Genomic DNA, 55428 nt, shown 5'->3' with positions numbered 1-55428 from the left:
CGCCGCCGAGGCGGGCTCGACGAAGACGCCGTCGCGGCGGGCCAGCTCCCGGTACGCCGCGAAGATCTGCTCGTCGCTCACCGCGGCGATCAGCCCGCCGGACTCCTCGCGCGCGGCGACGGCGCCGTCCCACGTGGCGGGGTTGCCGACGCGGATCGCGCTCGCCTCGGTCCGCGGGTCGGCGACCGGCGCGCCGTGGACCAGCGGCGCCGCGCCCGCCGCCTGGAAACCCCACATGCGCGGCAGCCGGGTCGCCACGCCTGCCTGCCGGTAGACGCGGTAGCCGCCCCAGGTCGCGGTGATGTTGCCGCCGTTGCCCACGGGCAGGCAGTGCACGTCGGGCGCGTCGCCCAGCGCGTCCACGACCTCGTAGGCGACGGTCCGCTGCCCGGCCAGGCGCAGCTCGTTGCCGACGGAGTTGACCAGCGCGACCGGGTGGTGGCCGGCTAGCTCGCGGGCGACGCGCAGGCAGTCGTCGAAGGTGCCGTCGATCTCCACGATGCGGGCGCCGTAGCGTACGGCCTGGCTCAGCTTGCCCAGCGCGATCCGGCCCTTGGGGACGAGCACGGCCGCGGACAGGCCGGCGCGGGCGGCGTAGGCTGCGGCAGAGGCGCTGGTGTTGCCGGTGGAGGCGCAGATGACGGTCTCGGCGCCCCGCTCGGCCGCCGTGCTGATGGCCACGGTCATGCCGCGGTCCTTGAACGATCCGGTCGGGTTGGCGCCTTCGACCTTCAGCCACACCTCGCAGCCGGTGAGCGAGGACAGGTACGCCGAGCGCAGCAGCGGGGTGTTGCCTTCGTTCAGCGAGACGGCCGGGGTGTCGTCGGTGACGGGCAGCCAGCGCCGGTAACGGCTGTCGATCAAACCATGCCAGGTAGTCATGTCCGCACCGTAACATTCGTTTCGTTAAGGCGCATAAACGAGGGTCTGATGTAACATATGTCATCATGGAGAACGATCCGGTGGCGAGCCGCCTCAGCGCCGTCTACTCCGAGTTGCCGCCCGGCGAACGCGCGATCGTGCGGGTGCTGCTCGACGACTACCCGTTCGCGGCGCTCGGCTCGCTGCGGGCGCTCGCCGAGCGTGCGGGGGTCAGCCCGCCGACGGCCTCGCGGCTGTTCGACCGGCTCGGATACACCGGGTTCGCCGAGTTCCAGGCCGCCGTCAGAGACGGGGCACGGGACCGGTCGCGGCTGCTGGAATTCGTCACCGCGCCGGAGGCCGCCAAGAGCGCCACTCACGAGAGCGCGCCCGGCGCTGAGGCGGCCACACCCGCCGAGACCGGGCCGTCCGAGCTGCGGCGGGCCGCCGACGACCTGCGCTCTGGACTGGACGGCACGCTTGCGACTCTCTCCGAGCCCCTGCTCACGGCCGCGGCGGCGCTGGTGGCCGAGGCCCGCACGGTGTGGGCGCTGGTCGGGCCGCTCAGCGAGTTGGCCGCCGAATACTTGATCCGCCAGCTCGCCAGTCTGCGCTCCGGCGCCCACCGGGTGCCCGAGCCGCCGCAGGCCCGCGCCCGTACCCTGCTGGACCTGGGGCCCACTGACGTGGTCGCGGCCTACGACTTCCGCCGTTACTCCCCCGCCACCGCCCGGTTCGTGCAGGCCGCCCGTGCCCGGGGCGCGCGGCTGCTGCTCGTCACCGACGCCTGGGGCTCGCCGCTGGCCTCACAGGCGGAGGTGCTGGTCAGCCTGCCGCGCGAGGCGGCCGGGCCGATCGCGCCGCTGGCACACGAGATCGCCGTCACCGAGCTGCTGCTCGTCGCCACGGCCGCGCGCCTGTCCCCTGCCCAGCGTCTGGCCGACCTCGACGCGCTCACGCAGAGCCTGGGATGAGCCGCTTGTAGAAGAAGCTGCAGTCCCGCAGCGTTCCGTCAGGGGATCCGGCGTACTCGGGGACGATCCCGTAACGTGTCCAGCCGCCGGTGAGGTAGACGTGCTCGGCGGTGCTGCCGGTCTCGGTGTCCAGGAGCAGCAGATCGGCCCCCGCCTCCAGGGCGGCCTGCTCGGCGGTGGCCAGCAGGGCACGCGACAGACCCCGGCCGCGGGCCTCGCGGTGCACCATGAGCTTGACGATCTCGCCGCGGTGGCGGGCATTGGGTTTGGCGGCCAGGGCCAGGCTGACGGTGGCGTTGATGCCGCCGCCGTCGCGGCAGACCCACACCATGAGGCGCCCGTCGGCCACGGCCGGGGCCTGCGCCCGCCACCAGGCGGCGGCCGCCTCATGGTCGAACGGCGCCAGGAAGCCCACGGAGGCGCCGTCATCCACGGCGTCGACCAGGAGATCGGCCAGCTCCTTCAGGCCGGCGTCGAACTCCTCGGCGGACAGGCGGTCGATGGTGTGCATAGGAGATCCCTCGGCTTTCACGGCAAGCGGCGTGTGACGGTTCACGGCAGGACGATGAGCAGCGCGTAACGCGCCGGGTCCGGTCCCGGGCAGCGGAAGCGGGAGGCGCCCCAGAGCCTGAAGCGCAGGCAGTCGCCGGGTACGAGCGTGTGCGTGGCGCCGTTCGCGGTGATCTTCACCGTGCCCTCCAGCGCCCAGATATGCTGCTCGAGCCCCGGAACCGGGGGTGCGTCGTAGGCGATGTCCGCGCCCGGCCGCAGGACGCCTTCGACGACCTCGCCCCGCAGGCCGGGGTGCGGCGGCGACACCGACCTGCGGACGAAGCCCGACTCCTCGTCCCGCCACACCGGCTGGGCCTCGCCCCGCAGCAGCTGCGGCGGCTCGGACTCGACCTCGGCCAGCAGCCGCGACATCGTCCGCTCATACACCGCGCAGAGCTTGTTGAGCAGCGCCGCGGTCGGGCTGATCTCGCCGCGCTCCAGGCGCGACAGGGTCGAGCGGCTGATCGCGGCGCGGCGGGCCAGCTCATCCAGCGACCAACCGCGCTCCACGCGTAGCTCCGCCAGCCGTTCGGCCAGCCGGGTATCCAGCTCCTCCGTCTGTCTCATATCCGGGAATATATCCCAAATACGGGACAGCGCGTGATTCCCGGAACCTACGCGCCGTTGAGCAGCGGCACGAGCTGCTCCTCCTCGTAGTCCAGGTGCGCCTCGAGCTCCGCGGTGAGCCGGCTGACCTCGCGGGACAGCTCCTCGGGAGCGACGTCGTCGGCCGCGAGGAGCTCCTGGAGTTGTTCGAGGAGTCGCTGGACGACCAGGTGCTCGGCCCGCAGCCGCTCGAACACCGCGGCCAGCTCCGGGTGACGCCCCTCCATCGCGGGGAACATGAAACCGTCCTCGCGCGAATGGTGCCCGTGCAGACCCTGGCACATGGTCAGGCAGTTGACCCGCAACTGCGCCGTCAGAGGGGGCCCCGAGGAGCCGATCTCCTTGCGGATCACGGCCAGTTCCTTGCGGAAGGCGTCGTGGATCTTCTTGAGGGCGTCGCCCATGCGCCCGGCGGGCGGCCCGTGGTCGATCGGGACGAGCGCGACCACCGGCAGGATCCGGCCGGAACCGGTCTGGTACGTGCCCCAACCCGGGTCCTGCTCGACCGCGCGGGCGAACAGGCGATCCCGTTCCTCGCCTTCCAGGACGACCGCTTTGGCCTGGTAGGTGAAGCTGCCGTCCTCCACGGTGACCTGCGGGTTGGCGCGCAGGTTGTGGTACCAGGCCGGGTGCGCGGGCGCGCCGCCGGCCGAGGCGATGATAAGGATGCGCTCGCCATCGGGCAGGTAGCCGAGCGGGGTCGTACGGCGTGCGCCGGTCTTCGCGCCGACGGTCGTCAGCAGGAGCAGCCTGGCTCCCTCGAAGGGGCCGCCGACCCGGCCCTGGTTGGCGCGGAACTCGTCGATGATCTGCTGGTTGAAGTCAATGGGCATGCGTGTTTACTCCAGGGCGGGGATGTGTCGATGACAACGAAAACCCGCGCGGAATGCCGAAGGGAACGGCGGGTCGACTACACCGCCGAAGGCATGGGACGACGCGCGGGGGCTGCGTGCTCAGGCACGACCGATGAAGGTAGTCACGGTGTCATCCCCTTTGATTCGGCGCCTCCATGCCACCGCCGTCCACCCGGTCGGCGTCACGCGACGCGACCGCTATTACACGATCTACCGCGAAAACTGTCAAGCTCGTCGTACCCCGTACCGGACTCGAACCGGCGATTTCCCGGTTGAAAGCCGGGCGTCCTGACCGCTGGACCAACGGGGCGCGCATGCGTACGTCCGGCGGGATTCGAACCCGCACCGTCCGGTACCTGAGACCGGTGCCTCTGCCGTTGGGCTACGGACGCTTATATTTCTGGCGTGGACCGACGGGATCTCGAAACCCGAATTCCTGCTTGCAAGGCAGGTGTGATGCCTTTTCACCATCAGCCCGAAGATAAAGAGAAAGGCCGCCCGGACGTGTCCCCGGCGGCCTTCGGATCCTCCTCCGCGAGGATTATCCCGAGGCCGGCCCGATAAGCGCGAAGCCGAACACCGCGGCTCGGCGGCACAGACGCCGTTCCCGCTCCAGTGCACCGGCTGCGTAGCACATGACCTGGCCCTTCTTGACATTCCTGCGTTCGACGTGAACCACGGTAGCCCCGGTATTCCGCGAATGCCACTTATTTATTGTCGACCCGGTGCCTTGCGGTCACGACACCGTGCCGTGACCCGGCTTTTGCCGCCCTGCCCCGGGAGTCGTCGCAGTCACCGGGTTATATTTGAATATTGGGAGGAAACCATCCTCATCGGGGGTTCGCGATGGTTGGTGACCTGTCGCGGCGGCTTGTCGCGGAAGCCATCGGAACGATGTTGCTCGTCCTCTTCGGCGCCGGCTCGGTCGTGGCGGCCCTGGTCTTCGGCGACGGTCAGCTGAACTATGCCGGGCTCGGCTTCATCGCGCTGTCGTTCGCCGTGGTCGTCGCGATCGTCATCTACGCGTTCGGCAACACGTCGGGAGCCCATATCAATCCCGCGGTGACCATCGCTCTGGCCGCGGGGCGCCGGTTCCCGTGGGCCGAGGTGCCGTTCTACATCGTTGCCCAGCTCGTCGGCGCGTTCGCCGGGGCGCTGCTCATCGTGGGCGGATTCGGCCGGCGCGCGATCGATCCGGGCGGTGTCGGGCTGACCCAGCTCGGCGTGGGCGTGAACTATGCGCAGGGAATCTTGCTCGAAGCACTCGGCACGTTCCTGCTGCTGCTCACGATCATGGCGATGGCGGTCGACCGCCGGGCGCCGCCCGGCTGGGCCGGGCTGATGATCGGACTGGCGGTGGCGGGCGAGATCTTCGTGCTGGGCCCGTCGACGAACGGCTCGGTCAACCCGGCTCGAACCTTTGGCCCGTACCTGGCCAACAGCTTGTTCGGCGGCGACACGCCCTGGGCGCAGATTGGTGTCTACCTCGCCGGGCCGATCATCGGCGCGGTGCTGGCGGTCGTCGTGTACGACGTGGTCGCCCGCCCGGCCCGCGACCTGCCCGAGACGGCCGCGCAAGGAGCAGCCGGGGAGATCACGGGTGCCAGGGAGCCGCGGGCCGAGGCCGTCCGGCAGGAGCTCGCCGGTCAGGTTCCCGGGGCCCGTGCGCCGCAGGACGACCAGATCAGGGACCGCGTGGGACACGCCCGCAGACGCTGGCGTCTCGGCGGGAGGAGGTGATCCATGAGTCCGTGACCGACCGTACGTCCGCCACTTCCGAGCAAGGGAGAGATCGCCATGCCTGGCAACAGGGGAGTCACATATGAAGGCCCAGGCAAGGTCGAGGTACGCGAGACCGACTATCCCGAATTCGAGCTCAAAGACGGCCCGGGCGTGAACCCGGCCAACGTCGGCCGCAAGCTGCCGCACGCCGCGATACTCAAGACGGTCGCGACGAACATCTGCGGCAGTGACCAGCACATGGTCCGCGGCCGCACCACGGCGCCCCCGGGGCTGGTCCTCGGTCATGAGATCACCGGTGAGGTCGTCGAGACCGGTCCCGATGTGGAGTTCGTCAAGACCGGCGACCTCGTGTCCGTGCCGTTCAACATCGCCTGCGGCCGCTGCCGCAACTGCAAGGAGGGCAAGACCGGAGTCTGCGAGAACGTCAACCCGGACCGTCCCGGCTCGGCGTACGGCTACGTCGACATGGGCGGCTGGGTCGGCGGGCAGGCCGAGTACGTCCTTGTTCCCTACGCCGACTGGAACCTGCTGAAGTTTCCCGACAAGGACCGGGCGATGGAGAAGATCCTCGACCTGGCCATGCTCGCGGACATCTTCCCGACCGGGTTCCACGGCTGTGTGAGCGCGGGGGTGCAGCCGGGCTCGAGCGTCTACATCGCCGGCGCCGGCCCGGTCGGGCTGGCCGCGGCCGCCTCGGCGTTCCTGCTCGGAGCCGCCGTGGTCATCGTCGCGGACCTGAACAAGGAGCGCCTCGACCAGGCGCACAGCTTCGGGTGCGAGACCATCAACGTCGCCCTGGGCGAGCCGAAGGACCAGATCCTGCACATTCTCGGCGAACCGGAGGTGGACTGCGCCGTCGACGCGGTCGGTTTCGAGGCACGCGGCCACGGCCACGAGTCGGAGGTGGAGCGTCCCGCCACCGTGCTCAACTCGCTCATGGACGTCACCAGGGCGGGTGGCGCGCTCGGCATCCCGGGCCTGTACGTGACGGGCGATCCCGGTGCGGCGGACGAGGCCGCCAAGCAGGGGTCGCTGTCCATCCGGATCGGCCTCGGCTGGGCGAAGTCACACAGTTTCGTCACCGGCCAGTGCCCCGTCATGCGGTACAACCGCCAGCTCATGATGGCGATCCTGCACGACCGGGTGCAGATCGCGAAGGCGGTCAACGCCACCCCGCTCCCGCTCGACCAGGCGCCGCGGGGATACCACGAATTCGATGAGGGGGCTGCCCGCAAGTACGTGCTCGATCCGCACGGCATGCTCAGCAGAACGTCCTGACCACACGGCCGCCGGCGACCCGCGCGCCCTGCGGGTCGCCGGACGTCGAGCGACACATGACGCAACGTCTCGTCTCGTCAGCGTGGTAGGATGCCGGGCATGCCCAAGCAGCCCGACCCCGCCCGCCGCAACGAGCGATCCCGGCAGGCCATCCTCACCGCCGCCCGCGAGCTGGTCTCCGAGCTGGGATACGCCAAGCTGTCGATCGAGGCCATCGCCGCACGGGCCGGTGTGGGCAAGCAGACCATCTACCGATGGTGGCCCTCCAAAGGAGCGGTGATCTTCGACTCGTTCCTGGCGCTGAGCGAGGTGGGCCCTGAGGAGAGCGTGGCGCTGCCGGACACGGGCGAGCTCGAGGCCGATCTCAAGGTCGTGATGCGCGCGACGGTGGCCGAATTCGCCGATCCGGCGTTCGAAGCGCCCATCCGGGCGCTCAACACCGAGATCATCAACGATCCCGCCCTCGCCGCCCAATACCGCGAGAAGCTGGCCGGCCCGGTCGACGAGGCCAAGAAGGCCCGGCTGCGCAGCGCGCAGCGGGTCGGGCAGATTCGCGCGGACGCCGACCTCGACCTGGCGCTGGAGCTGCTGTACGCCCCCCTCTACCAGCGCTGGCTGCTCCGCTCCGGCCCGCTGACCCCCGAATACGCCGATGCGCTCGTCGACCTCTTCCTCCAGGCCATGAGACCCCCGGTTTGACCGTGACGCGACGTCAACGTCTTTACTGATGACATGCGGATCGGAGAGCTCGCCGCGCTGCTCGGAGTGTCCACCCGGACGGTGCGCTACTACCACCATCAGGGCGTCCTGCCCGAGCCGCCCCGCCTGGCCAACGGCTACCGCGAGTACGGCATGCGCGACGCCATCGCCCTGGCCCGCGTCCGCCGCCTCGTCGCGCTCGGGCTGAGCCTGGACGAGGCGCGCGACGTCATCGCCGAGGACCGGTCCAGGGAGCTGCCCGAGATCCTCGCCGAGATCGACGCCGACCTGGCCAGGCAGGAGCAGGAGATCCGGGACCGGCGGCGGCGCCTGGCCCAGGTGCTCCAGCTGGCCGAGGCCGGGACGCTGGGCCCGCAGGACACCGCCTCGCCCGATCTGCTGGCGTTCCTGAAGGCGGTCGACCTGCCCTCCTCGCAGGCGGCGGCCTGGGATCGCGAGCTGCTGGTGCTGATGGACACCGTGGCGGCGGCGCCCGAGCGGAAACGCGCCTTCACGATGCTCGACGCGCTCGCCGCCGATCCCGAGCTGACGGCGCGCGGCCACGAGTTCTACCGCAGGCTCGACGAGCTGGCCGGCGCCGAGCCCGACGACCCGCGGATCGCGCCGCTGGCGGCCGAGCTCGCCGAGTACAGCCTGCGGCACCTGATGAGCAACGGTGCGCCGATCGGGCCCGAGTGGGACGCCGAGACGATGGAGCCGTTCCTCGACGGGCTCGCCCCCGCCCAGGCGGAGGTGATACGGCAGGTGGTCCGGCATATCGCCGGCCACTGAAAGCACCCTCCTGCGCCCGACATACCGCGGACATACCGCGCACCTCTAAGTTGGCGTGCATGTCACCCTCGTGGCGGCGGCTCGCCGTCCTGATTCTGTTCGCCGCGTTCCTGGTGCCGGCCCCTCCGGCCGCCGCGGCCGCGTTGTCCGACGCAGGCTTCTTCGGCAGGTGGAGCGCCGGAGCCTGGACGGTGGGGCCGCGACTGAACTACGCGCACGCGGGCCTGAAGCCCGTGGAGAGCGCGGTGATGGCGGGCGACTACGCGCTGGCCAAGCAGCGGCTGCTGGATTACTACCGCGCGCGCCCGGCCATCGAGGCGGGCGGCTTCTCGCACACCACCTGGCCGGGCGCACTCGAGCTGACCGCCAGCCACATCTGGACGCTGGGATCGGGCGAGGCCTACATCAAGACGCTGACCTTCGGCCCGGGGGAAAAGACGGTCACGGCAGACGTCACGAGCAGCATCACCAGCGGCAAGCCCGGATTCTTCCTGATGAGCCGCTACAAGGACGCGGTCATCGCCCTCATCAACAGCAGGAGCAAGGGGTCGGGCAAGCCCACTCTCCGCCTGACCCTGGCCGACGGGTCGGTGAAGACCCTTCACCCCACGCACGACACCTACATCTGGGCGGCCCACCCGGACAGCGTGTACGGCACCAAGTACTACATGCAGGTCAGCGACCAGGGCACGGGGCCGTTCACCGGCGAGACGCGCAAGGCGTACCTGCGGTTCGATCTCGGCGGCGTCACCGGCGTGAAGAAAGCGGAGCTGACGCTGACCGGCACGGCCGACACCGCGAAGGACATCATGCTGTACGGCAACGCCGCGACCTTCGACGAGGCCACCCGCACCTGGTCCCACACTATACAGAACACGTTCTCGTGGGAGGGCGACCCCGGCGGCTTCGACTGGAAGCTCCCCGGCGGTGCCGACATCGCCGACGAGGAGTATCTCTACCAGCTGCCCCGCTTCTACTTCGCCGGCCCGCTGGCCCTGGAGTACCAGAAGACGGGCAACGAGCAGTACGCCCGCACGCTCATCGGCCTGATGACCGACTTCATCAAGGACGCCGACGCCTACGACGCCGATCAGGGCGCCGGTTCCTACCCGGGCGACCTGCACGCCGCGCGGCGCCTGCACAACTGGATCGCGGCCTACGAGATCCTGCGCAAGAGCCCGTCGCTGACCGCTGACGCCAACGCCGCGATCCTCAAGACGATGAACCGGGCGGGCCTGTACCTGCAGGAGAACGTCAACGGCTCGCCGAACAAGATGCAGTCGCAGAAGATCACGCTGCTGCACAACTCTGTCTACTTCCCGGAGTTCCGCGCGGCGTCGGCGTGGCGGACCGACGCCGCTGACTTCCTCTCGGCCCAGCTCAACGACTCGACCTACGCCGACGGCGGCTACAAGGAATCCACGGACGCCTACCTGCGGGGCTACCTCAGCCAGTACGTGGACGTCGTCGCCTACATGCAGCGCAACGGCATCGCGTTCACCGCCACCGCCAAGCTGCGACAGTTGGCCCGCTTCCTCATGGACCAGAGCTATCCCAATGGGTACGGCCCGGCCTACGGCGACAGCGACGCCCTCGACCTGCGCAGCACTCTCAGGAAGCTGGGCGAGCTGCTCAACGACTCCGAACTCCTCTACGTCGGCACCTCCGGCACGTCGGGCGAGAAGCCGGCGCACACCTCCGCCCTCTACCCGGACACCCGGGTCGCGGTCTCCCGCTCCGGCTGGACCGCCGACGACTCCCACCTCCGGATCAACGCCGACCGCGGCAACCACAGCCACCCGGACGAGCTGGCGATCACCGCTTATGCATACGGCCGGCCACTCCTGCCCGACATGGGCACCTTCACCTACAGCACGGACGCCCACGCGCAATGGCTGCGGAAAACCACGGAGGCGCACAACACGATCGAGGTCGACGACAAGCCGCAGACCTCGACCGCGGCGGGCGCGATCTCGCCTCTGATCACCAACCCCGCCTTCGATCTGATCGGCGCGTACACCGACAGCTCCGCCGGTGTTCGCCACGAACGGTCCGTCCTGTCGCTGCACTCGGGCCTGTGGGTGGTCTCCGACCGGCTCAAGCCGGTGAACACCGCCGCCACGCACCGCTACGAGCAGAACTGGCACTTCGCCTCGGACGCCAAGCCCTCGATCCGCTCCGGGACGGAGGCCACGACCACCGCCTTCGCGACGGGCGCGAACCTCACGATCGTCCCCGCCGACCCGGCCGAGGTCGCCTCCACCCTGCGCGACGGCTACTACGCGCCGCGGTTCTACTCGGTGGAGAACGCGAAGTACGCCTCCTACGTCAAGACGAACGCCACCGGCCAGAAAACCTTCGACACCCTCCTGGTGCCGTCGAAGGGTGCGGCCGACACGTCCGTGACGGTGGAACGTCTCCCCGTGGGCACCATCCCGTCGTACCAGGCGACAGCTCTCAGCTTGAACGGCGGCGCAGGGGTCTACTACAAGTCCTGGACCACGAAGGCGCCGCGCGCGTTCGGGTCCTACACCTTCGACGGCAAGCTGCTCTACGCCGACGCCGGGTCGATCGTGATGGTGGACGGCTCGTCGGTCGAACGTGCCGGCGCGACCCTGGTCAAGGCGCGGGCCGCGGTCAAGGACCTGGCCGTGACCTTCGGCGGGGACGGCACCGTACGCATCGACGGCAGCGGGCTGACCGCGAGCACCGACCCGGCCGAGGCCGTCGCGATCGCGGCGCCGAATGCCGCCAAAGTGATCCTCAACGGCACGGTCGTTCCCTTCGAACGCGCGGGCGCGCTCATCTACGCGGCCGCCTGAAGGAGAACTCCGGCCCGGATCGTCGATCTGCCCGACCTGCGGTAGGCGTCCGCCGCCGCGCCGGCCTCGGCCAATCCCCGCGCCCCTGCTCCGCGACTCTCATGAGGCGCGGGCAGGGGCACGGAAGGTGGCACACACAGCGCGGCCACGGCCAGGGCCCAAGGGTGGGCGACGCGCTATGCGCCGTGGATCAGACCACCGCCCCGGTGCCCGTACGGTCGCGTGGCGCGGTGCGCCCGGCCGGGGGAGCGGGTGGGCGGCGGTCGAACCGGGCCAGTAGCACGGCCGCAGGCCCCGCCACGAACGCCGACGACAGCGTCCCCATGAAGATCCCGGCCACCAGCGCCATGGCGAAGTCCCGCAGCGAGTCCCCGCCGAAGACCATCAACGCCACCAGGATGAACAACGCGCCCAGCCCGGTGTTGACCGTCCGCGGCAACGTCTGCACGATCGCCCCGTCGACCGCCGCCACCAACCCCCGCTGGGAGGTCCACAATTCCCGCACCCGGTCGAACACCACGACCTTGTCGTTGACCGAATACCCGACGATCGTCAGCATCGCCGCCACGAAGATCCCGTCGATCGGCTTGCCCAGCCACGCGAACAACCCGACCACGACGGTCACGTCCACCAGCAGCGCCAGCACCGCCGCCGCCCCGAACGTCCACCGGAACCGGACCGCCAGATACACCAGCTGCATGGCCACGGCCACCCCGAGCGCGACGAGGGCGTTACGCCGCAGCTCCTCGCCCAGGCTGGGCCCGATGAACTCCTCGCGCGTCTTGCTCACCTCGCCGCCGTGAGGCTCCAGTGCCTGCTCGATCCGGGCCGCCTCCTCCAGCCCGAGCCGCGCCGCCCGTACCGTGACACCGTCGTCCGTGGACTGGACCACCGCCGCGGGGAACCCGGCCCGTGCGACCGCCTGCCCGGCGACGTCGGCGGGGACCGGCTTGGACGTGGCGAACTCCACGAGCCGCCCGCCGGTGAACTCCACGCCGACGTTCAGCCCGCGAACCAGCAACCCGGCCACGGCCACCACCGCCAGCCCGCCGGCGATCGCCAGCCACACCCTCCTGGCTGCCATGAGCCGCGGCTTCCTGCGCGCCAGCCAGGTCCTGACCACACCCTGCGAGGCCAGCCCGGACGCGCGCGGCCCGATCCTGCCGATGACACCCTGGACGAGCACACGGGTGATCAGCATGGCGGAGATCAGCGAGGCGAGCACGCCGATCGCCAGCGTCACGCCGAAGCCCTTGACCGGCCCCGAGGCCAGCCAGAACAGCAGCCCGGCAGCGATCAGGGTGGTGACGTTGGAGTCGGCGATCGCACTCCACGCGTTCTTGAATCCCAGGTCCAAGGCTCGCCTCAGCCCGCGCCGGGAGTCGTGCTCCTCCCTGGCCCGCTCGAAAACCAGCACGTTGGCGTCGATGGCCATGCCGATCGCCAGCACGAACCCGGCCAGCCCGGGCAGCGTGAACGTCGCCCCCATCGCCACCAGCGCCGCGTAGGAGATCAGCCCGTAGCAGGCCAGCGCCACCGCCGCGAGCAGCCCGGACAGCCGGTAGACCGCCACGATGAACACCGCGGTCAGTACGAGCCCGGCCACCGCCGCCTTGGCGCTCGCGTCGATGGCCGCCGCGCCGAGCGTTGCTCCGACCGTACGCTGCTCTACCAGGGCCAGCGGGACGGGCAGCGCCCCGCCCTTGATGAGCACGGCCAGATCGCGGGCCTCCTCGTGGGTGAACGACCCGGTGATGTCCGCGCGGGCGCCCGGGATGCCGGTACGGCACGGGATCGACGGGTCCAGCGGCGGCGAGGAGATGATCTCCGCGTCGAGCACGATGGCGATCCTGCGCTTGGGATCGCCCTGCGGCTCGCACGCCGCCGCCCCGGTCAGCCGCTGCCAGGCGTCGGCGTCGCGGAAGTCGATGGTCACCCACCAGCCGGGACCACGCTGGGGATCGCTCTGCTCGACCGCATCGGCCACGCCGTCGCCGGTGATGGCCGCGGGACCGAGCGTGAGCAGATCGCCGTTCTCGTCGCGTACCCCTGAAGGATCGCCGGCGCCGAGGACAGGATGGAAGGCCAGCTGCGCGGTCCGGCCGATCACCTCGGCCGCCTGGCGCGGGTCGAGTACGCCGGGCGGCTCGACGATGATCCGTTTCTCGCCGGAGCGGACCAGGGTGGGATCGACCACGCCGAGTGCGTCCGCCCGCTGGCGGAGCACGTCGAGGGCGCGGTCGGTGGCCGCCGCGTCGGCCTTGACGGTCGGCGAGTTCTTCGCCTCGAACACGAGCTGGGTGCCGCCGCGCAGGTCCAGGCCCAGGCGCGGCGCGGTGGTGAGGGCAAGTGCTAATGAGATCGCGATGACGGCGAGCGCCGCCACCGCACGCCAAACAGGCGCACGGTACATGAAGCCTCCACAGGCTCAGATGTGCAGAAAGGGAATCTCAGAACCCTGTGGAGGGAGGCCCGCGCGCCGGCGCCGCAGCGGGCCGGCGGCCGGCCGGAGCGTCCGTGCCGGGACGCGCGACGACGGCGGCCCACGCGGCCGTCGGGTACGGAAGGCCGGACGGGAGCACGGCGGGGCCGGCCGGACCCGCCAGACCGAGCAGGCCGTGCCGGACCTGCATCGCGGTGTGGCGGTAGGGCTCCTGACCCAGCCCTTGCTGCTCCTGCGCCTGCCAGGCCGCCACCACGTGCGGGGTCGCGCCGTGGTGCGAGGCGGGCTGGGCGTGAGAGGTCGCGGGCAGGAACCAGGACAGCAGGAGGAGCAACGCGGCAGAGAGCCTGGTCCGCACCGTCCCCTCCCCCGGATCGCCCTGCCCTTACCGTAGCGCGCCGGAGCGGCCGGGAAGAGTGGAGCCGGTCTTCTCGCGGGACGATTAGGACGCCCTTTGCGGGGAGTCCGCCCGGAGGGGCCACGAGCCGGGGTGCGTGGAGGCACGGGCCAGGCGTCGCGGATGAGGGTGACCACCTCCCCGGGCGTGAACTCCATGGCGTTGTCGCTGATCTCGAAGCAGCATCGGTCGGGATCCGGTGCGGACCGAACGCGGTCGCACCCCGGCGGCCCTCCCCGCCATCCCACTCACGCCGAGGGCCAGGCGGGCCATCCCGGCCTCGCGCAGGGCGCCATCGGATACCCCGCCGCCCCGAGGACCCCACACCCGGACCGGTTTCCGGGCGGCCGAGGCCCGTTTCATGGACGGCCCGCCACGACGGTGCTGATGATCGCCGGCGGCATCCTCGCCGTCCAGTGGCTGTGGTCCACACTCTGGCTGCGGCGATACCGCCAGAGCCCGCTCGAATGGCTCTGGCGCTGGGCCACCTGGGGGCGCCGCCCGCCCCCCTGCACCTCTCTTAACAAGCGCGGCAGGACCGACTACGCCGTCGTCCGGAAGGAGTGGGCCGCCCGGCCCGGACCGCCGACCACCAAGCCGGCGGCGTGAACCCCGTGCTCCGTCAGGTCGACTCGAGCCGGGGCGCGTCGATGGTGAGCCACAGGCGCAGCAGGTGGCGGCGGCGCTCCGGCTCCGGGTGGTCCTCGTAGGCCGTGCGGCTGTGCAGGACGACATGGTTGTTGAGGAACTGCATGTCGCCGGCCCGTAGATCCATGGTGAGGGCGAAACGTGGGTCGTTGGTCAGCCGGTCGAGGAGGTCCATCGCCTCCTCCTGCGCGTGGGTGAACGCTGGCACGTGGGCGCCGCGCTGGGCCGAGCGCAGGTAGTCGGGTCCGTACGAGACGGACAACCGGCCGCCCGTGTGGGGAACGCAGATCGGCTTGGTGAAGAAGCTGTCGGGGCCGTCGCCGGTGCGCCGGTCGTGCCACCACGGCTGGTAGAGCAGCTCCGCCAGGTCCGGACGGGTCCGCACCAGCTCGTTGTGCACCGCCACGGAGCTGACGATGGCGCTGAGGCCCCCGGCTTTGGCCGGCCGCACGCACAGGAGCGCCACGATGTCGGTGGGGTCGCTGTGGTAGCCGAGCCGCCCGCTGTGCTCGTAGCTCCTGGTCCGCGCCTGCGCCGGGTCGGCGCCCGTGTCCCGTACGTGCATGAGGGGTGCTTGGTCCGGGCCTTGCGGGACGATGCCGCCGACGTGGCACGCGAGGCCGAGTGCGGCGATCTCGCACTGCCGCTCGCTCATTCCTTCGGTCGGCACCCCCTGGATCAGCACGAACCCGCGGCCGTCCACGAGCTCCTCGCGCGCGCCCCGCAGGACGGGGCCGAGCGTCGGCAGCGGGAAGCTCTCGCGGGTGATCTCGCCCGGCGCCGCGCGTACGGCGGCCATCACTTCCTGCCGATGTCCCTCGTCGAGTGAGACCCGCCAGGCGTCGCTGTCACGGATCTCCGCGCCCAGCCACTCCCCCGGTCCCAGCACCTGCGCGATGGTCATCGTCCACGCACCACCTCTCCGTCAGCGATCTGTGGGATCACCATCCCGCCCGCCGGCGCCTGTCGCACCCCCTCATCGCCCACGGCGGAACGTCTTCACCCACAGCGCAAGCGCGGTCAGGCCAAGGAGTCGATCCAGCGTTCGAGGCGGTGGCCCTCCATCTCCATGAGGGCCGGGTCGCGGAAGGTGTTGGTCAGCAGGGAGATGCCCTGGTAGGCCGCCATCAGGGCGACCGCCAGCTCGCGTGCGTCCTCGCGCCCCATGGCGGCGAACTGCCGCTCCATCCAGCCGAGCAGCTCTCCCATGACCTTGGCGATCGCGCGGTCGAGGCCGTCGTCGCGTTTGTCGAGCTCGGTGGCGAGGGTGCCGGTGGGGCAGCCGTACTTGGCCGCGAGGTCGCGCTGCTCGACCCAGCCGTGCACCAGGGCCTTGAGTCGCTCCTGCGGGGTGGGGAGTTTTTCCAAGGTGGCGATCATCGATGCGAGGTGGTGGCCGTGCGCGGCGATGGCGGCCTCGATGAGCTGGTCCTTGGTCTTGAAGTAGTAGTAGACGTTCCCCACCGGGACGTCGGCCGCGCGGGCGATGTCGGCGAGCGTCGTCTTCTCGACTCCCTGCTCGTGCAGCACCCGCACGGCGGCGCCGGCCAGGCGGTCGCGCTTCCCCGACCGTGTTGAGTTAGTCACCTGACTCACTATAGACAAGCACCCCGGTCGCTCGCTATGGTCTCGGGACTAAGTCAGTCAACTAACTTACTCCGCGGAGGCAGAGAGATGATCGTTGTCACGGGTGCGACGGGCAAGGTCGGTGGAGAGCTGGTCCGGCTGCTCGCCGCCGCGGGCGAGCAGGTGACCGCGGTCTCCCGGCGGCCCGCGCCGCTTCCCGAGGGTGTCCGGCACAGTGCGGGCGACCTGGGCGAGCCGACCGGCTTGAAGGCCGCCTTCGACGGCGCGGACGCGTTGTTCCTGCTCGTCGCCGGGCAGGAACCGCGGGCCGTCCTGGAGGCCGCCGCGGTCGGCGGGGTCCGGCGGGTGGTCCTGCTCTCGTCGCAGGGCGCCGGGACCCGGCCGGAGGCGTACGGCCACCCCGTGGCCTTCGAGGAGGCTGTTCGCGGGTCGGGGCTGGAGTGGACGATCCTGCGGTCGGGCGGTTTCGACTCCAACGCTCTGGCGTGGGCCGAGCCGATCCGCGCCCACCGTACGGCGGCCGCGCCGTTCGGCGACGTCGCGCTGCCGACCGTCGACCCGGCCGACCTCGCGGAGGTCGCGGCCGTGGTGCTACGGGAGAGCGGGCACGCGGGACGTACCTACACACTCACCGGGCCGCAAGCGGTGAGCCCGCGCGAGCGTGCCGCGGCGATCGGGGCGGCGCTGGGCGAGGAGGTGCGGTTCGTGGAGCAGAGCCGGGAGGAGGCGCGCGAGCAGATGCTGCGGGTCATGCCGGAACAGGTCGTCGAGGGCACCCTTGCCATCCTGGGCACGCCGACCGTTGAAGAGCAGCAGGTCAGCCCGGACGTGGAGCGGATCCTGGGCCGTGCGCCGCGTGCCTTCGCCGACTGGGCCGCCCGCAACGTCGCCGCCTTCCGATGACCGCCCCGCCTCGAGTCCTCACCATGAGCAGCCCGACGGAGCCCTCACCATGAGCGGCCTGGCCGGCTCGGTGGAGTCGTTTCTGGCCGAGCCCCGGGTGGCCACGCTGACGACCCTGCGGCCCGACGGGTCCCTGCACGTCGTGGCCGTGCGCTTCACCTGGGACCGCGACGCGGGAACGGCCCGCGTGCTGACCGTCGCCGCCTCGCGCAAGGCCCGCAACCTGGCGAGGGGCGGCCGCGCCGCGCTCTGCCAGGTCGACGGGTTCCGCTGGATCACCCTCGAAGGCACCGCCACGGTGTCCGACGATCCACGCCGGGTGGCCGAGGCCGCCCGCCACTACCGCCGACGTTACGGTTCGCCGCCGCCGGCGCCGCCCGGCCGGGTCGTGATCGAGATCGCGGTGGACCGCACCATGACACTCAACACCTGAACGGATCCGACATGCCTCTCCAGAACGTGCTCGACTCCACCATGCACTACCGGGAGCTCGGCGCCGGCGCGCCGATCGTCTTCCTGCACGGCAACCCCACCTCCTCCTACCTGTGGCGCAACGTCATGCCCGCCGTCGGGCACGGCCACCGCCTGGCCCCCGACCTGATCGGCATGGGCGAGTCGGGCAAGCCCGCCATCGACTACACCTTCGCCGACCACGTCCGCTACCTGGACGCCTGGTTCGACGCCCTCGACCTCGACGACGTGGTGCTCGTCGGCCACGACTGGGGCGGCGCGCTGGCCTTCGACTGGGCCGCCCGCCACCCGGGCCGAGTGCGCGGGATCGCCTTCACCGAGGCCATCGTCAAGCCGATGAGCTGGGAGGAGCTGCCGGAAGGCGGCCGCGAGCTGTTCCGGGCGATCAAGACCGAGGGCGTGGGCGAATCCATGATCCTCGACGACGACGCCTTCCTCCGGCGGGGCCTGCCCACCACTGTCACCACCGTGCTGACCGAGGAGGACATGGCCGCGTACACGAACCCGTACCCGACGAGGGAGAGCCGCCTGCCGCAGCTGCGCTGGGCCCGCTCGCTGCCGCTGGGCGGGGAGCCGGCCGACGTCGTGGCCTGGATCGAGGCGTTCGACCGGTGGCTGGTGACCAGTGCCGAGGTGCCGAAGCTGCTGATCGGCTTCCGTCCCGGCCTCGGGACGATGTGGACGGACGAGACCCTCGCCTGGTGCGCGGCCAACGTGGCAGCACTCGAGATCGTTCAGCACGAGGAGATCGCCGGGCACCACACGCCGGAGGACTGGCCCCTGGTCATCGCGGCGGACGTCGAGACCTGGCTGGCCAAGCTGCCGTCAGCCGGCTAGCTGGAACTGCCAGATCACCATCGACGGCGTCCCGGCGACGGCCGCCCGCGCCGCCTCGGGCACCATGTCGCTCAGGACCCACGGCCACAGGTGCCACGGCCCCAGGGTCTCGGTGGCGGGCGGCACGGCCTCGTCCCCGGCGTGGAGCGGTGGCTCCTCGCAGCGGCGTACCTGCAGGCCCGCCGCCAGCGCGGCGCGGATGTAGTCGCCGATCAGATGGCGGTATGTCGCGACCCGCGCCGGTCGTCCGTCGGCCAGACGTACGGAAGGACTGATGCCGCGTGCCACACCTTCGGGATGCACGTCCGAGATGACCACGTGCCCGCCGGGCCGCAGCACCCGGGCGAACTCGGCCAGCACCGGGTCCAGCTCGGCCACGTGCGTCAATGCCAGCGAGCAGACCACCAGGTCCACCGCGTCGTCGGGCACCGGCAGGAGACGCAGGTCGCCGAGGTGAAACTCGCCCTGCGGCACGCGTTCGCTGGCCCGGGCCAGCATGTCGGGCGAGCTGTCCACGCCCAGGACCTGGTGTCCGCGACCGGCCAGGTAGGCCGAGAGGCGCCCCGTGCCGCAGGCGGCGTCCAGGGCGACGCCCGCCGGCAGCGCGTCGACGATCTCGTGGACGATCGGCTCATCGATGTCGAACGCCGAATTCGGGCCGTCATATGTTGTCGACCAGATCTGGTAGCCCTCGACGGTGTCCGCTCGGACGACGTCCACGGCGGCGTTCGCCAGCGTGTCGTCGTCGAGGAGCTTGCGGATCTCGGTGAGGCGCGCATCGACGAACCCGCGGTCGTGCTCGCCCGTGAAGGACCGCAGCAACGCGAGCCCTTCCATGCCGAGCACGTAGGCCAGGGGATGCTCGTAGATCACCCGTATCAGGCTAGTGAGGCCCGCCATGCCGCGGCCAGCGAATTATCGCTCCCGTACGGTGAAGCGGACCGGCATGTGCTTGATGCCGTTGATGAAGTCCGAGCGCATCCGCTGGACGGGACCGGCGTGCTCGGCCGACGGGAAGCGGCGCAGCAGCTCTCGGATCATGCAGCGGATCTGCATCCTGGCCAGCCCGGCGCCCAGGCAGAAGTGCGGCCCGCCGCCGCCGAACGTCACGTGGTCGTTCGGGCTGCGCCGGATGTCCAGAACGTGGGGGTCGGTGAAGACGTCCTCGTCGTGGTTGGCCGAGGCGTAGAAGGTGACCACCTTCTCCCCCGCGGCGATCGGCTGTCCGTGCAGCTCGGTGTCCACGGTCGCGGTGCGCCGGAAGTTGTGGATCGAGGAGCCCCAGCGCAGGAACTCCTCGGTGGCCGTGCGCCACAGCTCCTCGTCGTCGATGCCCGCGGCCAGCTCACGGTAGCTGCCGGGATGGCTGATCAGGGCGTTCATGGCGTGGGCGATGAGGTTGCGGGTGGTCTCGTTCCCGGCCACGAACAGGATCACGAAGAACATGCCGATCTCGTCCCTGGTCAGCCGGTCTCCGTCCACCTCGGCCTGCACCAGCGCGGTCAGGATGTCGTCGCGCGGGTGCGCGCGCCGCTCCTCGACCAGCTCGTCGCAGTACGCGAACGCCTCCGCCGAGGCGATCTCGCCGTCCTCCGGCGTGGTGCGGAAATCCGGGTCCTGGAAGCCGACCATGCGGTTGGACCAGTCGAAGATCCGGGCGTGGTCCCGCTCGGGCACGCCGACCAGGTCGCAGATCATCTGCAGCGGCAGGTACTGGGCCACGTCGCCGACGAACTCCACCTCCCCGCCCTTGTCCAGCACGCCGTCGGCGATCTTCTCGGCGCGCCGCTGGATCTTCCCCTTCAGCTGGGCGATCATTCTCGGCGTGAAGCCGGCGCTGACCAGTTTCCGGTAGCGGGTCTGCTTGGGCGGGTCCATGTTGAGCAGCGTCAGGCTCGCCAGGGCGATGAACTCGGGCGTCTGGGTACGGATGAACGCGGTGCCGAGCTCCGTGGACCACGTGTGCGCGTCCCGGCTGATCGCCTTCACGTCCTGATATCTCGTGACGGCCCAGAATCCGGTGTCGCCCGGCACCTCGTGCCAGTGGACCGGCGCGTTCCGCCGCAGGTAGGCGAACTGCTCATGCGGCACCTCGCGTTCCCAGGTGTCTTCCAGCAGGTCGATCTGCATCTGACCCTCCTTCTCCGGGCTTCTACGACAGTCCGAGCAGGTCGCGTAGGTTCTCCACCACGGCGCGGGCCTCGACCGCCGGCGGGTCGAGCCGGTGTTGCACGGCGCAGCCGATGAGCATCGCCAGCACGCCGGCGGCCGTCTGCTCGGGTGGGCGGCGCAGCGGCACCCCGGCCGCCGCGGCCCAGTCGGACAGCCCGTCGGCGAGCCGGGCGCGGACGTCGGCGTACCGCCTGGCCAGGGGCTCGCCGATGGCGGGGTCGCGGGCGCCGTGCAACCACAGCTCCATCTCCAGCAGGAGCCACGGCGCGCTGCGATCGCGGGTCAGCACGCCGAACATGGCGGCCAGGCGCTCGTCGAGCGCGCTGACCTCCTCGAACCCGGACAGCAGCTCGGCCGCGGCCTGCTCCTTCCACACCTCCAGCAGGGCCAGCAGCAGGCCTTCCTTGCCGCCGAAGTGGTCGTACAGCGCGCCCGTGGTGCGATCGGCGGCGCCGGCCACCGCCTCGGCGGAAACGGCGTGAAATCCCTTGCGGGCGAACAGGTCGGCGGCCGCGTCGATCAGCCGGATCCGCGTCTCGGCCCGCCGCTGGTCTTGCGTACGTCCCACCTGGGCCTCCAGGTGCTCATCGGCCCGTCAACATATATCCGCTTCCCTATATATCTCTTGAACGAGCGCTTGGTCAACAGGTGCCGCGCGTGCTCTTCGGCACCACCTGGGACGTACACGTGCTGGTGGAAACGCCTATTGTCGTGACCTGAGTGTTGAAGGAGACGACGAACGATGCCACGCACCTGGCTGACCGAACGGTTCCAGCTCGACGTGCCACTGGTCGGCGCCCCGATGGCGGGGGTGAGCGACGGGCGGCTGGCCGCGGCCGTCTCCGCCGCGGGCGCGCTCGGCATGTTCGGCGTGCCGGCCACGGCCTCGCCCCCATGGATCACCGAGCAGGCCGCCGTCGCCGCCGGGAGCGGCCGGCCGTACGGGATCGGGCTGATGGCCTGGGCGCTGCCGGACAATCCCGGCCAGCTGGACGCGGTGCTCGCCGCCCGTCCCAGCCTGGTCTCCGTCAGCTACGGCGACTTCGCCCCCTACGTCGAGCCGTTGCGGCGGGAAGGGATCACCGTCGCGGTCCAGGCGGGCACCACGGACGAGGCACGCGCGGCCGAGCAGGCCGGCGTGGACGTGATCGTGGCCCGCGGCGGCGAGGGCGGCGGTCACGGCCGCGACGAGGTGGCCACACTGCCGCTGCTGCAGAGCGTGCTGGACGCGGTCGGCGTCCCGGTGCTCGCCGCGGGCGGCATCGCCACGGCCCGCGGGCTGGCCGCCGTGCTCGCGGCAGGCGCGGAGGGAGGCTGGGCCGGCACGGCGTTCCTGGGCTGCGCCGAGACGACCCTGTCGGAGCCGGCCCGGCAGCGGGTGCTGGACAGCGGCGAGACGGGGACCGCGTACGGCCGGGTCTTCGACGTCGCCCAGCGGCTCGCCTGGCCACCGGAGTTCGGCGGGCGCGCCCTGCGTAACGCCTTCTTCGACCGCTGGCACGGCCGGGAGTCGGAGCTGGCCGCCGACGGCGCGGCACAGGCCGAGCTGGAGGCCGCCCGCCGCGCCGGCGACTTCGACACCGCCTACGTCTACGTCGGCCAGGCCGTGGGCCTGGTACGCCGGCCGCGCACGGCCGCCGACGTGGTCGGCGGCTTCGCCGCCGCCGACGAGCTGCTGGGCCGCTTCAGCGGCCCCTGACGGCCCGGTCAAGAATCGCCGCAGGTCAGCGGTGTTTATCCTGGCCGGAACGGCTTGGTCGGAGCAGGATGGATGTCGCCATGGCCACACCTGAGAGCACGTCGGTCATCGTGATCGACACCGAGGGCACGGTGATCGGCTGGACGCCGGCCGCGGAGGCGCTTCTCGGCTACCGCGCGGCCGACATCCTCAACCGTCCCGGCGCGCTGCTGCTCACGGCGGAGCGCGCGGCGGCCTGGGACGCGGCGTACGACGGACAGGAGGACTGGTCCGGCTTCGGTGTGGCCCGCCACCGCGACGGCACCAGGATCCTCGTGTACGTCGAGGGCTCCCGGCTGATCACGCCGGAGGAGAAGGCCGCCTGGCTCGTCGCGGTGACGCCGGCGACCGCGGGAGCCTCGGGACGAGCGTCCTCCTGGCTGGAGCCGCTGCTCACGCGTACTCCGGTGGCCGTGGCGATCTGGGACCGCGACCTGCGCTGCGTGTGGCTGAACGCCGCGGCGGAGCGCCTGCGGCCGGTGTTCCCCCATTACCAGCTCGGCCGCTCGCTGGCGGAGCCGCTGCCGGGCTTCCACACCGAGGCCGCGCGGGACGCGATGCGCAAGGTGCTCTCCAGCGGCGTTCCGCAGCTCGACCGCGAAGCCCGCTGGAGCTCGCCGGACCAGCTCGAGGATCGCACGTTGTCGACCTCCCTCTTCCGGCTGGAAGGCGTGGACGGCCGGCCGCTCGGCGTGTGCACGGTGGCCATCGACATCAGCCACAGCCGCTCGCGCGATCGGCTGGCCCTGCTCCGCGAGGCCAGCGTCCGCATCGGCAGCACGCTCGACGTCGGCAAGACCGCGCAGGAGCTGGCGGACCTGGCGGTGCCGGCTCTCGCCGACTACGTCACCGTCGACCTCGCCGCATCGGTCCTGCCGGACGCCGAACCCCTGCAGCGGCTGGCCGCCACGGAGGTAAGCATCCCCGTGTTCCGCCGTGCGGGCGTGGCCTCCATCCACGAGGGGATGCCCGAATCGCTCTGGTCGCGCGGGCAGGCCGTGTTCGTGCCCCCGTCGTCGCCCTTCACGGAGGTCCTGTCCTCGGGCCGCGCCCACTTCGAGCCCGTGCTGGACACCGCGCCCGGCACCTGGCTCGACCAGGACCCGGACCGGGCGAGGATCATTCGCCGCACCGGCATGCACACGCTGATCATCGTCCCGTTGAAGGCCCGCGGCGACATCCTGGGCATCGCCGTGTTCGTCCGCAACGACAATCTGGAGCCGTTCACCAGGGACGACCTGCTCCTCGCGGAGGAGCTCGGCGCCCGTGCCGCGCTGAGCCTCGACAACGCCCGCCAGTACACCCGCGAGCGCACCGCCGCCCTCGCCCTGCAGCGCAACCTGCTTCCGGGCTACCTGAACGGCGGTGGCGCCGTCGAGGTGGCCTCGCGCTACCTGCCCTCCGACGTGCACGAGGGTGTCGGCGGCGACTGGTTCGACGCGATCCCGCTGCGGGACGGCCGGGTCGCGCTGGTCGTCGGGGACGTGACAGGGCACGGCATCAACGCCGCGGCGACCATGGGACGCCTGCGCACCGCTGTACGCACCCTCGCGTACATGGGCCTGCCTCCCGACGAGCTGCTCGCCCACCTCGACGACCTGGTCGTGCGCCTGGAGGAGGAGGACGCCGGGCCCGGCAGGCTGCCGCTGGACACCACGGGAGCCACCTGCCTGTACGCGGTCTACGACCCGGCCACCGGGCGCTGCGCCATGGCCGGAGCCGGGCACCCGCCGCCCGCCATCGTCGCCCCGTCCGGCGAGGTCGCCTTCCCCCGCCTGCCCAGCGGCACCCCGATCGGCCTGGGGCTCGGCTCCTACCGGTCCCTCGAGGTCGAACTCGCCGAAGGCAGCATGATCGCCCTGTACACGGACGGCCTGATCGAAACCCGCGAGGCCGACATCGACGCCGGCATCGATCGCCTCGGCGCCGCCCTGGCCCGCGCCGCCGCCCTGCCGCTGGAGAAGGTCTGCGCCAGGGTCATCCGGTCCATGGTGGGCGACACCGGCTCCGACGACGACGTCGCGCTCCTCGTGGCCCGTACCCGCGTCCTGTGATCCGCCGGCGGGACGGCGCGTCACCCCGAGGTCAAGTTCTGGATTCCGGAAACAAAGACCTGCCAGGAGGACATCCCCCGCCTTCCTTCCGAGCCAGGAAGGATTACTATGTGTCGCATATTGACTACTTTCTGTCACGCGATACTGGGGGCTCGTGTGAAGGTGGCCTGCGTCGGCGGCGGACCCGCCAACCTGTACTTCTCGGTCCTGATGAAGCTTGTGGACCCATCCCACGACGTCACCGTCTATGAGCGCAACCCGGTCGGCTCGACGTACGGATGGGGCGTGACCTACTGGGAGGAGCTGCTCGAAGATCTGCACGGCGCGGATCCCGAGTCCGCGCGCGCCATCAGAGACGGCTCGGTCCGCTGGGACAGCTGGAGCGTGCACATCCAGGACCGGGTGACCGTGACACTGGATCACGGGGACGTGAGCTTCGGCATCGGCCGGCACGACCTGCTCGGCATCCTCGCCGAGCGGGCCCGCTCCCTCGGCGTGCGCATCGAGTACGAGCGCGAGATCGCCGGCGAGGAGGAGGTGGCCGATGCCGACCTCGTCGTCGCCGGCGACGGCATCAACAGCGGGCTGCGCGAGCGCTACGCCGACCACTTCGGCCCCGAAGTGGCGGTCGGCCAGAACTTCTACACCTGGCTCGGCACCACCAAGATCTTCGACACCTTCACCTTCGCCTTCGTCGAGACCGCGCACGGCTGGATCTGGTGTTACGGCTACGGATTCGGCCAGGACCACAGCACCTGCGTCGTCGAGTGCTTCCCCGAGGTCTGGCGGGGGCTCGGGCTCGACCAGGCGAACGAGGCCGACAGCCTGGCCATGCTGGAGAAGCTCTTCGCCGACATCCTCGACGGGCACGCACTGATCGGCCGGGCCCAGCCGGACGGCAGCGCGCACTGGCTGAACTTCCGCACCCTGACCAACCGGAGGTGGTACCGCGGCAACCTCGTCCTGCTCGGAGACGCCGCGCACACCACGCACTACTCCATCGGCGCGGGCACCGCCCTCGCACTCGGGGACGCCGCCTTCCTGGTCGACGCGCTGCACAAGGACCCGCAACTCGACCACGCCCTCGCCCGCTTCGAGCGGCAGCGCAGATCCGCGATCCGCCCCACCCAGAGAGCGGCCCGCTACAGCGCCCGGTGGTACGAGAGCCTTCCGCGCTACATCGGCCTTCCACCGGAGCAGGTGTTCGACCTGCTCGGCCGGCGGCACTCTCCGCTGCTCGCCCATCTGCCGCCGCGGCTCTACTACGCGATGGACCGGGCGGGCGTGCAGCTCATGTCGCTGGGCTCGAAGATCGTGCCGCGGCGTGGCGGCCGGCGCGATAGCCGAAGATGACCGCAGGCGCGATGGTGGAGCCGGGCCCGGGGTACGTGCGTCCCATCACCGATGCGGTGGTGTTGCCGGCGGCGTAGAGCCCGGCGATGGGCTGCCCGCCGGTGTCGAGCACGCGGGCGTCGGCGTCGGTGAGCAGGCCGCCCTTCGTGCCGAGGTCGCCGGGCACCAGCTGGACGGCGGTGAACGGGCCCTTCTCGAGCGGCCCGAGATTGGGATTCGGTTTGACCCTGGGGTCACCGTAGTAGTTGTCGTACACGGTGCGGCCGCGGCCGAAGTCCTCGTCGACCCCACGGCGCGCGAAGCCGTTGAACCGGTCCACGGTGCCCCGCAGCCGGGCCGATTCCATGCCGAGCACGCCGGCCAGCTCCTCGATCGTGGCGGCGGAGCGGACGATGCCGGCCTCACGCAGTTTCTTGCCGCCCTGCATCAACGCCGTGAACAGATAGCGGCGCCGATGGCGGGCATCGACGATCAGCCAGCTCGGGATCGCCGAAACGGTCTTGTTCCGCTCCAGCATCGCGTGGCCGAAGTCGATGTAGCTGGCCGACTCGTTGGTGTAGCGCTCCCCGAGTCCGTCCACGATGATGCCGAACGGCATCGACCGCTCGGCGAGCATGAACTGGGCCGTCCCGTCCGGCATCGGCACGGCCGAGCCCCACCACGCGTCGTCCATGAGGGCCAGCTGAGCGCCGATGGACTCGGCGATCCTGATCGCGTCTCCGAGGTCGCCGTCGGCGGCGGAGCTGTATCCGGGCACGCCGTGATACTTCTGCCGCCAGTCGCCGTGGTGCGCGAACCCACCGGCCGCCAGCGTGACGCCGCCGCGGGCCCGGATCCGCAGCGGCCTGCCGTCCGGCCCGGCGACCATCGCACCGGTGACCTCGCCGTCGTCCACGATCAGCTCGGTCAGCGGCGCGTTGAGCAGAACCTCGGTGCCCTGCCGCACGACGATCGACATGAGGCTCGCCACGAGCCCCGACCCCAGGCCCGACAGCCGCTTGCCTCTCGCCAGGCCCCACAGCGTCCGGAACACGAACCGCGCACCTCGTACGAATCCATCCGGAGAGGACCAGGCCCGGGCGAGCAGCCACACGTCATCGGTTTTCAACGGTATGGGCGGCAGCGCCTCGCCGGCGCGCGAGGTGTCGCGCCACTCACCCAGCGTGCGCAGGTCGAAGGGCTCGGCCTCGATACCCCGGCCGACCATCCCGCCCGGCCGGTCGGGGTAGTAGTCCGGATAGTCCTTGTCCGCGGCCCACCGCACCCCCAGCCGCTCCAGGAACCGGAACACCTCCGGAACGGTCTCGACGAAGGCACGCCGCCGCTCAGAGGAGCTGGCCGGGCCGGCGTCCCCGATGGCCGCCGCCATGTAGGTCAGCGCCTTGTCGACCGAGTCCTCCCGCCCGAACGTGGCCATCAGCGGGTTCGTCGGCATCCACAGCCCGCCTCCGCTCAGCGCCGTGGTCCCGCCCCACTTCGACGTGCTCTCCACCACCAGCACCCGCTGCCCGGCGTCGGCCGCGACGGCCGCGGTGGCCAGGCCGGCCGCGCCGGTGCCGACCACCAGCACGTCGACCTCGCGGTCCCATGGCGCGCCCATCAGACCGCGGCCCAGCCGTTGTCGACGGCGAGGATGACGCCGTTGATGTTGCTGGCGGCGTCGGAGGCCAGGAACACGATGGCGGCGGCCTGTTCGTCGGCCTCGGCGACGCGGCCGACGTTCTGCATGTACGCGCCGAGCGTTTTCGGGCCGTGCGCCGCCGGGTCGACGTCGAGGACGATGCCGGTCTGGGTGCCCCCGGGAGCGATCGCGTTGGCGCGGATGCCGGAGTCGCGGTACATGACCGCGATCGACCGGGTGAGCCCGGCCACGCCGTGCTTGGAGACGGTGTACGCGGTGCCGGCCGCGCTGCCGCGCAGGGCCGCCTCGGACGCGGTGTTGACGATCGCGCCCTTGCCCTTGGCGAGCATGTGCGGCAGGGCGGCGCGGGTGAGCAGGAACGGCGCGGTCAGGTTGACCCGGATGACGCGCTCCCACTCGGCGTCGGAGACGTCGGCGGCGGCCGACATCCGGTCCATGATGCCGGCGTTGTTGACCAGCACGTCCAGGCCGCCGAAGGTGTCCACCGCGGTGGTGACGACCTCCTCGACCACCGCAGGGTCGCCCAGGTCGCCCGCCACCGCCACCGCGGTGCCGCCGGCCGCCTGGATCTCCGCCACGACCGCCTTGGCGGCCTCGCCGTTGAGATCGGCCACCACCACCTTGGCGCCCTCGTGGGCGAAGCGGACGGCGGCGGCCCGCCCGATTCCCGATCCGGCACCGGTGACGATGACACTGCTGTCCTGCAGCCCACTGCTGCTCATGCTCTGCTCCTCCGCAGTCGTGCGCCATGACGGTCTCACCAGCGCTACGGGCGCCGGCCGCCAAGGCCTGGTCAGGACCGTACGACTTTTTGGCGCTTTGCGCCAGATAGTCAGAGAAAGACAATAAGTGGTAGCGTTGTGAAACGTGTCCCGCGAATCACCGGCGCTGGTCCAGGCTCGCCCGACCGGGCGGACCGGACGTCCGCCCCTGACCGAACGGCGCAAGGCCGCGACCCGGCTGGAGATCGCCCGCGAGGCCGTCCGCCTGTTCACCGCCAACGGCGTCGCCGGCACCTCCGCCGAGGACATCGCGGCGGCGGCCGGCATCTCTTCCCGCACGTTGTGGCGCTACTTCCCGAGCAAGGAAAGCTGTGTCCTGCCCCTGCTGACCGGGGGGATCGAGGTCGCCACCCAGTGCCTGCGGTCATGGCGCCCCGACCAGGGTGTGGCGGAGCTGCTCGACGCCATGCTCCGCAGCGCCGGCGAGCTCGCCCCCGACCGAGTGGCGCTGCTGGACCTGGTACGCCTGACCGGCAGCGAGCCGGGACTACGCGCGGTGTGGCTGGAGGCGCACCGGGAGGCCGAGCCGGTGTTCGCGGCCGCGCTGGCCGAGCGCGCCGGGCTGGCCAGTCCTGACCTGGACATCACCGTGCAGGCGGCCATGATCAACGTCGCCCTGCGGACGGGCGTGGAGCACTACGCCTCGCGCACCGACCCCGCGGCTGTGGAGGAGCCGGGCCTGCTGGAGGCGACGGTCGGCCAGGCGCTGCGGACCGCCGCCCGCGGTTTCTCGCCCTGAGGTCATCGAAGCCGGGTCGCCCGCCAGCTTCGAGGCCTACGGGCCCGGCTTGACGTTCTTCATCGTGAAGTGCGAGGCGATGCCCCTGACCCGTGGGATGGTCATCACGCGCCGGCTGAGGAAGGTCTCGTAGGCGGCCAGATCGGCGACCGCCACCCGCACGAAGTAATCGGGACTGCCGAACAGCCGGCGTAGCTCGATGACCTCCTCGGCCTGGACCAGGGCCTGCTCGAAGCGCTCGACGGTCTCCGCGTCCTGGGCATCGAGAGTGAGGTCGACCAGGACCTCGAAGGACCGGCCCACGGCGGCGGGGTCGACGACGGCCCGGTAGCCGCGGATGACACCCTCGGCCTCCAGCCGCTGGACGCGCCGCAGGCACGGCCCGGTGGTGAGCCCGACCCGATGGGCGAGCTCGACGTTCGTCAGCCGTCCGTCCCGCTCCAACTCGGCGATGATTGCTCTGTCTATCGCATCCACACAGAGAATATTGCAGCGGGAGCTGCTGTGTGAGCAATATTCGCAACCACATGGCGCGGCTTCTACGAGACCATGGTGAGGTGCGACACGACGTTCCTCCCCAGGTCACCGCGGCGGCTCCGGCGACCCGGCGGCAACAGATCGCGGCGGGAGTGCGCGATTCCTTCTCCGCGGGGCTGGGGATCTTCCCGCTGGGGATCGCCCTCGGCCTGCTGATCCTCCAGGCCGGCCTTCCCTGGTGGCTCGCCCCCGCCCTGTCCCTTGCCGCGTTCGCCGGCTCTCTGGAGCTGCTGCTGGTGGGCATGATGGCGACCGTCACGCCGCTCGCCGCCGTTGCGCTGACCGTCCTGGTGGTCAACTTCCGGCACGTCTTCTACGCCTTCTCCTTCCCTCTCCACGTGGTCAAGAGCCCGCTGGCCAAGGTGTACGCCGTCTACGCCATGATCGACGAGGCGTACGCCGTCAACGCTTCCCTGCCCGAAGCGCAACGCTCGGCGCCCCGGCTGCTGGCCATGCAGGTCGCCTGCGAGACGTACTGGGTCGGCGGCGGCCTGGTCGGCGTCGCCATCGGCACGGCCCTGCCCGCGCCGATCAAGGGCCTGGAGTTCGCCCTGTGCGCCCTGTTCACCGTGCTCACCCTGGACGCCTTCCGCTCCCGCGGCGAGATCCCCTCGGCGCTGATCGCCGGAGCCAGCGTGACCGTCGCCCTCATCGTCACCCCGGGCGTCGCCATGTTCACCGCACTGCTGCTGTTCGTCGCCCTGCTGCTGGCCCGCCACGCCCTCACCGCCCGCCGGCCCGCTCGCCGGACTGCCCCTCGACCTACCCCTCGGCCCGCCTCGGAGACCGCCGATGCCTAGCACCGCCTATCTCATCGCCGTCCTCGCGATCGTTTTCACCATCACCTTCGCCCTGCGCGCCGTGCCGTTCGCGGTGCTGCGCACGCTGCGCACCTCGGCGATCGTGCGGCAGCTGTCGGTGTGGATGCCGGTCGGCATTCTCGCGATCCTGGCCGTGACCGCCCTGCACGGCACCATCACCGCCGAGCCGCACGCGACGCCGTACGCGCTGCTCGCGGTCGCCGTCACCGCGGGCGTCCACCTCGCCTTCGGCCGCCGCACGATCCTGAGCGTGGGCATCGGCACCGCCGTCTACGTCGTCCTCGTCAACGCCTTCTAACCCGTTGGGGCTGCATGCCGTACCGCCTGCAGGCCCGGCAGCGGAAATGCGCCGAGCCTGGCCCCCGTGCCAGGGTCCAGCCGGATCACTTGATCGCCCGCCCCGGCCAGCAGTTCGTCCGCGGTCCAGAGCACGCCGCGAGCGGGACCGGGCAGGGGCCAGTCGGCCAGCGGTGCGAGCGTCTGTCCGTCGGCCACCAGCACCCGCGAACCCACCGCCAGGTAGAGGCGCTGACCACCAGCCGCCGCGTACGCCTCCCCCGCGGGCCGCTCACCGAGCCGGCCGCTGCGCCGGATCGCCTGGTCGTCGGTGGAGGCCACCACGACGCTGCCGGTGGAGGCGTCGAAGGCGTACAGCCGCTTGCCCGCCGCGTCCAGCGCGATCGTGTGCGCCTCGGGCGGGCCCAGCCCGAACGGCGCGGGCAGGTCCAAGCAATAGGCCCACCTTTGGTCCAGGTTGAGCACGTGCACGAACGCGTGCACGCCGGGGCTCTGGTCCCGCCCCGCCACCAGGTCGCGGGTGTGCAGGTGGTCGTCCTGGTGGGTGTAGAGGGTGTAGAGCACGCCCGCGGTGGAGTCCAGCACGGCCTGGCGGCCCCGCCCGCGCATCTCCTCCTCGGCGCCGCGCGGGATCTGCGTCTTGTCACGCGTCTGCAGCGGCCCCATCTCGCCGGTCTCCAGGTCGTACATCCGCACCCGGTAGCGGTCGGGGCGCTCGGGCGGCAGGTGGTCCAGCAGGTACATGGCCCGGCCGTCGCCGGAGAACGCCTCGGGCTCGATGTTGCCGTCCAGCTCGAGCGCCCGCGTCTCGTTCTCGCCGACCAGCGTGATCCTGGTACGGCGACGCGGCCCGGGCGGCGGCCCCACCGCGATCAACCGGGTGGAGACGGCCTTGATCTGCCGGCCGGTGACCGGTTCGTCGGCCAGCAGGGCGCCGGTGCCGACCCGGTAGCTGCGTAGGCGGCCGGCCGTCAGCTGGTGGACCGTGGTCCAGGTGCCGTCGGCCACGGCGGCGGGATAGGCGGCCTTGACCCTGCCCGTGGCCAGGTCGACCAGGGCCAGCCCGGCGGCGGTGCTGGCGAACAGCCGGCCCGGTTTGGGGGCGGGAGCCGCGGGCGCGGCCTTGGTGGCGGGCCGCTCGGCCGCGCAGGCCGACACGGCGGCGGCAGCGCCGAGCGCTAATGCCTGACGTCTCGTGATGGAGGACACGCTCTCCCTACACCGCCCGCGCCCGCCAGGTTCCCCTCGACGCCGGTTTGCGTTCGCGCGCGCTCGAAGCCCTAGCGTCGCCACCGACGATCTGATCACCAGGGCACTCGAAACGCTTGGTGCTGATGGGTGCCATCGCCATTGCGGGAGGCGCTTTTCGCGCTGCTGGTGAATCCGGAGCGCGACGGCGCGAAGGTGGAGGTGGCCCCCGCTTCCTCAAGCGCGGGTTAGGCAGGCCTACGTGAGCGGGTCCGGCCGGTGGGCGGGCTGGAAGAGTTCGATCAGGTTGCCGGCGGGGTCGGCGAGCAGGATCTGGCGCCCGCCGGGCCCGGCGACCACGTCGCCGCGGAAGGACAGGCCGGCGTCGCGGAGCCGGGTGATCTCCTTATCCAGGTCGTCGACGACGAGGTGGATACGGTTGCGGCCGGCGGTGTTGGCCTCGTCGGGGGTAGCACGGGCGCCGGAACTGGCGGGCCCCGACAGCAGCAGGCGCAGCGGGCCACGGACCACGTCGGCGAAAGCGGGTACAGCGCTGGTGTTCAGCGTGAAGCCGAGGTGGGTGGTGTAGAAGTCGATGGCGGCCTGCACGTCGTCAACGAGGTAGCGGACGCTGGCGTAGTGATCGGATGTGGTCACGGCGGACCCTCCTTACGGTTGGTGGCGGCGAGCACGGGCAGCAGGTGCCGGATGCGGGTGGCGATATCTGCTGCGGTGCGCTGGAAGGCGGGATATCCGGCCTGGTCGGTGTCGCCGGCCATGGCAGGCTCGGGGATGCTCCAGTGGGCCTGCCGGGGATGGTGGGGAAACTCCGGGCAGTCTTCGCGGGCCTTGTCGCACAACGTGATCACGTGGTCGAACGTCTGGCCGGCGAGCGTGTCCAGGTGCCGGGGGCGCTGGCCGGAGATGTCGATGTCGAAGGCCTCGCGCAGCACCCGCACGGTGTTGGGGTGCAGCCGGGCCCGGGGCCGGCTGCCGGCACTGGTCACGCTCACGCGGCCGGCCGTGTGGTGACGCAGCAGCGCTTCGGCGATCGGTGAGCGGGCGCTGTTGCCCGTGCATACGAACAGCACGGCGATACGACGGGCCTGCTGCTGGTCGGCCGAAGGAAACGACGGCGCGGCCTTCGTGCGCAACGCGGCGCCGCTGTCGATCAGCGCGTCCGTGCAGCGCTCCAGATCCAGGTGATAGTAGCTGTCGCGGCCGTCGAAGCTGCTGCGGGTGGCGGTGACCAGTCCGCCGTCGCGCAGCAGCCTCAGGTGGTAGGAGACCAGGTTTTGCGGCTGGTCGACCCGTGTCGCCAGCTCGCGGACCCGGTAGTCGCTGTCGGCGAGTGCGGTCAGCAGCCGCCAGCGTAGCGGGTGGGCGGCCAGCCGGACGAACGCCGGCGGGGTGAGGCCCTGGCCGGAGAGTGCCATACGCACGACCATACATCAAACCCATTTGATGTATCAAACTGGCTTGATGGACTCGGTTCCCTTGTTCCAGCGCCACGGCACGGCCCGGCCGGCCAGGTGGACACCGCCGATCCAGCGGTCGACGCCGTTGAGTGTGATGTGGTCTTGCCGTCCGTGCAGCACGTGGCGGCCCGCGTCGGTGAGGCTCAGGCGGGTGTTGCGGTCGACCGGGGCGGTGGCCGGGTGGGGCTCGAGCAACGGCGTCGGCCAGCGTGCGACCCGTATCATCTCAGCTACGATTGACCGATCGCACCCCCGAAATCCTGCGGGAATCCCCTGACCGTACGGCGAGGTGGGCGGCGATGATGGTGGGAGGCTCGGGTGGATCGGCGGCAACTCGAGTGCTTTCTCGCGGTGGCATCGCACGGCAGCTTCACGAGTGCCGCGTCCGCCCTGCGCATTGCGCAGCCATCGTTGTCGTACACGATCCGGACACTGGAGCGTGAGCTCGGCACACCGCTCTTCCACCGGCTTGGCCGCGGAGTCAGGCTCACCCCTGAGGGGCAGGCGCTCATGGGCTCCGCGCAGCAGGTCCTGCGTGCGTTCGCCTCCGCACTGTCGTCGGTTCAGCAGGTCACCCGGCTGGAGGCGGGACGGCTCGACATCGTCGCCTTGACCACGTTGGCCGTTGACCCGCTGGCCGGACTCGTCGGCATGTTCCGTCGCGCCCATCCGGGAGTCGACATCCGAATCGAGGACCCCGAGCATGCGGCGGCGGTCACGGAAATGGTTCGGGTCGGCGAATGCGAGCTCGGTCTCGCGGATTTCTCCGTGCCATCGGCGGGATTGCGGGCTTTGGAGCTCCGGGAGCAGGAGATGCTCGCGGTTCTCCCGCCCGATGCCGAAATAGCAACAGGCCGGGCGGTGAAGATGACCGAGGTCGCCGCAATGGATCTGATCACCACTCAGCCGGGCACGACGACGCGGACACTGCTCGAACAGTCACTGGCGGGGGCGGGCATCCCCCTGCGCATCGCCGTGGAGACGCCGCACCGCGCGGCGATCGTCCCCTTGGTCCTCGCCGGTGCGGGTGTGGCGCTGCTTCCACGTCCGATGGCGGAGGACGCAGCACGTCAAGGCGCCCGCATCGGGGCGATCGATCCGCCCGTCGTACGCCGTGTCCGGTTGCTGTGGCGTCCCGAGCCGCTGTCGCACGCGGGACAGGCGTTCGTCGAGATGGTGCGGAGAGAGACCACGTCCGGCCGCATCGACCAGTCCCCCGTTCGGCCATAGAGAGCCTCTATAGCAGCGGTTAAAAGCCGGTCTGGCTTGCCCGCCCGTTTTTATTGACTCCCGCGGTCGTGGCGCAGAACGATTTAGCAATCAGCGGTCACGAAATTGCGTGTGGACCGGCGTCGTTTGTTTCTTCGGCGTTTCATCGGCATTTCCATTATGCCTGCCCGCGGTGCGCGAGAGCAGACGACCCGAGTTTCGGAAAGGGCATGGCGTGGGCGGACAGCACGGCGGACATGGCGGCCACGGCTGCTGCGGGATCGACCACCACACCGGGGAGTACACCGCGGAACAGCGGATGGATCTGGAGCGTGTGCTCGCGTTCAACCGGCGGATGGCGACGGCGATCGAGGACTGCCTCGACGTGTCCGGCGTGGAGGCGCTGCTCGATCCGGACCCCTTGCGCTACATGTGGGTCGACGAGGGCGGCGGCCGGCTTACCGAGTTCCTCGAGCGCGCCGAGGTGGCGCTCTCCTCGGCGCCACGTCTCGACGGGCATCGCCGATCGGCCGGGGCAAGCGTGTGGGCGTCCGGGACCGCCACCCGTCCCAGCGTCGCGACCACACCGGACGGTCGTGTTCTCCACGCCTGGATCGAGTGGGAGAAGGACGTCGGCGATCGCGTGATGGCGCTGCTCCTCGACGGGCTCCACGAGGGCACGCCGGCCGAAGGGGACCCCATCGTGCTCTCCGGCGAGCCCGCCGACTGCTTTCGCCCCACCGCGCTGTTCGACGCCGACGGCCGCCCCTGGGTCTTCTACGCTCGCGGGCACGAGGGCGAGGTATCGGTCTTCTGCCGCCGCCGTGAACAGGGTGGCTGGACCCGTGAAGAACGGGTCAGCACGACCGGTCACCCGTCGTTCAACCAGGAGGCGATCGCGTACGTCGACGGTGGCGTCGAGGTCTGCTGGCAGGGTCCGCTGGGCAAGCGGTTCGGCATCTATGCTCGCCGGTGGCGCGACGGCGCGTGGTCGGAGACACGCCTAGTAAGCGAGGGAAGCGACGGGGCCGACGGGAATGTCTGGGATCCCGCGGTGGCCGCCGCGCCGGGGGGCGGCAGCATCTACGCCTGGTGCGAGTACCGCCAAGGCGCCTACCGCATCGTGGTCCGCCGCTCCGACCCCGCCGGCGCACTCGCGGACCCGCGTCCGGTGACCAGCGGGAGCGACTACGCGTTGCATCCCAGCCTCGCCGTGACTGCGGACTGCGCCGTCTGGTGCGGCTTCGACGTCATCACCGTCGCCGGTCACGGCGGCTCCGGTCCTACCCGGTTGCGGCCGGCCGACCGGCTCGCGGACGCGCCGCGCGTCCTGGGAATGCGGGAGAGCGGGGAGTTCATCCCCCCGGAGTTGCTGCCGGAGATCTCCGCCTCGATTCGCGTCGTACGCCTCGACAACGACGGCTTGTACGAACCGGAAGGCCGGCTCGCGCCCGGTCTCGACGTCGTGCCGGGTGGGCTGCCCCGCCTGGTCGCCGACCCCGGGGGCGGCTTGACCGTGGCGTACCGGATCCACCGGAGACTTCCCCTGATGACCTACTACTGGGAGGTCGCCGCCCAGACGCTCGGCCCGGACGGCTGGTCACCGCCGGCCACACTCGCCGCCAGCGACGGGACGCTCGAGGAACCGGCGCTCGCCCCGCTGCCGAGCGGCGCCCTCGTGGCGTGGCAGACCGACAACCGGTTGGAGCGCGCGCTGGCCTGGACCGAGGGTTTCGGCGGCCGGGAGTGCCCGTTCCTGCTGGAGCACCACGGCGAGGTCATCTGGCATGGGATGCACGGGACCGGCGCCATCAGAGCGGCGACGCTGACCGCGGCGGGACGGGCGATCGCGACGCGCAGGCTCGAGATCGTCCACAGCGACGAGCGACGAGAGGCACGCGGATGGGCCGATGCCGACCGGACTCGTTACCGGACGACCGTGGACGGCAAGGATTATGCGCTGTACTGGGGCGACCTGCACCGCCACTCCCTCATCAGCCGCTGCACCTCCGGCGACGAGCCGTCCCTCGAGGACTTCTACCGCTACTCGTGGGACGTGTGCGAGTACGACTTCTGGGCGGTCACCGACCACTCCGAGAACAGCACGGAGTATCAGTGGTGGTCGATCCAGAAGATGGCCGACCTTTTCCGGGTCGACGGGCGCTTTGTGCCGTTGTACGGCTTCGAGTGGACCGGGCTCATGGGCCACCAGAACGTCATTTACGGGGACGTGCGACGCGGCGCACCGATCTTCTCGGCCTACGCGCAGGGATCGGAAACGCCCACGGGGTTGTGGGACGGCCTTCGCCGGCATCCGGAGTTTCCGGCGATCACTATTCCGCACCACCCCGGCTCGGCCATGGTGCCGTTCGACTGGGACTACCACGACCCGCAGTTCCAGCGCGTCGTCGAGGTCTTCCAGGCCTGCCGCGGCAACTACGAGGACGATGGCTGTTTCCGGCAGTACGCCGACGGCACGCTTCCAGGCACGTTCGTCCTGGACGGCCTGCGCCGCGGGCAGCGATTCGGACTCATCGCGTCCTCCGACCACGGGCACGGTGCCAGCTACGTCGGCGCCTACGCCGAACGGCTCGACCGTGCGGCGGTGTTCGACGCGCTCTACCACCGGCGCGTGTTCGCTGCCACCCAGCGCGGCATCGTCGTCGATGCGCGCATCGGCGACGTCTTCATGGGCGGCGAGGCCGAACGGAGCGATCCGGTGGAACTGGACATGTACGCCCGCGGGTACGGTGACCTGGCCCGCATCGAGGTCGTCCGCAACGGCGAGGTCGTCCACACCGTGCTTCCCGACCTCGGCCTGCCGCCGCGCTGGATCGCCGTCCCGGTGCGGGTCGAGTGGGGTTTGAGCCCGGTGACCACGGACTGGAGCGGGTCCGTCAGCATCCTCGGCGGCGAAGTGCTGCAGACACCGTACTGGAGTCCAGAGATCATCGAGGTGGACCGCCAGCGCGTCTGCTGGGCGAACACGACCAAGAGCTTCGGTGAGCCGTACGGCGCACAGCGCGGCGGCGTCGAGTTCACCCTGGTCGGACCGCCCGGCGCCACGGTGGTCGTGAAGACGCCGCAGGGCGAGGTCACCACGACCCTGGGCGCGCTCGATGGCCATGTCGTCGATGTGCCGCTCAAGGGGCCGGGGCGGCTGCGGCTGCAGCCGGGCGTCGGCGGGCTGACCGGCCTCGGCGACCGTGAGCAGCGCGTGCGCTGGACCGACATGCCGCGCTCGGGCACACACCAGCACGTGCCGGGCTCGGGCACACACCAGCACGTACCAGACGCGCCGGCCTGGTACTACGTGCGCGTCTACCAGACCGACGGCGAGATGGCATGGTCCTCGCCGATCTGGATCGGCGCTCCTGTGGAAGAGAGGTCTCAGTGATGCCGAGGAAATCATTCGGCCCGATCGCGCTCGCGGTGCTTGCCGCGTTGCTCGCTGGGTGCAGCGGTGCGGACACCGACGGGTTCGCCAATACCTCCAGCTCCGGCGGCAAGCAGGTCGCGCGATTCGTGCAACAGCCGTGGAGCGACCTCGTCGTGGAGACGAAGATCGCGACCCAGGTGCTGGATCGGCTCGGCTATCAGACCAGCGCCCAGGAGGTGTCGGTGCCGCTGGCAGGGCAGGCTCTGTCGACCGGGCAGGCGGACGCCTATCTCGGCAACTGGTGGCCGAGTCAGCAGGCGGTGTTCGGCAAGCTGCTGGACGACAAGAAGGTAGAGGTCGCCGGGACTCTGCTCACCGGCACGGAGTACGCGCCGGCGGTGCCCGGGTACGTCACCGAGAAACTCGGGGTGCGTTCGCTCGCCGATCTGGACAAGCACGCGGACGCGTTCGGCCGGCAGATTCTGGGGATCGAACCGGGCACACCCGGCAACAAGATCATCAGTGATGCGATCGCGAAGGACGCCTACGGACTCGGCGACTGGAAGCTGGTGCAGAGCAGCACCGAGGCGATGCTCGCCGAGGTGACGCGCCGCGCGGCGAAGCAGCAACCGGCCGTGTTCCTCGGGTGGAGTCCGCACTGGATGGTGCCGGAGTTCAAGCTCAACTTCCTCGACGACCCGAAGCGCGTATGGCCGGGCGCCGGTGAGATCCGGGTGCTCACGCGCCACGGCCTCGCCACCGACGATAAGAACCTGTACCGGTTCCTCTCCCAGATCCGAGTCGAAGCCGATACCGCGTCGCAGTGGATCTCGAGTGTGGACAAGGAGAAGAAGCCGGCCGAAACCGTGGCTTCGGACTGGATCCGCGCCAACCCCGACGTGCTGCGGACGTGGCTCAACGGGGTCACCAGCGTCGACGGCAAGCCCGCGGCCGACGTGGTCATCGGAAAGGGGTGACCAGATGATCGAGGCCAGTCACCTCAGCAAGGTGTACGGGCTGCCGCGAAACCGCGCGCTGCCGCTGCTGACGGGTGATCGGCGACACGAGGCCGTACGGCACGCCGGCGGCTTCCTCGGCGCCGACGACGTGAGCTTCACCGTCCAGCGGGGAGAGCTGTTCGTCATCATGGGCCTGTCCGGCTCGGGAAAGTCGACCGTGCTCCGTATGATCAACCGGCTGGTCGAGCCCACGGACGGACGGTTGGCCATTGACGGCCAGGACGTGCCGGCCATGGCCGCCGACGACCTGCGGGAGCTGCGCAATCGCCGGATCAGCATGGTGTTCCAGCATTTCGCGCTGTTCCCGCACCGGACGATCCGCGAGAACACCGCATACGGCCTGAAGGTGCGCGGCGTCCCCGTCAGGGAACGGCTCGAGCGGGCCGACTGGGCGCTGCGGCGCGTGGGCCTCGGGGACCGCGGCGATGCCCACCCGGAGGCGTTGTCCGGCGGGATGAAACAGCGCGTCGGCCTCGCCCGCGCACTCGCGACCGACGCCGACCTCCTCCTCATGGACGAACCGTTCAGTGCCCTCGACCCGCTGATCAAGCGGGAAATGCAGGAACTGCTGCTGACGCTCCAGGCCGAAGACCAGCGGACGATCGTCTTCGTCACGCACGACCTCAACGAGGCGATGCGAATCGGGCACCGCATCATGGTGATGAAGGACGGCCGCGTCGTGCAGTGCGACACCGGGCCGGATCTGCTGTCCTCGCCGGCCGACGACTACGTCAGCGACTTCGTCGCGGACGTCGACCGATCACGTGTGCTCACCGCCGCCTCGGTGCTGCGCCCGCCGTGGTCCACCACACGACTGTCGGACAGTCCCGGCGAGGTGTTGCGGTGTCTGGAAGCGGCCGAGATGAACGGCGTCTTCGTCCTCGACGAGGTGGGCCGCATCCTCGGCGTCGCCCGGGACGACCTGCTGGCGAACGCCCTGCGGAACGGCGAGGAAGATCTGCGGAACTGCCTGGTGCAGGACTACGACACCGTGCCGGTGGATCGGCCGCTGGTCGAGTTCTGTCATCTGGCCGGGCGTCACACGGTCCCGATCGCCACGGTCGACGAAGACGGCCGGCTGCTCGGGGTGGTGCCGCGCGCCGCCATCCTCTCGTCCCTGGCGAGCCCGAAGAAGGTGACGGCTCATGCCTGACCTGCCGGTGGACACGTGGGTCGAGAGCGCCGTCCGTTTCCTCCAGGAGCACTTCTCCGGCGTGTTCGACGTCGCCTCGACACTGATTCTGCAGCTGGTCGACGCGACGTACTTCCTGCTGATCCGCCCCCATCCGCTCGTGCTGCTGGCCTTCTTCACCGCGCTCGCGTGGCTGGCGACGCGCCGGTGGCAACCCCCGCTCATCGCCTGCCTCGCCTTCTTGCTCATCCAGTCGATGGCGATGTGGACCGCGACGATGCAGACCCTCGCGGTCGTCATCGTCGCCGCCGTGGCGGCCGTCGCCGTCGGCATCCCGCTCGGCATCGCCGCGGCGCGCAGCACACGGGTGAGCGCCGGTGTCCGCCCTCTGCTCGATTTCATGCAGACGCTTCCCGTCTTCGTCTACCTGCTCCCGGCCGTCTTCTTCTTCGGCATAGGTGTCATGCCCGGCGTCGTCGCGACCACCGTATTCGCGATCCCGCCCGCCGTACGGCTCACCGAGCTCGGCATCCGCCAGGTGGATGCTGAGATCATCGAGGCCGCGCACGCCTTCGGATCGCGGTCCCGGCAGATCCTGCGTGAGGTCCAGCTGCCGCTCGCGATGCCCACGATCATGGCCGGGGTCAACCAGGTCATCATGATGGCGCTGTCCATGGTCGTGATCGCCGGCATGGTCGGAGGCGGCGGCCTGGGCGCGGTGGTCGTGGAGGCGGTCACCCAGCTCGACATCGGACGCGGCTTCGAGGGCGGCCTGTCCGTCGTGATCCTCGCGATCTACCTCGACCGGGTGTCGGCCGCGTTCAGCGACCGCCGCGGCAGGGCTCGACGCCGGCGAACGCGTCCGCTCCCTGACTCCGTTCCGACGCCCGAAGAGGGCCTCCTCATCCCTGTGGCCCCAGCCCCGAAATAACGGCGAGCAGCCCGTTCCTGCGGCTGCTGGGCGAGCCCAAGGCACTGTCGTTGAGGATCGCATTGAACGTGACATCCTGATCGCGGCACCGTAGCCAGAGAGGGTGAGTCGATGGTGGCGAAAAGCTCCGAACACGGCGAATACCCGGTGCGCGTGGAAAGGTCGAGCCGCCGACGTATGTGGCGTACCGCTGGACCAGCGCGTTCCCTGGGCAAGAGCTGCGCGAGGACAACAGCACTCTCGTGGAGTTCACCCTCACCCAGGAAGGCGAGCAGACGCGGCTGCGCGTCGTAGAGAGCGGGTTCGCGGCGCTGGCCGGTTCCGAAGAGCTGCGCAGCCAGAACCTGAAGGACCACACGTACGGCTGGCCCCAGTGCCTGGACGCGCTCAAGACGCGCGCGGAAGAGTCATCCGTGTGACAGACGAACCTCGCGGCGACGCCGAGGCGGTCGACAGCGTGCTCGTGGCGCTGGCCGACCCGACGCGACGTCAGCTGCTCGATCTCCTCGCCGCACACGGCGAGGCCACCGCGACGACGCTCGCCGAGCGACTTCCCGTCTCTCGGCAGGCGGTGGTCAAGCACCTCGTCGTCCTGGACGCCGCCGGGTTGGTTTCCAGTAGCCGGGTGGGACGCGAGGTACGGTACGCGGTGCGGCCCGCGGCACTGAACGCGACGGCGCGGTGGATGGCCGCGCTCGCGTCCGACTGGGATCGGCGACTGGCGAACATCAAGCGCGTCGCCGAGGCGGCAGAGCAGGATTCACGCTAGACAAATCGGTCACCGTTTCTCGATTTTCCCTGGTCGGGCGGAGTTCCAGGACCAGTGCACCTCGATCGCGGCTCTCGCACGCGGTGGGACCGCCCACGACCAAGTGGGCGGGTCAGCCGTCGATTGCCTGGTAGAGGGTGGTCCAGAAGTCGTGGTTGGCCCGCGCCGAATCCGGGGTGGACATCCCGGTCTGCGTGAGCAGGATGCCGACGAGCTGGTTGTCCGGGTCGGCGTAGGTGGTGGAGCCGCTGACCTGGTCCAGCGGCTTCGCGTCAGCCCCGCGTCGATCTCGCAGACCGTCGCCTTCCTCGAACAGCAGGGACTACTCAAGCGGGAACGAGCTCCTGGCGGGCGCCGTGAACGCTATGTCATCGACGACGAGCTCTGGGTCCGGTCCACCCTTGCGTCTCTGCAAATGAACGACACCCTGGTCGCCGAATCGCAGCGCGCGGCGGAGATCCTCGGGGCCGCGACCCTGGCCGGCGCCCGCTTCGCCACCTCTGGTGAGTTCCTGCTCCTCGTGAACGCGACCCTCCGGAAGGTCATGGAGCAGTGGCAGCAGAGCCAGGCCGAGCGGAACGCCGGGCGCCAGTCATGATCTCTCGCGGCCTTCGGCGGGGACCGTTAATCCTGCGAGGGCAGACCACGTACCGGAGAAGGGGGGCAGCACCACCATGCCGATGTGGCTTGGGAATGGGCGGCGCCCTCAGCGGCAGCAGTGTCCGGCGGCATCGGGGTCGTCTTCACGTGGCTGGCAGGCGCTCAAGCGGCCCACTGATCTAGTACCATGCCCGCTCAGCGGACCTTGGCATGTCAAAGGAGAGGGCGGGATACCCTGCCTTCGGTGCCTCGAATCGCGTGACCGGAGGAGCCGATGCTGGGATGACGGCAGGGCGACCGATACCCACACAGGACGACGTGCTCGGATACTTCAACACGCTGTCGAACTGGGGACGGTGGGGCGACGACGACGAGCTCGGCGCTCTGAACCACATCACCGACGACGTCCGGCTGGCGGCGGCACGGGCCGTGCGCCACGGCAGGAGCGTGTCGTGCGCATGGGAGGTTGCCGTACCGAAAGACATGGAGCGGTCGACGACGACGTGCCCGTGCGCCGCCGACATGCCGGGTGCCGAGAACATGCCGCTGCCCGGATTCCGCAACGACCGGCACTGGGGCTATTCGAACGAGCGGCTCGGCATCACGTTCCACGGCAACACCATCACCCACCTCGACTCGCCGTGCCACATCTTCTGGGACGGCACGATGTACAACGGGCGGTCGCACTCGTTGGTCGACGCCGCAACGGGATCGGCGTGGGCGGCCGTCACGGCGGCGGCGAACGGGATCATCACGCGTGGTGTCCTGCTGGACATTGCGAGGGTCCGCGATGTGCCGCGGTTGGAACCGGGGCAGGGTGTGTTCCCCGACGATCTCGAGGAGGCCGAACGTCGCCAGGGTGTGCGGGTGCGATCCGGCGATGCAGTGCTCCTGCGGACCGGCTATGGCCGCGTCCGGCACGAGGCCGGTGAGGCCGGCGGTTTCACGCAGGCCGGCTGGCACGCGTCCTGCCTGCCATGGCTGCATGAACGGGAGGTCGCGCTGATCGGCGCTGACACCCCCCAGGACGTTCAGCCGTCGGGGTACGAAGACGTGTTGATGCCGGTTCACGCCGTGAGCCTCGTCGCGATGGGTCTGTGGATGCTCGACAACTGCGACCTGGAGGTGTGCGCGACGACGGCTGCCGAGCTCGGCCAGTGGGACTTCCAGTTCGCAGTCGCGCCGGTCCGCTTCGCCGGTACGTCCGGCAGCCCAGTCAACCCGATCGCCACATTCTGACCGCGGTTCACGAGGGCGTGCGACGCCATGAAGAACCCGGCCCGCACCTGGAACGCGATCGTGGTCGGTGAGGACACGCCGTGCTGATCATCCAGCACCTGACCATCAGCCACCTGACCGCCAAGACCCATGTAAGCCGCGCGATGACGTCTCCCCCAGATGGAGGGCGTTGGTGGTGGTGCGCAGGGCGGTGATGAAGGCGGTCGTGGCGGGCGGGTCGGGTGGTTCGCCGAACGTGGCGAGGTAGATGCGGCGCCGGAACTCGGTCAGTTCGCTGGCGACAACCCCGTCCGCGTGGTGCGAGCGCAGCGCGAGGCCGGGCATGGTGGTGACCCCGAGCCCGGCGGCGACGAACGCCTGCTCGACGACGATGTCGTCGCTGGTGTAGGTGATGCGCGGCGTGAACCCGACGGCTTCGCAGAACTGGAGCAGCTCACCCCGGCAGTTCTCGCAGCCCGCGATCCACGCCGAGTCCCGGTGGTCGGCGAGCGTCTGTCCAGGGTGCCGGCTGAGCAGGTACATCGGGTCATCGAGGAGATAGGAGTAACGGATGCCGTCGTCCGGCACGTCGTCGTCGTAGCGGTGCACGATGGCCAGGTCGGCGGAGCCGTCGCGCAGCCGCCGCTGGGCCACCGTGGGATGGGCGTCGGCCAGGTGCAGCTCGATGTTCGGGTACGACTGGGACAGCGCCATGGCCGCGGGCGGGACCAGGACGCTCAAGGCCGAGCTGAAGGCCGCGAGGCGGACCCGGCCGGTCTGCAGCCCGAGGTGGGCGGCCAGTTCGGCGCCGGCCGCGTCGACCCGGCCGACGATCTCCGCCGCGCGGCGGGCGAGCAGCTCGCCTTCGGGCGTGAGCCGGATGCCACGCCCGACGCGCTGGATCAGCTTGGCTCCGGTCGCCGCCTCCAGCCGGGCCAGATGGTGGCTGATCGAGGGCTGGGAGTAGTGCAACGTCTTGGCCGCCTCGGTGACCGAGCCGTGGGCGGCGACCGCCGCCAGGACGCGAAGCCGGACGATGTCGAGCATTCATTAATCCTATCGATGAATTCTCGCTAAAGGTGGCATTAGACGCATAAGCCCTCTTGGGTGCAGGCTCGACGGTGAGCCGAGATGGGCTGGATGACCGGGTCAACCACAACGGCCGAGCCAGTGGCGGCCCCCGGATGCTGTGAAGGCCCGACGGCGGACGAGAGTAAGGGAATCCACAGCAATGCGTACGTACCAGGAACTGTTTCGAACGCCCGAGTTCACCCCACTGTTCGCAGCCTCGTGCGCGCAGGTCGCCTCGACCACGCTGAACGGGCTGGCGCTCGCCACGCTGGTGTATGCCCGCACGGACTCCCCGCTGCTGGCCGCGTTGAGCATGTTCGGGCCGTCGTTCGCCGAATTGGTCGGCGCCACCACGCTGCTGTCAGTGGCCGACCGGGTGCGACCGCGTGCGGCGCTGACGCTGACCGCGCTGGCCGGCGGCCTGGCCGGCTTGGCGCTGGCCATGCCGGGCATGCCGCTGTGGGCGATGTTCACGGTGATCTTGGCTCTGGGCCTGGTCAGCTCGATCGGCGGCGGTGTCCGGTACGGCCTGCTCAACGAGATCGTGCCGCCGAACGGGTACGTGCTCGGCCGCTCGGCGCTCAACATCTCGGTCGGCGCGATGCAGATCGCCGGCTTCGCGCTCGGCGGCATCCTGCTGGCGGTGGTGTCGCCGCGTGCGACGCTGGCCATCAGCGCGGCGCTGGCCTTCGTCGCGGCTCTGGTGCTGCGGTGGGGACTAAGCGCCCGGCCGGCGCGGGCGTCCGGCCGCCCGTCCGTCGCGGCCACCTGGCAGGTCAACCGGCACCTGCTGTCCACGCCGGCCCGCCGGGCCGTCTACCTGGCGACGTGGGTGCCCAACGGCCTGGTGGTGGGCTGCGAGGCCCTGTTCGTGCCCTACGCGCCGCGGTCCGCCGCCGCGCTGTTCGTCGCGGCGGCGCTGGGCATGCTGTTCGGCGATCTGGCCGCCGGGCGGTTCATGTCGCCACAGGGGCGGCGGCGGTACGTCACCCCGCTGCGATTCTTGCTCGCGCTGCCGTACCTGCTGTTCGCGCTGCCGCTCAGCACGCCGGTCGCGGCAGGCGTCGTCGCGGTGGCGTCGATCGGCTTCGCATCCACGCTGCTGCTGCAGGAACGGCTGATCGCGCTGATCGGCGAAGACGTTCGCGGTCAGGCGCTGGGCCTGCACGTCACCGGTATGAAGGCGATGCAGGCGGCCGGCGCCACGCTGGCCGGGCTGGTCGCGCAGTACCTGCCCGCGGGTGCGGCGATGGCCGTGATGGCGGTGGCGTCGCTCGCTGTCACCGCGCTGCTCAACCCGGCCCTGCGCCTGTCGAACGGGACCCCGCCGCCCAGACCACAACCGACGACTCCGCAAGCAGTGGCCGAACGCCCCTGAACCGACGCTGAGAAACAACAATGAGAGGAATTACCGTGGAATCGTACGAGGTCACCGAGGTTCTGAACCGGCCGCTCAGCCGGGAGCTGTTGGCCCGCGACATGACCCGCCTGGCCTACGTCGCCAAGGACGGCACACCCCGCAACATCCCGATCATCTTTGCCTGGAACGGCTCGGAGATCGTCATGTGCACCCCGAAGAACGCTCCGAAGCTCCAGGCCTTGAGCGAGAACCCGATGGTCGCCCTGACGATCGACACCGAGGTGCACCCGCCCAAGATCTTGCTCATCCGGGGCCGGGCCGAGCTGGACTTCGTCGATGGCATCCCGGACGAGTACCTCCAGACGACCAGCACCTACGAGATGACGCCCGAGCAACGGGTCGAGTGGGAGGCGGAGGTGCGTTCCCTCTACCACGACGGCATGGTCCGGATCGTCGTGACCCCGACCTGGGCGAAATTGATCGACTTCGAGACGACCCTGCCGAGCGCGGTCGAGGAACTGATCCGGCAGCGGGAGGAGCGTCAGTCTGCCTGAGCGCCGAGGTCGCCCGCGTTGGGCGGATCGCCCACGCCCGGACCCCCACCGCGGCGCGAGGGCGGCGGCGTTCGTGCGAGCCACAGGTCATCGCGCTGCTCCCCGAACACCTGCCGCTGCGCGCGGGGTTTCGATGGGGATCCGGTCGATCGCTTTGCGGTTGGCGGTGGTGGTCAGCCAGGCGGCGAGGATGGCCGCTTGCTCACTGCTGGGGTTCTGATGGTGCCTTGCGGGGCATCAGGGCGACGACCGGGAGGCTGAGGGCGGTGACGGCCAGAACGACGATAAGACTGACTTTCATCGCGTGGCCCGGTCCGGAGGTTGCGGCTTGGAAGAAGATCGAGGTGACCGCGGCCGAGCCGATCGCTGAAGCGAGTTGCTGGATCGAGCTGAACGAGCCGCTGGCGCTGCCTGCTTCGTCAGGTTTCGCGTCGCCGAGAGCGACGACGGGGATCGTGGCGAAGCTGAGGCCAATGCCGACGCCGATGACGAAGAACGCCGGGGCCAGCGCCCAGAGACTGACGTTCGTCCCGGAGTAAGTGACAAGGACCAGTACCCAACCGCAACCGACGAGGTCGACGGCCAGGCCGATGAAGACGAGCCGGCGACCGAGCTTGGCGACCAGGCCACCCATGGCGGCGAACCCGGCGGCGACGAGCCCCAGGGTGAGCGGCACCAGACCGAGCGAGGTGTCCCTCGGGCTGACGTGCAGCCCCTCCTGCAGGAACAGGGACAGCACGAAGAGCAGGCCGGTGCCGGCGGCGACGGCGACCAGGCACACGAGCAATCCGGAAGTGAACCCCCGGTTCTTCATGAGCGAGGGCTTGATGAGCGGGTGGGTCGCGGTGCGCTGACGGTAGGCGAAGGCAGCGAAGAACAGGACGCCGACGACGATCGAGACGACAGGGACGGCGCTCCAGCCATTGGTCGAGCCCTCGATCAGGCCATACAGCAGCCCGAGCATGGCTACCGCAAGCAGGCCGGAGGCCCAGCCGTCGACGACAGTGGACCGGTCGGCGTCGTCGTCACGCGGCAGGATCTTGACGGCCATGATCAGCCCGATAACGCCAAGGATGATGTTGATGAGGAAGATCGGGCGCCAGGACAGACCGAACACGTCGACGCTGATGAGGAAACCGGCCAGGACCGGGCCGCCGACACTGGAGATACTGAGAACCGGGCCGAACAGCCCGAACGCCTTAGCGAGCATGTCGCGGTCGAACGCTTTCGTCATGATCGCCATGCCTTGCGGGATGAGTAGAGCCCCGAACGCTCCCTGAGCAACCCGGGCGGCGATGAGCAGGGCCGGGTCAGGTGAGAACCCGGCGATTGCCGAGGCCAGGGTGAACCCGCCCATGCCGATCAGGAAAAGCCTGCGTTGGCCGAACTTGTCACCCAGCCGTCCGCCGACTACGAGCAGGACACCCATGGCGAGCATGTACGCCGGTCCCAACCACTTGATCAGACTCTCACCGCCGTTGAGCTCGCTGGCGATGGTGGGGGCGGCGATGTTCGTGACTGTTGCATCGATCACGTCGAGGGCGTCGGCAACCAGCACCAGCCCCAGGATCGCCCACTTCCGGCGGCTGGAGCGGCGTGTGGAGACTGTGCCCGGCTCCGTCAAGGTGGTCATGAGGAACGTCCTTCTCGGCTCCGTCGGGGCGCCCCTCCTGGGCGGCCTCTCACCCCCACTACGAACACCCCCGACCCGATCCGACACCGCCCACAGAAATTTCGTCGAGATCTTCCGGCGCGTGTGTCCACGTCAGGCCCGGTATGACGATCGCCGCTGCCAGTACATGACCACCTGCGAGCAGGAGCCTGGCCGATGTTGTCGTGTGGCTCGGAGCAAGCGGGAGCGTGAACCAGACCGTGCTCAGCGCGAGTGCGACCCGGACGAAGGTCTGTTGCGGCGGTCTGTTGCGGCCGGGCGGCTCGACGCACGACACCTACCGCAAGGACGAATCCGAGTGCGGTGCACAGGACGACGCCGAACCGGAATAGGCCTGCCGGGACGGCGTCTGCATTGGCGTTGGCGTGCGACTTTCCGGGATCTCCGGCATGGAGCGGTCCGTAGGTCGCCGCAACCCGGCGCCCCCGAATCCTGCGCCGTTGCTCGGCGAGAAGGGTTGGCGTCTGAACATGTCAATACTGCCGCGTTCCGCGTCGCCTTTCATCGCCGTATCACGTGCGCTCTTCAAACGCGGGCGCTACTGCAGTTGGGCGCGGCGGCGGGTGAGGTAGGCGGTCTCGCCGGTGTTGCCGGCCAGCTCGATGGCCCGCTCGTAGGCCGCGCGTGACTGCTGACTTCGGCCCAGCCGGCGTAGCAGGTCGGCGCGGGTGGCGTGGTAGGGGTGATAGCCGGCCAACGCCTCGGCGAGGCGGTCAACGATGGCCAGTGCCACCTCCGGCCCGTCGAGCTCGGCCACGGCGATGGCCCGGTTGAGGGCGATGATCGGCGAGGGGTCGAGGCGGACGAGCTGATCGTAGAGGGCGAGGACCTGCGACCAGTCGGTGTCGCGGATGTCGCGGGCGGAGGTGTGCACCGCGTTGATCGCCGCGAGAATCTGGTAGCGACCCGGAGCCACCCCGGCAGCGGCAGCGGCCAGGCGCTCGCGCACCAGCCGATGACCTTCGGCGATCAGTTCCGCGTCCCAGGCCCCACGGTCCTGCTCGTCGAGCGCGACCAGTTCGCCGTTCGCCGAGGTCCGGGCGGTGCGGCGGGCCTCGGTGAGCAGCATCAGCGCCAGCAGCCCGGCCACTTCTCCGTCCTGCGGCAGGAGCGCGCGGATCAGGCGGGTGAGCCGGATCGCCTCGGTGGTCAGGTCGTGTCGTACGGGATCGGTGTCGGGGCCGCTGGCCAGGTAGCCCTCGTTGAAGACGAGGAACAGGACGGCCAGGACGCCGGCGACACGAGCCGGCAGATCGTCGGCGGACGGCATCCGATAGGGGATGCCAGCCGCCTTGATCTTGGCCTTCGCGCGGGTGATGCGCCGCTCCATGGTGGTCCCCTGCACCAGGAAGGCACGGGCGATCTCGGGCACGGTCAGACCGCCGACCATGCGCAGCGTCAACGCCACGCGCGCTTCCACCGCCAGCGCCGGGTGACAGCAGGTGAAGATCAACCGGAGCCGGTCGTCGTCGATGGCGCCCAGCGGCTCGGGTGGGGTGTTGTCGTGCAGCATCTGCGCCTCCTTGTGCTTGTCGTCGCGTCTGTTCTCGCGCCGGATCCGGTCGATGGCCTTGCGAATGGCGGTGGTGGTCAGCCAGGCGCCGGGGTTGGGCGGTACGCCGTCGGCCGGCCACCGCTCCACGGCGGTCGCGAACGCCTCGGCAGCCGCCTCCTCGGCGATGTCGAGGTCACCGAAACGCCTGGTGAGGGCGGCCACCACCCGCGCCCACTCGTCGTGGTGGGCCCGGATGATCGCCTCCTCGAGGTCGCTCACAGGAACGGCCGCACCTCGATCTTCCGATCGCAGACCTTCGACGCCTCGGCGGCGAGCTTGAGCACCACATCCAGATCGGGGGCCTCCCACACCCAGACGCCGGCGAGGTACTCCTTCGACTCCACGAAAGGCCCGTCGCTGAACACCGCCTGCTCGCCCCGGTTGTCGATGACCGTGGCCGCGTCGGTGTCCGCGAGTCCGCCCGCGAAAACCCAGTAGCCCTCGGCGATCAGTCGTTCGTTGAACGCGCTGATGGCAGGCCGCCTGTCCGTGCTGCCGGGATTGCTCTTGTCATCGATCACGGAAACCAGGTACTGCATCTGAAGATCATCTCCTATGGCGTCAAGACAGCGTGGTTCGGTGGTAGGGACTTCAGGCCCGTGCGTACCGCGGGCGCCCGGCCGGCCGGTAGACCTGGATCGTCACGCCCTTCGAGTCGACCCGCGACTCGACCAGGTCGAGCGCAAGGTCCGGACCGGTCTCCGGGAACAGTCTCGTGCCCTGGCCGAGGATCACCGGGATCGCGATCAGAATCATCTCGTCGACCAGATCGTTCTCCAGCAGCCACCGGGTCAGGATGCCACTGCCGTGCACCTGCAGCTCACCTCCGGGCTTGGCCTTCAGCTCACTGATGGCCGCCGCGAGGTCACCGCGGAGAACGGTCGTGTCCTCCCAACGCGGCGCGGTGAGCGTGGTCGAGGCAACGTACTTGGGGGCCTTGTTCAAGGCCACGCCGATGGGATGTGCCTGGTCCCAGGAGGTGAACAACTCGTAGGTGCGCCGGCCGAATAGGAACGCCTCGGCGCGCTGGTAGGTCTGCGTGATGAACGTCCTGGTCTCGTCGTCACCCGCCCCCCGTGCCCATCCGCCGCGCTCGAATCCGTTCCTGCGGTCCTCATCCGACGCACCGCCGTTTCCCTGCATCACTCCATCGAGGGTGACCTGAGTCACGGTCGTCAGCTTCATGATCGCTATTCCTTCACCTTGGCGTCGCCCCTTGCGGGCGGCCTCATCCCTGCTACGAACGCCACCGCCCCGATCCGACACCTCCTCCCGGACTTCTTTGGAGAACTTTCCGGGACGCCGGTCGTCAGCGATCCGACAGCACGACAGTGTCGCGGCGCCCGCGCTCCGCTTCCTCAAACGCGCCCAGTGCGGACAAGCTCGTGGACCAGGTCGATCGCGAAGATCCTGACCAGTGGTGGCGGGCGTCGAACGGCTCGGGCGCGTGGACAACCTCGTCGGTGGCGTAGCCGCCGAAGCGCTGGATGCGGGCGTCAGACCGAGCACTGCGTCGGCGTCGACCTCCTTCAGCAGGGGGTCGAAGTACACGCCGACACCCAGGGTGATCAATCCTGCCGAACGGCTGCGTTCATCAAGCCGCGACCAGGCCAGGCGTAGGTCACATCATCCGACAAACGCACCTTCTGGCAGCACCTCAACACCCCACTGTCCCTTTCTCTCGTACTTGGTCTGCCTCGCTTCAAGCATGGATTGGCAAGTATAGAAGTACGTACTATTATCCTACTTCATAATGAAGGACGTAAACATCTACGAGCGCGACTCTGACGGCCTCCTCTACGATCCTCGGGTCAGGGCCGCGATGACCCAGTTCACCGACAGCGGCGAAGACCTGCTCACCTTCGAAGCGGGCGCCGCCGTCCGCACCGCCAACCATGCCGTCGAGCGCATGCGCGCCCACGGCTCCCAGGGACGAGGGGTCAGCGCGGGCGCGCTCGACCTGCTGATTCGCCTCAACAGCAGCGAGCACGGCATCAGCATCGGCGAGCTGGCCCGGGCCGCCGGGGTCAGCTCCCGCAACGCCACCGGCTTGGTCGACACGCTGGAGCACGACGGGCTGGTCCGCCGGGTCCCCGACCCAAAGGATCGACGTTCGGTTCTGGCTGAGATCACACCTGCCGGGCGGGCGTGGATGGAGGCATTCCGCAGGCCATCGCAGCTTGCCATGCGGGCGATGTTCCACGGATTCACTCCCGAAGAACTGGTCGTTCTGCGCGACCTGTGCCTGCGGCTGGCCGCCAACCAGCATCGCCTCGCCGACCATCTGCGCCAGATTGGACAGCAGTCATGACCACGACAGCGCAGGAACAGACCCGTCGCACCGTGCGCGGCTATCACGAGGCCCGCTTCCGCGGCGAGGTGTCCGCGGCGGCGGCGCACCTGGGAGAGCCGTTCCGCTTCCAGAGCCCGTTCATCACCTCCGACGATCGGACGGGCCATCTGGCGGCCTTGCCGGGGTTCGTGTCGATCGTGAGCGGTGTCGAGCTGATCAGCGAGCTGTACGGCGAAGCGGAGGCCACGCTCGTGTACGACGTGCACACCGCGACGCCGGTCGGCACTCAGCGCACGGCCGAGCACTTCCGGTTGGACGGCGGCAAGATCGTGTCGATCATGCTGTTGTTCGACGCCTCGCCCTGGCAGCCGATGAAAGCCCAAATCGAGCCATGAAACGACGCGCCCCAGGGCAGGCGTCAAAGGCCGTCACACGCCGGCGAGGAGCTGCCCCATCCCGAGAGGAGTCCCCGGCGTCATGGCCTCCATCCGCCACGAGATCATCATCGACGCGTCCCCCGAGTACATCTGGGATGTGCTGCGCGACGTCGGAGCCGTGCACGAGCGCCTGCTGCCGGGCCGTGTCATCGGCACCCGGCTGGAGGGCGACCAGCGGTTCCTGACCTTTCCCGACGGGCACGTCATCCGCGAGCTGATTGTCACGATCGATGATGATTCCCGCTGCTTGGCCTATTCCGTTGTTGAAGGCGCGAGACCCCCGCTCGAGCACCACCACGCCTCGTTCGAAGTCCGCCCGGAGGGCGACGAAGCGGGCCGGCTGATCTGGACCACTAACGTGCTGCCACACACGCAAACCGCCGAGATCCGCATGCGCATCGAACACGGCGCATGGGAGATGAAGCAGGCGATCGAGGCCGCAGCACGCAGCTGAGCCACTTATCCATGTGACCCCCTGGTTCGGCATTGGTGAGGACCTAGACCAGCAGGTGCCGGGGGAAGCGGTGTTGCGGTCGTTTCCCCCGGCACGGGTGTCATCGACGCAGGCCGAGCCGTTGGATGAGGTGTCGGTAGCGTTCGATGTCGATTTTGCGTAGGTATTTCAGCAGTCGCCGGCGGCGACCGTTGAGCATCTGCAACCCGCGACGGCTGTGATGGTCCAGCTGGTGGGTGCGCAGATGCGCGGTGATGTCGGCGATCCGATCGGTCAAGAGCGCGATCTGCACTTCAGGTGAACCGGTGTCACCTTCGAAGGTTGCGTACTCCGCAATGATCGCTTTCTTCCGCGCGTCGTCGAGCGCCATGATCTCCCTTGATCTCTGGAGGTCGGTCAGCGCGCGTAGTCAGGCGGCCGCATCGGGGGCCGGATGTGTCAAGGCCGCGGGGCCGGGTGAGCATGTTCACGCTGACCAGGGATTTCTCTGCTGCATTGATCAGAGTCGGGCAACATGCCGGTTCTCCTCCCCGTACGCGCGACATGGTCCAGAAAGGCGGCCGGCGGTTCCGCTCGCCGTACCGTTGGGCCGATCCTTGGCTGGTCGATGCGCCAAGCGCAACTGATTTTCCGGCGCCTGTCCCCCACCTCGTTGTCTCCGCACGTCATCCAGCGCGTGTCGGCCTGAGCGGAGCCAGACGCCGGTGTACGCCGGCCGTCACCGGCCCTCCTCATAGATGCGGTAATGCGCGTTCAAGAGCGGCCAGGTCACCTCGGCCATCTCGGCAGGGGTCCGGGAACATCCGCCCTGAAGCCAGTCGACGGCCACACCGATCAGCGCGCCGGCCGTGAACGCGGCCGCGACGTCATGCGGGACGCGCTCCGTCCACTCACCGGTGTCGGCCGCGGCCAGGTGGTCATGGATGACCACGGCGATGCGGTGGCGAATGTGGCCGATGACGCGCGCACTGCCTTGTGACCCCAGCAGAGCGCGATACAGCCCTGCGTGCTCGGCGAGGCTGGCGAAGAACGCCGCCAGCGACGGGATCGCCTCCTGCGCCAGGTCCGCCGATGGGAGGTCGGGGGCGGGCAGGGACTCGATCAAGCCGTCGATCATCGCGGTGCAGGCGTCCTCGGCCAGTTCGTGGACGTCCCGGTAGTGGTCGTAGAAGGCCGAGCGGCTCACTCCGGCACCTTCGGCGACATCGGAGACGCTGATCCGGGACAGATCCCGCTCCTCGACCAGCTGGATCAGCGCGCGTGCCAGGGCTGATCGCGTACGGCGCACGCGCCGGTCACCCGATGAGGCCTTGCTCTCTCTGACGGTGTCCACACGTGCCAGTCTATCTAATGACGACATATGCAAGTTTTCTTACATCTGTAGGCTAATGTGGAGGGCAGGATGACGAAGGGATCTCGACACATGTGGACACGTGCCGGCCAGGCCGCCGCCGTCAACCCGAGTAGCGCCTCGTGACCTCGCCTGGACACGTTCTGATCGTCGGTGCGTCAGCCGCTGGTCTGAGCACTGCGGAGGCTCTGCGCAGACTCGGTCACGAGGGCGGGCTGACCTTGATGGACGCCGAGCTGCACCTCCCCTACGACCGGCCGCCGCTGTCGAAGCAGGTCCTGGCCGGCGCCTGGGAGCCGGGCCGCGCCCAGCTCCGCACCGCGGCCCAGCTCGAAGCCCTGGCCGCCGACTTCGTGCAGGGCGAGCCCGCCGTCGCGCTGGACGCGGCGAGGCGGACGGTCACCACTGCCTCCGGCCGCGTGCTGGGAGCCGACGCTGTGGTCGTCGCCACCGGTCTGACGCCGCACCGCTTGCCTGGCCAGGACGACCTTGCGGGCGTGCACGTGCTGCGCAGCCTGGACGACGCGCTCTCCCTGCGCGCCCACTTGACCGCCGGCACCCGGGTCGTGGTCGTGGGCGAGGGCGTCCTGGGCGCCGAGCTCGCCGCCACCGCCCGCGGCATGGGCCTGGAGGTGACCCTCGCCGGGATGGGGCCGACGCTGCTGCGCGAGCAGCTCGGCGATGTGGTCGGCGGCCTGCTCACCCGCACCCACGCCGAGCGCGGGGTCCGGCTGCGGCTCGGCGTCGCGGTCGACAAGCTGACCGGCACCGACGGCCGGGTCACCGGAGTGCGGCTGGCCACCGGCGAGCTCCTGCCCGCCGACGTGGTGGTGGTGGCCATCGGCTCCCGCCCGGCGACCGGCTGGCTGGCCGGCAGCGGCCTCAGCCTGGGCGACGGAGTGGAATGCGACGCGCGCTGCCGCGCGGCCGAGGGCGTGTACGCCGTCGGCGACGTGGCCTCCTTCGAGCATGTGGGGCTCGGCAGGCGGCTGCGGCTGGAGAACCGCACCAACGCCACCGAGCAGGCCCAGGTGGTCGCGGCCAACATCCTCGGCGCCGACCGGCCCTACACGCCGATCCCGTACTTCTGGACCGACCAGTACAGCGTCAAGATCCAAGTCCATGGCCTGCCGTCGGCGGCGGCCGAGCTGGACAT

General features: G+C 70.1%; 57 protein-coding genes and 3 tRNA genes (1 of these 60 only partly in view). 31 read left to right on the top strand and 29 right to left on the bottom strand.

Annotation, left to right across the window (positions count from 1 at the left end; all coding sequences use genetic code 11):
* Positions 1-882 carry the 5' portion of a threonine synthase gene (gene thrC / locus ACTWQA_RS47610; protein WP_443165460.1) on the bottom strand. It extends 252 nt beyond the left edge of the window, so the window shows 882 of its 1134 coding nt (coding positions 1-882); the start codon lies at positions 880-882; its stop codon lies beyond the left edge, outside the window.
* Between the two features lie 65 nt (positions 883-947).
* Here thrC and ACTWQA_RS47605 point away from each other — a divergent pair, with 65 nt between their 5' ends.
* On the top strand, positions 948-1835 hold the full coding sequence (locus ACTWQA_RS47605; protein ID WP_443165459.1) for a MurR/RpiR family transcriptional regulator: 888 nt from the start codon (positions 948-950) through the stop codon (positions 1833-1835).
* Here the strand turns inward: ACTWQA_RS47605 and ACTWQA_RS47600 are convergent.
* The 6 genes from ACTWQA_RS47600 to ACTWQA_RS47575 form a co-directional block, all read right to left on the bottom strand.
* The gene (locus ACTWQA_RS47600; protein WP_443165458.1) at positions 1816-2346 is read right to left on the bottom strand and encodes a GNAT family N-acetyltransferase; all 531 of its coding nucleotides are present in this window, start codon (positions 2344-2346) and stop codon (positions 1816-1818) included. The two genes, ACTWQA_RS47605 and ACTWQA_RS47600, sit on opposite strands and share 20 nt — an antisense overlap.
* Before the next feature lie 41 nt (positions 2347-2387).
* The gene (locus ACTWQA_RS47595) at positions 2388-2954 is read right to left on the bottom strand and encodes a helix-turn-helix domain-containing protein (RefSeq protein ID WP_443165457.1); all 567 of its coding nucleotides are present in this window, start codon (positions 2952-2954) and stop codon (positions 2388-2390) included.
* Between the two features lie 47 nt (positions 2955-3001).
* Positions 3002-3826 (bottom strand): nitroreductase/quinone reductase family protein, encoded by an 825-nt coding sequence (locus tag ACTWQA_RS47590; protein ID WP_443165456.1) that lies wholly within the window; start codon positions 3824-3826, stop codon positions 3002-3004.
* Positions 3827-4084: 258 nt separating this feature from the next.
* Positions 4085-4157: transfer RNA gene (locus ACTWQA_RS47585), tRNA-Glu, on the bottom strand.
* 9 nt (positions 4158-4166) lie between these two features.
* A tRNA-Leu gene (locus tag ACTWQA_RS47580) sits at positions 4167-4239 on the bottom strand.
* Positions 4240-4253: 14 nt separating this feature from the next.
* A tRNA-Ala gene (locus ACTWQA_RS47575) sits at positions 4254-4324 on the bottom strand.
* 369 nt (positions 4325-4693) lie between these two features.
* Here ACTWQA_RS47575 and ACTWQA_RS47570 point away from each other — a divergent pair.
* The 5 genes from ACTWQA_RS47570 to ACTWQA_RS47550 all read left to right on the top strand — a co-directional run bounded on the left by ACTWQA_RS47570 (position 4694) and on the right by ACTWQA_RS47550 (position 11181).
* Positions 4694-5587 (top strand): MIP/aquaporin family protein, encoded by an 894-nt coding sequence (locus ACTWQA_RS47570; RefSeq protein ID WP_443165455.1) that lies wholly within the window; start codon positions 4694-4696, stop codon positions 5585-5587.
* Between the two features lie 57 nt (positions 5588-5644).
* Positions 5645-6868, top strand: a complete 1224-nt coding sequence (gene fdhA, locus ACTWQA_RS47565) for a formaldehyde dehydrogenase, glutathione-independent (RefSeq protein ID WP_443165454.1) — start codon at positions 5645-5647, stop codon at positions 6866-6868.
* A gap of 99 nt (positions 6869-6967) precedes the next feature.
* Positions 6968-7567, top strand: a complete 600-nt coding sequence (locus tag ACTWQA_RS47560) for a TetR/AcrR family transcriptional regulator (protein WP_443165453.1) — start codon at positions 6968-6970, stop codon at positions 7565-7567.
* Positions 7568-7600: 33 nt separating this feature from the next.
* On the top strand, positions 7601-8359 hold the full coding sequence (locus tag ACTWQA_RS47555; protein ID WP_443165452.1) for a MerR family transcriptional regulator: 759 nt from the start codon (positions 7601-7603) through the stop codon (positions 8357-8359).
* A gap of 59 nt (positions 8360-8418) precedes the next feature.
* Complete coding sequence (locus tag ACTWQA_RS47550) at positions 8419-11181, top strand: heparinase II/III family protein (protein ID WP_443165451.1); 2763 nt, start codon at positions 8419-8421, stop codon at positions 11179-11181.
* A 190-nt stretch (positions 11182-11371) separates the two neighbouring features.
* On the opposite strand, the gene secD is transcribed toward ACTWQA_RS47550, so the two are convergent.
* Together secD and ACTWQA_RS47540 are read right to left on the bottom strand one after the other, a co-directional pair.
* Positions 11372-13594 (bottom strand): protein translocase subunit SecD, encoded by a 2223-nt coding sequence (secD, locus tag ACTWQA_RS47545; RefSeq protein WP_443165450.1) that lies wholly within the window; start codon positions 13592-13594, stop codon positions 11372-11374.
* Between the two features lie 37 nt (positions 13595-13631).
* Positions 13632-13982: a hypothetical protein gene (locus ACTWQA_RS47540; RefSeq protein ID WP_443165449.1), complete on the bottom strand. Its 351-nt coding sequence runs from the start codon at positions 13980-13982 to the stop codon at positions 13632-13634.
* A gap of 420 nt (positions 13983-14402) precedes the next feature.
* On the opposite strand from ACTWQA_RS47540, the gene ACTWQA_RS47535 reads away from it, so the two are divergent.
* Positions 14403-14630: a DUF418 domain-containing protein gene (locus tag ACTWQA_RS47535; protein ID WP_443165448.1), complete on the top strand. Its 228-nt coding sequence runs from the start codon at positions 14403-14405 to the stop codon at positions 14628-14630.
* A gap of 13 nt (positions 14631-14643) precedes the next feature.
* Here ACTWQA_RS47535 and ACTWQA_RS47530 read toward each other — a convergent pair whose 3' ends face one another.
* Both ACTWQA_RS47530 and ACTWQA_RS47525 read right to left on the bottom strand, forming a co-directional pair.
* On the bottom strand, positions 14644-15573 hold the full coding sequence (locus ACTWQA_RS47530) for a TauD/TfdA family dioxygenase (RefSeq protein ID WP_443165447.1): 930 nt from the start codon (positions 15571-15573) through the stop codon (positions 14644-14646).
* 116 nt (positions 15574-15689) lie between these two features.
* Positions 15690-16256, bottom strand: coding sequence for a TetR/AcrR family transcriptional regulator (locus ACTWQA_RS47525; protein WP_443165446.1), 567 nt, complete (start codon positions 16254-16256; stop codon positions 15690-15692).
* Positions 16257-16343: 87 nt separating this feature from the next.
* Between ACTWQA_RS47525 and ACTWQA_RS47520 the strand changes: the two genes are divergently transcribed.
* Genes ACTWQA_RS47520 through ACTWQA_RS47510 form a run of 3 tightly spaced genes read left to right on the top strand, consistent with a single transcriptional unit; the run spans position 16344 to position 18467 of the window.
* Positions 16344-17159 (top strand): NAD(P)H-binding protein, encoded by an 816-nt coding sequence (locus ACTWQA_RS47520; RefSeq protein ID WP_443165445.1) that lies wholly within the window; start codon positions 16344-16346, stop codon positions 17157-17159.
* A gap of 49 nt (positions 17160-17208) precedes the next feature.
* Entirely contained in the window at positions 17209-17592 is a 384-nt protein-coding gene (locus tag ACTWQA_RS47515; protein WP_443165444.1) for a pyridoxamine 5'-phosphate oxidase family protein, read from the top strand.
* 11 nt (positions 17593-17603) lie between these two features.
* Positions 17604-18467 carry a haloalkane dehalogenase gene (locus tag ACTWQA_RS47510; protein ID WP_443165443.1) on the top strand — a complete coding sequence of 288 codons (864 nt, stop codon included), beginning with the start codon at positions 17604-17606 and terminating at the stop codon, positions 18465-18467.
* On the opposite strand, the gene ACTWQA_RS47505 is transcribed toward ACTWQA_RS47510, so the two are convergent.
* Genes ACTWQA_RS47505 through ACTWQA_RS47495 form a run of 3 tightly spaced genes read right to left on the bottom strand, consistent with a single transcriptional unit; the run spans position 18456 to position 21207 of the window.
* A complete protein-coding gene (locus ACTWQA_RS47505; RefSeq protein WP_443165442.1) occupies positions 18456-19340 on the bottom strand; it encodes a class I SAM-dependent methyltransferase in 885 nt (294 codons plus the stop codon). The two genes, ACTWQA_RS47510 and ACTWQA_RS47505, sit on opposite strands and share 12 nt — an antisense overlap.
* A 42-nt stretch (positions 19341-19382) precedes the next feature.
* Complete coding sequence (locus ACTWQA_RS47500; RefSeq protein ID WP_305918588.1) at positions 19383-20597, bottom strand: cytochrome P450; 1215 nt, start codon at positions 20595-20597, stop codon at positions 19383-19385.
* Between the two features lie 22 nt (positions 20598-20619).
* Positions 20620-21207, bottom strand: coding sequence for a TetR/AcrR family transcriptional regulator (locus ACTWQA_RS47495; RefSeq protein ID WP_327581723.1), 588 nt, complete (start codon positions 21205-21207; stop codon positions 20620-20622).
* A 174-nt stretch (positions 21208-21381) separates the two neighbouring features.
* Here ACTWQA_RS47495 and ACTWQA_RS47490 point away from each other — a divergent pair, with 174 nt between their 5' ends.
* The 3 genes from ACTWQA_RS47490 to ACTWQA_RS47480 all read left to right on the top strand — a co-directional run bounded on the left by ACTWQA_RS47490 (position 21382) and on the right by ACTWQA_RS47480 (position 25784).
* Complete coding sequence (locus tag ACTWQA_RS47490) at positions 21382-22338, top strand: NAD(P)H-dependent flavin oxidoreductase (RefSeq protein ID WP_443165441.1); 957 nt, start codon at positions 21382-21384, stop codon at positions 22336-22338.
* 80 nt (positions 22339-22418) lie between these two features.
* Positions 22419-24431, top strand: coding sequence for a SpoIIE family protein phosphatase (locus tag ACTWQA_RS47485; RefSeq protein ID WP_443165440.1), 2013 nt, complete (start codon positions 22419-22421; stop codon positions 24429-24431).
* Positions 24432-24587: 156 nt separating this feature from the next.
* A complete protein-coding gene (locus ACTWQA_RS47480) occupies positions 24588-25784 on the top strand; it encodes an FAD-dependent monooxygenase (RefSeq protein WP_443165439.1) in 1197 nt (398 codons plus the stop codon).
* Here ACTWQA_RS47480 and ACTWQA_RS47475 read toward each other — a convergent pair.
* Positions 25723-27384 (bottom strand): FAD-dependent oxidoreductase, encoded by a 1662-nt coding sequence (locus tag ACTWQA_RS47475; RefSeq protein ID WP_443165438.1) that lies wholly within the window; start codon positions 27382-27384, stop codon positions 25723-25725. The two genes, ACTWQA_RS47480 and ACTWQA_RS47475, sit on opposite strands and share 62 nt — an antisense overlap.
* A complete protein-coding gene (locus ACTWQA_RS47470; RefSeq protein ID WP_443165437.1) occupies positions 27384-28148 on the bottom strand; it encodes an SDR family NAD(P)-dependent oxidoreductase in 765 nt (254 codons plus the stop codon). Before ACTWQA_RS47470 ends, ACTWQA_RS47475 begins: the two co-directional genes overlap by 1 nt.
* Positions 28149-28293: 145 nt before the next feature.
* Between ACTWQA_RS47470 and ACTWQA_RS47465 the strand changes: the two genes are divergently transcribed.
* Positions 28294-28947: a TetR/AcrR family transcriptional regulator gene (locus ACTWQA_RS47465; protein ID WP_443165436.1), complete on the top strand. Its 654-nt coding sequence runs from the start codon at positions 28294-28296 to the stop codon at positions 28945-28947.
* Between the two features lie 36 nt (positions 28948-28983).
* Here the strand turns inward: ACTWQA_RS47465 and ACTWQA_RS47460 are convergent, their stop codons facing one another.
* Positions 28984-29424, bottom strand: coding sequence for an Lrp/AsnC family transcriptional regulator (locus tag ACTWQA_RS47460; RefSeq protein ID WP_327581717.1), 441 nt, complete (start codon positions 29422-29424; stop codon positions 28984-28986).
* Between the two features lie 80 nt (positions 29425-29504).
* On the opposite strand from ACTWQA_RS47460, the gene ACTWQA_RS47455 reads away from it, so the two are divergent.
* Entirely contained in the window at positions 29505-30284 is a 780-nt protein-coding gene (locus tag ACTWQA_RS47455; protein WP_443165435.1) for an AzlC family ABC transporter permease, read from the top strand.
* On the top strand, positions 30277-30603 hold the full coding sequence (locus ACTWQA_RS47450; RefSeq protein ID WP_443165434.1) for a branched-chain amino acid transporter permease: 327 nt from the start codon (positions 30277-30279) through the stop codon (positions 30601-30603). The genes ACTWQA_RS47455 and ACTWQA_RS47450 overlap by 8 nt, the downstream gene beginning before the upstream one ends.
* Here ACTWQA_RS47450 and ACTWQA_RS47445 read toward each other — a convergent pair.
* The 4 genes from ACTWQA_RS47445 to ACTWQA_RS47430 form a co-directional block, all read right to left on the bottom strand.
* Positions 30600-31811, bottom strand: coding sequence for a YncE family protein (locus tag ACTWQA_RS47445; protein ID WP_443165433.1), 1212 nt, complete (start codon positions 31809-31811; stop codon positions 30600-30602). The two genes, ACTWQA_RS47450 and ACTWQA_RS47445, sit on opposite strands and share 4 nt — an antisense overlap.
* A 237-nt stretch (positions 31812-32048) precedes the next feature.
* Entirely contained in the window at positions 32049-32447 is a 399-nt protein-coding gene (locus tag ACTWQA_RS47440; protein WP_443165432.1) for a VOC family protein, read from the bottom strand.
* On the bottom strand, positions 32444-33226 hold the full coding sequence (locus ACTWQA_RS47435) for an arsenate reductase/protein-tyrosine-phosphatase family protein (protein WP_443165431.1): 783 nt from the start codon (positions 33224-33226) through the stop codon (positions 32444-32446). The genes ACTWQA_RS47440 and ACTWQA_RS47435 overlap by 4 nt, the downstream gene beginning before the upstream one ends.
* 33 nt (positions 33227-33259) lie before the next feature.
* A complete protein-coding gene (locus ACTWQA_RS47430) occupies positions 33260-33493 on the bottom strand; it encodes a hypothetical protein (protein ID WP_443165430.1) in 234 nt (77 codons plus the stop codon).
* Positions 33494-33586: 93 nt separating this feature from the next.
* Between ACTWQA_RS47430 and ACTWQA_RS47425 the strand changes: the two genes are divergently transcribed.
* The 9 genes from ACTWQA_RS47425 to ACTWQA_RS47385 all read left to right on the top strand — a co-directional run bounded on the left by ACTWQA_RS47425 (position 33587) and on the right by ACTWQA_RS47385 (position 43546).
* A complete protein-coding gene (locus ACTWQA_RS47425; protein ID WP_443165429.1) occupies positions 33587-34498 on the top strand; it encodes a LysR family transcriptional regulator in 912 nt (303 codons plus the stop codon).
* Positions 34499-34712: 214 nt separating this feature from the next.
* Entirely contained in the window at positions 34713-37874 is a 3162-nt protein-coding gene (locus ACTWQA_RS47420; protein WP_443165428.1) for a DUF3604 domain-containing protein, read from the top strand.
* Positions 37874-38833 (top strand): ABC transporter substrate-binding protein, encoded by a 960-nt coding sequence (locus ACTWQA_RS47415; RefSeq protein ID WP_443165427.1) that lies wholly within the window; start codon positions 37874-37876, stop codon positions 38831-38833. Before ACTWQA_RS47420 ends, ACTWQA_RS47415 begins: the two co-directional genes overlap by 1 nt.
* Positions 38834-38837: 4 nt before the next feature.
* The gene (locus ACTWQA_RS47410; protein WP_443165426.1) at positions 38838-40028 is read left to right on the top strand and encodes a quaternary amine ABC transporter ATP-binding protein; all 1191 of its coding nucleotides are present in this window, start codon (positions 38838-38840) and stop codon (positions 40026-40028) included.
* Positions 40021-40938, top strand: coding sequence for an ABC transporter permease (locus tag ACTWQA_RS47405; protein WP_443165425.1), 918 nt, complete (start codon positions 40021-40023; stop codon positions 40936-40938). Before ACTWQA_RS47410 ends, ACTWQA_RS47405 begins: the two co-directional genes overlap by 8 nt.
* Before the next feature lie 140 nt (positions 40939-41078).
* A complete protein-coding gene (locus ACTWQA_RS47400) occupies positions 41079-41357 on the top strand; it encodes an SRPBCC domain-containing protein (RefSeq protein ID WP_443165462.1) in 279 nt (92 codons plus the stop codon).
* Entirely contained in the window at positions 41354-41707 is a 354-nt protein-coding gene (locus tag ACTWQA_RS47395) for an ArsR/SmtB family transcription factor (protein WP_443165424.1), read from the top strand. The genes ACTWQA_RS47400 and ACTWQA_RS47395 overlap by 4 nt, the downstream gene beginning before the upstream one ends.
* A 151-nt stretch (positions 41708-41858) precedes the next feature.
* Positions 41859-42305 carry a MarR family transcriptional regulator gene (locus ACTWQA_RS47390; RefSeq protein ID WP_443165423.1) on the top strand — a complete coding sequence of 149 codons (447 nt, stop codon included), beginning with the start codon at positions 41859-41861 and terminating at the stop codon, positions 42303-42305.
* A 284-nt stretch (positions 42306-42589) separates the two neighbouring features.
* Positions 42590-43546, top strand: a complete 957-nt coding sequence (locus tag ACTWQA_RS47385) for a cyclase family protein (protein WP_443165422.1) — start codon at positions 42590-42592, stop codon at positions 43544-43546.
* 105 nt (positions 43547-43651) lie between these two features.
* Here ACTWQA_RS47385 and ACTWQA_RS47380 read toward each other — a convergent pair whose 3' ends face one another.
* The gene (locus tag ACTWQA_RS47380) at positions 43652-44572 is read right to left on the bottom strand and encodes a LysR family transcriptional regulator (protein ID WP_443165421.1); all 921 of its coding nucleotides are present in this window, start codon (positions 44570-44572) and stop codon (positions 43652-43654) included.
* 184 nt (positions 44573-44756) lie between these two features.
* Between ACTWQA_RS47380 and ACTWQA_RS47375 the strand changes: the two genes are divergently transcribed.
* Positions 44757-45974, top strand: coding sequence for an MFS transporter (locus ACTWQA_RS47375; RefSeq protein WP_443165420.1), 1218 nt, complete (start codon positions 44757-44759; stop codon positions 45972-45974).
* Positions 45975-46009: 35 nt separating this feature from the next.
* Entirely contained in the window at positions 46010-46510 is a 501-nt protein-coding gene (locus ACTWQA_RS47370; protein WP_443165419.1) for a pyridoxamine 5'-phosphate oxidase family protein, read from the top strand.
* Between the two features lie 202 nt (positions 46511-46712).
* On the opposite strand, the gene ACTWQA_RS47365 is transcribed toward ACTWQA_RS47370, so the two are convergent.
* From ACTWQA_RS47365 to ACTWQA_RS47345, 5 genes are all read right to left on the bottom strand, one after another.
* Positions 46713-48068 (bottom strand): MFS transporter, encoded by a 1356-nt coding sequence (locus ACTWQA_RS47365; RefSeq protein WP_443165418.1) that lies wholly within the window; start codon positions 48066-48068, stop codon positions 46713-46715.
* A 133-nt stretch (positions 48069-48201) separates the two neighbouring features.
* The gene (locus ACTWQA_RS47360) at positions 48202-48459 is read right to left on the bottom strand and encodes a DUF6069 family protein (RefSeq protein ID WP_443165417.1); all 258 of its coding nucleotides are present in this window, start codon (positions 48457-48459) and stop codon (positions 48202-48204) included.
* Between the two features lie 261 nt (positions 48460-48720).
* Positions 48721-49956, bottom strand: a complete 1236-nt coding sequence (locus tag ACTWQA_RS47355) for an RNA polymerase sigma factor (RefSeq protein ID WP_443165416.1) — start codon at positions 49954-49956, stop codon at positions 48721-48723.
* Entirely contained in the window at positions 49953-50276 is a 324-nt protein-coding gene (locus tag ACTWQA_RS47350; protein ID WP_443165415.1) for a YciI family protein, read from the bottom strand. Before ACTWQA_RS47350 ends, ACTWQA_RS47355 begins: the two co-directional genes overlap by 4 nt.
* A 52-nt stretch (positions 50277-50328) precedes the next feature.
* Complete coding sequence (locus tag ACTWQA_RS47345; RefSeq protein WP_443165414.1) at positions 50329-50922, bottom strand: dihydrofolate reductase family protein; 594 nt, start codon at positions 50920-50922, stop codon at positions 50329-50331.
* A 568-nt stretch (positions 50923-51490) separates the two neighbouring features.
* On the opposite strand from ACTWQA_RS47345, the gene ACTWQA_RS47340 reads away from it, so the two are divergent.
* From ACTWQA_RS47340 to ACTWQA_RS47330, 3 genes are all read left to right on the top strand, one after another.
* Positions 51491-52048 (top strand): MarR family winged helix-turn-helix transcriptional regulator, encoded by a 558-nt coding sequence (locus ACTWQA_RS47340; RefSeq protein ID WP_443165413.1) that lies wholly within the window; start codon positions 51491-51493, stop codon positions 52046-52048.
* Positions 52045-52425, top strand: a complete 381-nt coding sequence (locus ACTWQA_RS47335; protein ID WP_443165412.1) for a hypothetical protein — start codon at positions 52045-52047, stop codon at positions 52423-52425. Before ACTWQA_RS47340 ends, ACTWQA_RS47335 begins: the two co-directional genes overlap by 4 nt.
* 82 nt (positions 52426-52507) lie before the next feature.
* Positions 52508-52921, top strand: coding sequence for an SRPBCC family protein (locus ACTWQA_RS47330; protein ID WP_443165411.1), 414 nt, complete (start codon positions 52508-52510; stop codon positions 52919-52921).
* 100 nt (positions 52922-53021) lie between these two features.
* Here the strand turns inward: ACTWQA_RS47330 and rpsO are convergent, their stop codons facing one another.
* Both rpsO and ACTWQA_RS47320 read right to left on the bottom strand, forming a co-directional pair.
* Positions 53022-53291, bottom strand: a complete 270-nt coding sequence (gene rpsO, locus ACTWQA_RS47325) for a 30S ribosomal protein S15 (protein WP_443165410.1) — start codon at positions 53289-53291, stop codon at positions 53022-53024.
* A gap of 348 nt (positions 53292-53639) precedes the next feature.
* Complete coding sequence (locus tag ACTWQA_RS47320) at positions 53640-54254, bottom strand: TetR/AcrR family transcriptional regulator (protein WP_443165409.1); 615 nt, start codon at positions 54252-54254, stop codon at positions 53640-53642.
* Between the two features lie 140 nt (positions 54255-54394).
* Between ACTWQA_RS47320 and ACTWQA_RS47315 the strand changes: the two genes are divergently transcribed.
* On the top strand, positions 54395-55428 hold a 1034-nt coding region (locus ACTWQA_RS47315), incomplete at its 3' end, for an NAD(P)/FAD-dependent oxidoreductase (RefSeq protein ID WP_443165408.1).

Origin of the sequence: Nonomuraea sp. 10N515B (assembly GCF_052245915.1) — a bacterium.
GTDB lineage: Bacteria > Actinomycetota > Actinomycetes > Streptosporangiales > Streptosporangiaceae > Nonomuraea.
The sequence above is the reverse complement of the archived record's forward strand: the minus strand, read 5'-3'. Positions and strand labels throughout refer to the sequence as shown.

Coding starts and splice junctions, on each gene's coding strand:
- ACTWQA_RS47475 (WP_443165438.1), bottom strand. CDS start 27,384: ATGGGCGCGCCATGGGACCGCGAGGTCGACGTGCTGGTGGTCGGCACC.
- ACTWQA_RS47335 (WP_443165412.1), top strand. CDS start 52,045: ATGACCACGACAGCGCAGGAACAGACCCGTCGCACCGTGCGCGGCTAT.
- ACTWQA_RS47595 (WP_443165457.1), bottom strand. CDS start 2,954: ATGAGACAGACGGAGGAGCTGGATACCCGGCTGGCCGAACGGCTGGCG.
- ACTWQA_RS47590 (WP_443165456.1), bottom strand. CDS start 3,826: ATGCCCATTGACTTCAACCAGCAGATCATCGACGAGTTCCGCGCCAAC.
- ACTWQA_RS47470 (WP_443165437.1), bottom strand. CDS start 28,148: ATGAGCAGCAGTGGGCTGCAGGACAGCAGTGTCATCGTCACCGGTGCC.
- ACTWQA_RS47560 (WP_443165453.1), top strand. CDS start 6,968: ATGCCCAAGCAGCCCGACCCCGCCCGCCGCAACGAGCGATCCCGGCAG.
- ACTWQA_RS47405 (WP_443165425.1), top strand. CDS start 40,021: ATGCCTGACCTGCCGGTGGACACGTGGGTCGAGAGCGCCGTCCGTTTC.
- rpsO (WP_443165410.1), bottom strand. CDS start 53,291: ATGGCGCTCGACGACGCGCGGAAGAAAGCGATCATTGCGGAGTACGCA.
- ACTWQA_RS47430 (WP_443165430.1), bottom strand. CDS start 33,493: ATGATACGGGTCGCACGCTGGCCGACGCCGTTGCTCGAGCCCCACCCG.
- ACTWQA_RS47410 (WP_443165426.1), top strand. CDS start 38,838: ATGATCGAGGCCAGTCACCTCAGCAAGGTGTACGGGCTGCCGCGAAAC.
- ACTWQA_RS47340 (WP_443165413.1), top strand. CDS start 51,491: ATGAAGGACGTAAACATCTACGAGCGCGACTCTGACGGCCTCCTCTAC.
- ACTWQA_RS47435 (WP_443165431.1), bottom strand. CDS start 33,226: ATGGCACTCTCCGGCCAGGGCCTCACCCCGCCGGCGTTCGTCCGGCTG.
- ACTWQA_RS47530 (WP_443165447.1), bottom strand. CDS start 15,573: ATGACCATCGCGCAGGTGCTGGGACCGGGGGAGTGGCTGGGCGCGGAG.
- ACTWQA_RS47385 (WP_443165422.1), top strand. CDS start 42,590: ATGACGGCAGGGCGACCGATACCCACACAGGACGACGTGCTCGGATAC.
- ACTWQA_RS47375 (WP_443165420.1), top strand. CDS start 44,757: ATGCGTACGTACCAGGAACTGTTTCGAACGCCCGAGTTCACCCCACTG.
- ACTWQA_RS47490 (WP_443165441.1), top strand. CDS start 21,382: ATGCCACGCACCTGGCTGACCGAACGGTTCCAGCTCGACGTGCCACTG.
- ACTWQA_RS47600 (WP_443165458.1), bottom strand. CDS start 2,346: ATGCACACCATCGACCGCCTGTCCGCCGAGGAGTTCGACGCCGGCCTG.
- ACTWQA_RS47450 (WP_443165434.1), top strand. CDS start 30,277: ATGCCTAGCACCGCCTATCTCATCGCCGTCCTCGCGATCGTTTTCACC.
- fdhA (WP_443165454.1), top strand. CDS start 5,645: ATGCCTGGCAACAGGGGAGTCACATATGAAGGCCCAGGCAAGGTCGAG.
- ACTWQA_RS47500 (WP_305918588.1), bottom strand. CDS start 20,597: ATGCAGATCGACCTGCTGGAAGACACCTGGGAACGCGAGGTGCCGCAT.
- ACTWQA_RS47550 (WP_443165451.1), top strand. CDS start 8,419: ATGTCACCCTCGTGGCGGCGGCTCGCCGTCCTGATTCTGTTCGCCGCG.
- ACTWQA_RS47555 (WP_443165452.1), top strand. CDS start 7,601: ATGCGGATCGGAGAGCTCGCCGCGCTGCTCGGAGTGTCCACCCGGACG.
- ACTWQA_RS47345 (WP_443165414.1), bottom strand. CDS start 50,922: ATGAAGCTGACGACCGTGACTCAGGTCACCCTCGATGGAGTGATGCAG.
- ACTWQA_RS47520 (WP_443165445.1), top strand. CDS start 16,344: ATGATCGTTGTCACGGGTGCGACGGGCAAGGTCGGTGGAGAGCTGGTC.
- ACTWQA_RS47380 (WP_443165421.1), bottom strand. CDS start 44,572: ATGCTCGACATCGTCCGGCTTCGCGTCCTGGCGGCGGTCGCCGCCCAC.
- ACTWQA_RS47415 (WP_443165427.1), top strand. CDS start 37,874: ATGCCGAGGAAATCATTCGGCCCGATCGCGCTCGCGGTGCTTGCCGCG.
- ACTWQA_RS47330 (WP_443165411.1), top strand. CDS start 52,508: ATGGCCTCCATCCGCCACGAGATCATCATCGACGCGTCCCCCGAGTAC.
- ACTWQA_RS47605 (WP_443165459.1), top strand. CDS start 948: ATGGAGAACGATCCGGTGGCGAGCCGCCTCAGCGCCGTCTACTCCGAG.
- secD (WP_443165450.1), bottom strand. CDS start 13,594: ATGTACCGTGCGCCTGTTTGGCGTGCGGTGGCGGCGCTCGCCGTCATC.
- ACTWQA_RS47510 (WP_443165443.1), top strand. CDS start 17,604: ATGCCTCTCCAGAACGTGCTCGACTCCACCATGCACTACCGGGAGCTC.
- ACTWQA_RS47485 (WP_443165440.1), top strand. CDS start 22,419: ATGGCCACACCTGAGAGCACGTCGGTCATCGTGATCGACACCGAGGGC.
- ACTWQA_RS47350 (WP_443165415.1), bottom strand. CDS start 50,276: ATGCAGTACCTGGTTTCCGTGATCGATGACAAGAGCAATCCCGGCAGC.
- ACTWQA_RS47570 (WP_443165455.1), top strand. CDS start 4,694: ATGGTTGGTGACCTGTCGCGGCGGCTTGTCGCGGAAGCCATCGGAACG.
- ACTWQA_RS47515 (WP_443165444.1), top strand. CDS start 17,209: ATGAGCGGCCTGGCCGGCTCGGTGGAGTCGTTTCTGGCCGAGCCCCGG.